This window comes from Clostridium sp. JS66 (assembly GCF_033561535.1).
GTDB lineage: Bacteria > Bacillota > Clostridia > Clostridiales > Clostridiaceae > Clostridium_AM > Clostridium_AM carboxidivorans.
In genome coordinates this window covers 5,421,125-5,478,795 of the sequence record NZ_CP131467.1, presented here as the reverse complement: position 1 = coordinate 5,478,795, position 57,671 = coordinate 5,421,125, and the positions used below count along the sequence as shown (strand labels likewise).

Annotated in this window: 62 protein-coding genes, 1 pseudogene and 1 riboswitch (1 of these 64 cut by a window edge); of the genes and pseudogenes, 52 read left to right on the top strand and 11 right to left on the bottom strand. The window is 30.0% G+C overall.

Features of this window, described 5'->3' with window-relative positions:
• The first annotated feature begins 134 nt into the window (after positions 1 to 134).
• The 14 genes from Q6H37_RS25375 (at position 135) to Q6H37_RS25310 (ending at position 10,371) form a co-directional block, all read left to right on the top strand.
• Positions 135 to 1,409: an alpha/beta hydrolase gene (locus Q6H37_RS25375; protein WP_318737578.1), complete on the top strand. Its 1,275-nt coding sequence runs from the start codon at positions 135 to 137 to the stop codon at positions 1,407 to 1,409.
• 331 nt (positions 1,410 to 1,740) lie between these two features.
• Positions 1,741 to 2,604 (top strand): hypothetical protein, encoded by an 864-nt coding sequence (locus Q6H37_RS25370; protein WP_318737576.1) that lies wholly within the window; start codon positions 1,741 to 1,743, stop codon positions 2,602 to 2,604.
• A gap of 123 nt (positions 2,605 to 2,727) precedes the next feature.
• Positions 2,728 to 3,297 carry a helix-turn-helix transcriptional regulator gene (locus Q6H37_RS25365; protein ID WP_318737574.1) on the top strand — a complete coding sequence of 190 codons (570 nt, stop codon included), beginning with the start codon at positions 2,728 to 2,730 and terminating at the stop codon, positions 3,295 to 3,297.
• 354 nt (positions 3,298 to 3,651) lie between these two features.
• Complete coding sequence (locus Q6H37_RS25360) at positions 3,652 to 4,203, top strand: PadR family transcriptional regulator (protein WP_318737573.1); 552 nt, start codon at positions 3,652 to 3,654, stop codon at positions 4,201 to 4,203.
• 32 nt (positions 4,204 to 4,235) lie between these two features.
• Positions 4,236 to 5,015 carry a flavodoxin family protein gene (locus Q6H37_RS25355; RefSeq protein WP_318737571.1) on the top strand — a complete coding sequence of 260 codons (780 nt, stop codon included), beginning with the start codon at positions 4,236 to 4,238 and terminating at the stop codon, positions 5,013 to 5,015.
• A 27-nt stretch (positions 5,016 to 5,042) separates the two neighbouring features.
• Positions 5,043 to 5,357: a hypothetical protein gene (locus Q6H37_RS25350; protein WP_318737569.1), complete on the top strand. Its 315-nt coding sequence runs from the start codon at positions 5,043 to 5,045 to the stop codon at positions 5,355 to 5,357.
• Positions 5,358 to 5,629: 272 nt separating this feature from the next.
• On the top strand, positions 5,630 to 6,121 hold the full coding sequence (locus Q6H37_RS25345) for an SDR family NAD(P)-dependent oxidoreductase (protein ID WP_318737567.1): 492 nt from the start codon (positions 5,630 to 5,632) through the stop codon (positions 6,119 to 6,121).
• A 167-nt stretch (positions 6,122 to 6,288) separates the two neighbouring features.
• A complete protein-coding gene (gene dmpI, locus Q6H37_RS25340; protein ID WP_318737566.1) occupies positions 6,289 to 6,498 on the top strand; it encodes a 4-oxalocrotonate tautomerase DmpI in 210 nt (69 codons plus the stop codon).
• 1 nt (position 6,499) lies between these two features.
• Complete coding sequence (locus Q6H37_RS25335) at positions 6,500 to 6,823, top strand: hypothetical protein (protein WP_318737564.1); 324 nt, start codon at positions 6,500 to 6,502, stop codon at positions 6,821 to 6,823.
• Between the two features lie 253 nt (positions 6,824 to 7,076).
• Positions 7,077 to 7,514, top strand: a complete 438-nt coding sequence (locus Q6H37_RS25330; RefSeq protein ID WP_318737562.1) for a hypothetical protein — start codon at positions 7,077 to 7,079, stop codon at positions 7,512 to 7,514.
• Positions 7,515 to 7,896: 382 nt separating this feature from the next.
• Positions 7,897 to 8,502 carry a hypothetical protein gene (locus Q6H37_RS25325; RefSeq protein ID WP_318737561.1) on the top strand — a complete coding sequence of 202 codons (606 nt, stop codon included), beginning with the start codon at positions 7,897 to 7,899 and terminating at the stop codon, positions 8,500 to 8,502.
• A 317-nt stretch (positions 8,503 to 8,819) separates the two neighbouring features.
• Positions 8,820 to 9,011, top strand: coding sequence for a hypothetical protein (locus Q6H37_RS25320; RefSeq protein WP_318737559.1), 192 nt, complete (start codon positions 8,820 to 8,822; stop codon positions 9,009 to 9,011).
• Positions 9,012 to 9,128: 117 nt separating this feature from the next.
• Complete coding sequence (locus Q6H37_RS25315; protein ID WP_318737558.1) at positions 9,129 to 9,608, top strand: hypothetical protein; 480 nt, start codon at positions 9,129 to 9,131, stop codon at positions 9,606 to 9,608.
• 325 nt (positions 9,609 to 9,933) lie between these two features.
• The gene (locus Q6H37_RS25310; protein ID WP_318737556.1) at positions 9,934 to 10,371 is read left to right on the top strand and encodes a hypothetical protein; all 438 of its coding nucleotides are present in this window, start codon (positions 9,934 to 9,936) and stop codon (positions 10,369 to 10,371) included.
• 430 nt (positions 10,372 to 10,801) lie between these two features.
• Here Q6H37_RS25310 and Q6H37_RS25305 read toward each other — a convergent pair whose 3' ends face one another.
• Positions 10,802 to 12,046 (bottom strand): IS110 family transposase, encoded by a 1,245-nt coding sequence (locus Q6H37_RS25305; protein ID WP_318734740.1) that lies wholly within the window; start codon positions 12,044 to 12,046, stop codon positions 10,802 to 10,804.
• A gap of 318 nt (positions 12,047 to 12,364) precedes the next feature.
• Between Q6H37_RS25305 and Q6H37_RS25300 the strand changes: the two genes are divergently transcribed.
• From Q6H37_RS25300 to Q6H37_RS25265, 8 genes are all read left to right on the top strand, one after another.
• The gene (locus tag Q6H37_RS25300; protein ID WP_318737554.1) at positions 12,365 to 12,907 is read left to right on the top strand and encodes a hypothetical protein; all 543 of its coding nucleotides are present in this window, start codon (positions 12,365 to 12,367) and stop codon (positions 12,905 to 12,907) included.
• Positions 12,908 to 13,236: 329 nt separating this feature from the next.
• Complete coding sequence (locus Q6H37_RS25295) at positions 13,237 to 13,524, top strand: hypothetical protein (RefSeq protein ID WP_318737553.1); 288 nt, start codon at positions 13,237 to 13,239, stop codon at positions 13,522 to 13,524.
• 386 nt (positions 13,525 to 13,910) lie between these two features.
• Positions 13,911 to 14,279: a hypothetical protein gene (locus Q6H37_RS25290; protein ID WP_318737551.1), complete on the top strand. Its 369-nt coding sequence runs from the start codon at positions 13,911 to 13,913 to the stop codon at positions 14,277 to 14,279.
• Positions 14,280 to 14,522: 243 nt separating this feature from the next.
• Positions 14,523 to 14,984, top strand: coding sequence for a GNAT family N-acetyltransferase (locus Q6H37_RS25285; RefSeq protein WP_318737549.1), 462 nt, complete (start codon positions 14,523 to 14,525; stop codon positions 14,982 to 14,984).
• Between the two features lie 52 nt (positions 14,985 to 15,036).
• A complete protein-coding gene (locus Q6H37_RS25280) occupies positions 15,037 to 15,570 on the top strand; it encodes a GNAT family N-acetyltransferase (RefSeq protein WP_318737547.1) in 534 nt (177 codons plus the stop codon).
• Positions 15,571 to 15,621: 51 nt separating this feature from the next.
• Positions 15,622 to 16,380, top strand: coding sequence for a hypothetical protein (locus tag Q6H37_RS25275; protein WP_318737545.1), 759 nt, complete (start codon positions 15,622 to 15,624; stop codon positions 16,378 to 16,380).
• Between the two features lie 43 nt (positions 16,381 to 16,423).
• Positions 16,424 to 16,750, top strand: a complete 327-nt coding sequence (locus Q6H37_RS25270) for a hypothetical protein (RefSeq protein WP_318737544.1) — start codon at positions 16,424 to 16,426, stop codon at positions 16,748 to 16,750.
• Positions 16,751 to 16,845: 95 nt separating this feature from the next.
• Positions 16,846 to 17,811 carry a helix-turn-helix transcriptional regulator gene (locus tag Q6H37_RS25265; RefSeq protein ID WP_318737543.1) on the top strand — a complete coding sequence of 322 codons (966 nt, stop codon included), beginning with the start codon at positions 16,846 to 16,848 and terminating at the stop codon, positions 17,809 to 17,811.
• Positions 17,812 to 18,348: 537 nt separating this feature from the next.
• Here Q6H37_RS25265 and Q6H37_RS25260 read toward each other — a convergent pair.
• Positions 18,349 to 19,588 (bottom strand): annotated as a pseudogene (locus Q6H37_RS25260) (IS110 family transposase).
• A gap of 404 nt (positions 19,589 to 19,992) precedes the next feature.
• Positions 19,993 to 20,313 carry a winged helix-turn-helix transcriptional regulator gene (locus Q6H37_RS25255; protein WP_063602350.1) on the bottom strand — a complete coding sequence of 107 codons (321 nt, stop codon included), beginning with the start codon at positions 20,311 to 20,313 and terminating at the stop codon, positions 19,993 to 19,995.
• Between the two features lie 148 nt (positions 20,314 to 20,461).
• Between Q6H37_RS25255 and Q6H37_RS25250 the strand changes: the two genes are divergently transcribed.
• Entirely contained in the window at positions 20,462 to 21,016 is a 555-nt protein-coding gene (locus Q6H37_RS25250) for a flavodoxin family protein (RefSeq protein WP_318737537.1), read from the top strand.
• Positions 21,017 to 21,208: 192 nt separating this feature from the next.
• On the opposite strand, the gene Q6H37_RS25245 is transcribed toward Q6H37_RS25250, so the two are convergent.
• A protein-coding gene (locus Q6H37_RS25245; RefSeq protein ID WP_412523864.1) for an IS1182 family transposase occupies positions 21,209 to 22,635 on the bottom strand; the annotation gives its coding sequence in 2 pieces (ribosomal slippage) (positions 21,209 to 22,047 and positions 22,047 to 22,635; 1,428 coding nt in all).
• Positions 22,636 to 22,959: 324 nt separating this feature from the next.
• Between Q6H37_RS25245 and Q6H37_RS25240 the strand changes: the two genes are divergently transcribed.
• The 3 genes from Q6H37_RS25240 to Q6H37_RS25230 all read left to right on the top strand — a co-directional run bounded on the left by Q6H37_RS25240 (position 22,960) and on the right by Q6H37_RS25230 (position 25,496).
• Positions 22,960 to 23,472 (top strand): sigma-70 family RNA polymerase sigma factor, encoded by a 513-nt coding sequence (locus tag Q6H37_RS25240; RefSeq protein WP_318737533.1) that lies wholly within the window; start codon positions 22,960 to 22,962, stop codon positions 23,470 to 23,472.
• A gap of 4 nt (positions 23,473 to 23,476) precedes the next feature.
• Entirely contained in the window at positions 23,477 to 24,637 is a 1,161-nt protein-coding gene (locus Q6H37_RS25235) for a DUF4179 domain-containing protein (protein ID WP_318737531.1), read from the top strand.
• 118 nt (positions 24,638 to 24,755) lie between these two features.
• Positions 24,756 to 25,496, top strand: a complete 741-nt coding sequence (locus tag Q6H37_RS25230; RefSeq protein WP_318737530.1) for a class I SAM-dependent methyltransferase — start codon at positions 24,756 to 24,758, stop codon at positions 25,494 to 25,496.
• A 335-nt stretch (positions 25,497 to 25,831) separates the two neighbouring features.
• Here Q6H37_RS25230 and Q6H37_RS25225 read toward each other — a convergent pair whose 3' ends face one another.
• Positions 25,832 to 26,485, bottom strand: coding sequence for a flavodoxin family protein (locus tag Q6H37_RS25225; protein ID WP_318737528.1), 654 nt, complete (start codon positions 26,483 to 26,485; stop codon positions 25,832 to 25,834).
• Between the two features lie 144 nt (positions 26,486 to 26,629).
• Here Q6H37_RS25225 and Q6H37_RS25220 point away from each other — a divergent pair, with 144 nt between their 5' ends.
• The 12 genes from Q6H37_RS25220 to Q6H37_RS25165 all read left to right on the top strand — a co-directional run bounded on the left by Q6H37_RS25220 (position 26,630) and on the right by Q6H37_RS25165 (position 39,908).
• Positions 26,630 to 27,007 (top strand): helix-turn-helix domain-containing protein, encoded by a 378-nt coding sequence (locus Q6H37_RS25220; RefSeq protein WP_318737527.1) that lies wholly within the window; start codon positions 26,630 to 26,632, stop codon positions 27,005 to 27,007.
• 524 nt (positions 27,008 to 27,531) lie between these two features.
• Positions 27,532 to 28,416: a hypothetical protein gene (locus Q6H37_RS25215; RefSeq protein WP_318737525.1), complete on the top strand. Its 885-nt coding sequence runs from the start codon at positions 27,532 to 27,534 to the stop codon at positions 28,414 to 28,416.
• Between the two features lie 212 nt (positions 28,417 to 28,628).
• A complete protein-coding gene (locus Q6H37_RS25210) occupies positions 28,629 to 29,048 on the top strand; it encodes a PTS fructose transporter subunit IIA (RefSeq protein WP_318737523.1) in 420 nt (139 codons plus the stop codon).
• Positions 29,045 to 29,515 (top strand): PTS sugar transporter subunit IIB, encoded by a 471-nt coding sequence (locus Q6H37_RS25205; RefSeq protein WP_318737521.1) that lies wholly within the window; start codon positions 29,045 to 29,047, stop codon positions 29,513 to 29,515. Before Q6H37_RS25210 ends, Q6H37_RS25205 begins: the two co-directional genes overlap by 4 nt.
• A gap of 14 nt (positions 29,516 to 29,529) precedes the next feature.
• Positions 29,530 to 30,288, top strand: coding sequence for a PTS sugar transporter subunit IIC (locus Q6H37_RS25200; RefSeq protein WP_318737519.1), 759 nt, complete (start codon positions 29,530 to 29,532; stop codon positions 30,286 to 30,288).
• A 19-nt stretch (positions 30,289 to 30,307) separates the two neighbouring features.
• Positions 30,308 to 31,132: a PTS system mannose/fructose/sorbose family transporter subunit IID gene (locus tag Q6H37_RS25195; RefSeq protein WP_318737517.1), complete on the top strand. Its 825-nt coding sequence runs from the start codon at positions 30,308 to 30,310 to the stop codon at positions 31,130 to 31,132.
• A gap of 62 nt (positions 31,133 to 31,194) precedes the next feature.
• Positions 31,195 to 32,163 (top strand): SIS domain-containing protein, encoded by a 969-nt coding sequence (locus Q6H37_RS25190; protein ID WP_318737515.1) that lies wholly within the window; start codon positions 31,195 to 31,197, stop codon positions 32,161 to 32,163.
• Positions 32,164 to 32,316: 153 nt separating this feature from the next.
• Positions 32,317 to 35,064 (top strand): sigma 54-interacting transcriptional regulator, encoded by a 2,748-nt coding sequence (locus tag Q6H37_RS25185; protein WP_318737513.1) that lies wholly within the window; start codon positions 32,317 to 32,319, stop codon positions 35,062 to 35,064.
• Between the two features lie 14 nt (positions 35,065 to 35,078).
• On the top strand, positions 35,079 to 35,708 hold the full coding sequence (locus Q6H37_RS25180; protein WP_318737512.1) for an HAD family phosphatase: 630 nt from the start codon (positions 35,079 to 35,081) through the stop codon (positions 35,706 to 35,708).
• A gap of 345 nt (positions 35,709 to 36,053) precedes the next feature.
• Complete coding sequence (locus Q6H37_RS25175) at positions 36,054 to 36,932, top strand: ATP-binding cassette domain-containing protein (protein ID WP_318737510.1); 879 nt, start codon at positions 36,054 to 36,056, stop codon at positions 36,930 to 36,932.
• On the top strand, positions 36,933 to 39,167 hold the full coding sequence (locus Q6H37_RS25170) for a hypothetical protein (RefSeq protein WP_318737509.1): 2,235 nt from the start codon (positions 36,933 to 36,935) through the stop codon (positions 39,165 to 39,167).
• Positions 39,168 to 39,173: 6 nt separating this feature from the next.
• Positions 39,174 to 39,908, top strand: a complete 735-nt coding sequence (locus tag Q6H37_RS25165; RefSeq protein ID WP_318737507.1) for a hypothetical protein — start codon at positions 39,174 to 39,176, stop codon at positions 39,906 to 39,908.
• 87 nt (positions 39,909 to 39,995) lie between these two features.
• Here Q6H37_RS25165 and Q6H37_RS25160 read toward each other — a convergent pair whose 3' ends face one another.
• Positions 39,996 to 40,286: a hypothetical protein gene (locus tag Q6H37_RS25160; protein ID WP_318737506.1), complete on the bottom strand. Its 291-nt coding sequence runs from the start codon at positions 40,284 to 40,286 to the stop codon at positions 39,996 to 39,998.
• Between the two features lie 181 nt (positions 40,287 to 40,467).
• On the opposite strand from Q6H37_RS25160, the gene Q6H37_RS25155 reads away from it, so the two are divergent.
• From Q6H37_RS25155 to Q6H37_RS25145, 3 genes are all read left to right on the top strand, one after another.
• On the top strand, positions 40,468 to 40,851 hold the full coding sequence (locus Q6H37_RS25155) for a helix-turn-helix domain-containing protein (protein WP_318737505.1): 384 nt from the start codon (positions 40,468 to 40,470) through the stop codon (positions 40,849 to 40,851).
• 293 nt (positions 40,852 to 41,144) lie between these two features.
• The gene (locus Q6H37_RS25150; RefSeq protein WP_318737504.1) at positions 41,145 to 42,269 is read left to right on the top strand and encodes a radical SAM protein; all 1,125 of its coding nucleotides are present in this window, start codon (positions 41,145 to 41,147) and stop codon (positions 42,267 to 42,269) included.
• A 104-nt stretch (positions 42,270 to 42,373) separates the two neighbouring features.
• Complete coding sequence (locus tag Q6H37_RS25145; RefSeq protein ID WP_318737502.1) at positions 42,374 to 42,772, top strand: SRPBCC family protein; 399 nt, start codon at positions 42,374 to 42,376, stop codon at positions 42,770 to 42,772.
• A gap of 105 nt (positions 42,773 to 42,877) precedes the next feature.
• Here Q6H37_RS25145 and Q6H37_RS25140 read toward each other — a convergent pair whose 3' ends face one another.
• The 3 genes from Q6H37_RS25140 to Q6H37_RS25130 all read right to left on the bottom strand — a co-directional run bounded on the left by Q6H37_RS25140 (position 42,878) and on the right by Q6H37_RS25130 (position 44,124).
• Positions 42,878 to 43,063 carry a hypothetical protein gene (locus Q6H37_RS25140; RefSeq protein ID WP_318737500.1) on the bottom strand — a complete coding sequence of 62 codons (186 nt, stop codon included), beginning with the start codon at positions 43,061 to 43,063 and terminating at the stop codon, positions 42,878 to 42,880.
• Positions 43,064 to 43,160: 97 nt separating this feature from the next.
• Positions 43,161 to 43,661, bottom strand: a complete 501-nt coding sequence (locus Q6H37_RS25135; protein WP_318737499.1) for a GNAT family N-acetyltransferase — start codon at positions 43,659 to 43,661, stop codon at positions 43,161 to 43,163.
• A 292-nt stretch (positions 43,662 to 43,953) separates the two neighbouring features.
• Entirely contained in the window at positions 43,954 to 44,124 is a 171-nt protein-coding gene (locus Q6H37_RS25130) for a hypothetical protein (protein WP_318735045.1), read from the bottom strand.
• 635 nt (positions 44,125 to 44,759) lie between these two features.
• Here Q6H37_RS25130 and Q6H37_RS25125 point away from each other — a divergent pair.
• Positions 44,760 to 45,530 (top strand): DUF2087 domain-containing protein, encoded by a 771-nt coding sequence (locus Q6H37_RS25125; RefSeq protein ID WP_318737498.1) that lies wholly within the window; start codon positions 44,760 to 44,762, stop codon positions 45,528 to 45,530.
• Positions 45,531 to 45,630: 100 nt separating this feature from the next.
• Here Q6H37_RS25125 and Q6H37_RS25120 read toward each other — a convergent pair whose 3' ends face one another.
• Together Q6H37_RS25120 and Q6H37_RS25115 are read right to left on the bottom strand one after the other, a co-directional pair.
• Positions 45,631 to 47,025, bottom strand: coding sequence for an amino acid permease (locus Q6H37_RS25120; protein ID WP_318737497.1), 1,395 nt, complete (start codon positions 47,023 to 47,025; stop codon positions 45,631 to 45,633).
• A gap of 238 nt (positions 47,026 to 47,263) precedes the next feature.
• Positions 47,264 to 47,410, bottom strand: a complete 147-nt coding sequence (locus tag Q6H37_RS25115) for a hypothetical protein (RefSeq protein ID WP_318737495.1) — start codon at positions 47,408 to 47,410, stop codon at positions 47,264 to 47,266.
• A 138-nt stretch (positions 47,411 to 47,548) separates the two neighbouring features.
• Positions 47,549 to 47,637: riboswitch (glycine riboswitch) on the bottom strand.
• Between the two features lie 330 nt (positions 47,638 to 47,967).
• Here Q6H37_RS25115 and proC point away from each other — a divergent pair.
• The 10 genes from proC to Q6H37_RS25065 all read left to right on the top strand — a co-directional run.
• Positions 47,968 to 48,753 (top strand): pyrroline-5-carboxylate reductase, encoded by a 786-nt coding sequence (proC, locus tag Q6H37_RS25110; protein ID WP_318737493.1) that lies wholly within the window; start codon positions 47,968 to 47,970, stop codon positions 48,751 to 48,753.
• Between the two features lie 350 nt (positions 48,754 to 49,103).
• Positions 49,104 to 50,057: a GTP-binding protein gene (locus Q6H37_RS25105; RefSeq protein WP_318737491.1), complete on the top strand. Its 954-nt coding sequence runs from the start codon at positions 49,104 to 49,106 to the stop codon at positions 50,055 to 50,057.
• Positions 50,058 to 50,154: 97 nt separating this feature from the next.
• Positions 50,155 to 51,024, top strand: coding sequence for a uroporphyrinogen decarboxylase family protein (locus Q6H37_RS25100; RefSeq protein ID WP_318737489.1), 870 nt, complete (start codon positions 50,155 to 50,157; stop codon positions 51,022 to 51,024).
• Positions 51,025 to 51,067: 43 nt separating this feature from the next.
• A complete protein-coding gene (locus tag Q6H37_RS25095) occupies positions 51,068 to 52,138 on the top strand; it encodes a uroporphyrinogen decarboxylase family protein (RefSeq protein WP_318737487.1) in 1,071 nt (356 codons plus the stop codon).
• Between the two features lie 40 nt (positions 52,139 to 52,178).
• Positions 52,179 to 52,835 carry a corrinoid protein gene (locus tag Q6H37_RS25090; RefSeq protein ID WP_318737486.1) on the top strand — a complete coding sequence of 219 codons (657 nt, stop codon included), beginning with the start codon at positions 52,179 to 52,181 and terminating at the stop codon, positions 52,833 to 52,835.
• Between the two features lie 15 nt (positions 52,836 to 52,850).
• Positions 52,851 to 53,882, top strand: a complete 1,032-nt coding sequence (locus tag Q6H37_RS25085) for an MtaA/CmuA family methyltransferase (protein ID WP_318737484.1) — start codon at positions 52,851 to 52,853, stop codon at positions 53,880 to 53,882.
• On the top strand, positions 53,875 to 55,668 hold the full coding sequence (locus Q6H37_RS25080; RefSeq protein WP_318737482.1) for an ASKHA domain-containing protein: 1,794 nt from the start codon (positions 53,875 to 53,877) through the stop codon (positions 55,666 to 55,668). The genes Q6H37_RS25085 and Q6H37_RS25080 overlap by 8 nt, the downstream gene beginning before the upstream one ends.
• Before the next feature lie 143 nt (positions 55,669 to 55,811).
• Positions 55,812 to 56,549: a MurR/RpiR family transcriptional regulator gene (locus Q6H37_RS25075; protein WP_318737480.1), complete on the top strand. Its 738-nt coding sequence runs from the start codon at positions 55,812 to 55,814 to the stop codon at positions 56,547 to 56,549.
• A 21-nt stretch (positions 56,550 to 56,570) separates the two neighbouring features.
• The gene (locus tag Q6H37_RS25070; RefSeq protein WP_318737479.1) at positions 56,571 to 57,260 is read left to right on the top strand and encodes a hypothetical protein; all 690 of its coding nucleotides are present in this window, start codon (positions 56,571 to 56,573) and stop codon (positions 57,258 to 57,260) included.
• Between the two features lie 201 nt (positions 57,261 to 57,461).
• A protein-coding gene (locus Q6H37_RS25065; protein ID WP_318737477.1) for a tagatose bisphosphate family class II aldolase crosses the window boundary here: on the top strand, positions 57,462 to 57,671 show its 5' portion. It continues 651 nt past the right edge of the window; 210 of the gene's 861 nt are visible here — the first part of the coding sequence; it begins with the start codon at positions 57,462 to 57,464; its stop codon lies beyond the right edge, outside the window.

The window sequence follows — 57,671 nt, the reverse complement described above, 5'->3', positions numbered from 1 at the left end:
TCTTCCTCCTGTCAGAATAAAAAACATAATGGGGTATTTTATTCTAGACTCAGGAAGCAAATCTTCGTAGGTCTTATAATAGTCTCCCTCTGGGCGATAAGAAAGGATATTATATAAAATATATAGAATGAATTATGATTAAAAATAATCTTGAAACGGAATTAATAAAAAAATTAAAATTTAATATTCAAAATGACGAAAAAAAAGCTTTGAATGAATTTCTTCAATTTTTAAAAGAAAAAGGTAATCCAATTATTGAACCAATAATTGATGAAATAGATTATTCATTAGTTACAATATTCCACTTTGCTGAACAACCAATTAACAATGTGCTTATAATTTCACAAATACTACCGGCCTTAACTGATGAGAATATTGAAGAGCATCTTCTTGAGCGTATCTGTGATACAAATTTATGGTATAGGACTTATAAAGTTAGAAATGACATAAAATTTTCGTACAATTTGTTTCCTAATGATTCTCTACTTATAGGATGTAAAGAACGATGCAAAAATATGAGAGCAGATAAATTCAACAAAAATAAACTGACTTTTAATAGACCAGGTAGTTTTAAAGTGGAAATACCGTATGTAAAAATGCCTAATTCAGGGGAAAATTTTTGGCTTGAAGAAAGAATCGACATACCAAAAGGAACTATTACAAAGTATGAATTTGAAAGCTCATATTTCATAGAACCTAGAGGCATAAATGTTTACAAACCATCTGGTTATAACAAGGATTCATCACCTTATGGTTTTATTACATTGACAGATGGCTATGATTATATAAATGTTCTTAAAGCAGAACAAGCCTTGAATAATTTAATTGCTGATAAAAAAATCCCGCCTATTGTAGCAATTTTTATTGATTCAACAGATAAAAGATCTGAGGATTTATCTTGTAATGATTTATTTTGTAATTCTGTAGCAAATGAAATGATACCTTGGCTTAGAGAAAAATATAACTTATCAGAGGATCCTCAAAAGGCAGTAATTGGTGGCTTGAGCCTTGGAGGATTAACGGCTACATATATGGGATTAAAACATTCTGAGGTGTTTGGAAACGTACTTTGTCAATCAGGTTCATTTTGGTATAAGCCTATAAAATCAGACAAAAAAAAGGAATGTAAAGTAGAGCTTGAAAAGAGAAGTAGTGAACTTGATTGTTGGATGAGTGAGCAAATAAAATTAAGTCCAAAACTGCCATTAAAGTTTTATATGAATATAGGCGTTCTTGAAAATAAAAAAACAATGATTAACAATTCATTAAATGTTAAGAATACATTAGAATCATTAGACTATCATGTTGATTTTGAATTTTTTAAAAGTGGACATGACTATCTGAGTTGGGGCCAGACGCTTGCCACTGGATTAATTACACTTATTGGATACCGGGATGATACAGAATAATGTAATGTTATAACATTGTATAAACTATGTGTTCCCTTGCATAATTAGTATAATCAAATTTTTGAAGAAGCGTATTTGGATGTTAAAAACAATTGTTATCAAGTTAAGAAAAGAATCAGAAATTGGTTTGGCATAGAGTAATATGTATTCAGAAAAGAAAGGTATGATATTGAATATACAAGGAATTATGAATATATTTAGATATTGTGGTATAATTTTGTACAAGTTATATGATAATTGTAATTTTGTGTGAACATTTTCCAATTAAATAAGAGGGATGCATATTGAATAACTTCTAAATATATATTGATAATTTTAAGGTGGCAAAAGAATGAGAGTATTTCAAACATGTTTTTTTATAATCGGAATCATATTCTATTTAATATTAGGATGTTTACTAGAAACAGTTTTTAGTTTATCTTTAGATAGTAAAAAAATAACTACGAAAAAAAGAACCTCGAAAGAAAGGCAAAAATATATTGATTTAAAAAGCATCTATGAAAGAATATTGGAGATAAGATATGCTAGTCCAGGGAAAGTTATAATTGTTGTAATTGTAATGAGTATAACAATTTGGCTTGTTAAACCATACGTGCTTGATATTCCACAATTAATAACTGGAAAATTTAATTATGTAACTGCGGAAGTAGAAGATATAAGACATTTTAATAAAGATCCAATGGAGTATGTTTATCTCTCTAATGGAAAAAGGGTTGATTTTTTCTTTTCTTCTGGTGTTAGTAGATATAAGAAGTATAAAATAGGGTATCTTACCCACACCAATAGAGGAATTTATTGTGAAGAAATTGATGAAAGTAATAGTCACAGAACGGTTATAGGTTTTCCTTTTAAAGATATATTAGGATACTTAGCTGCACTTGGTGTAATATTCTTTTTAATATTTATTTCACCATATGTAAAATTGATATTATTCATACCAGTAAATATAATTTCCGTTCCCGTATTTATATATTACTTTATAAAATATCGAATTGATAATGGTATTTGGTTTTCAAGTGAAAATAGAGGATTTGTTTTCTTGATGTTTGCTTTGGTAATTATATTAACAACACTTTTTGGGTATTTTATTGAAAAGGCGAAATCTGATGATTGTCATGTAATTTATGTCTTTGCTCAAGTTTTTTCAATTTGTGAGTTAGTTTTTCTTATTTGTTTAATATTTAATTTAGATTAAAATTAAGATAATATTTTTGAACTAAATCAAGCTCAGCCAAAGCTTCGCAATGGCCCTCAGGGGTCATTAATAAATTGTTAACAATTTGTTTTGCTAGAGGACAGTGGATCAAATAAGAACGGAATGTCACAGGAAACGTTAGCTGAAAAATGTTTAGTTACTAGGCAGTCTATTTCTAAATGGGAAATGGACATTTCACTACCAGAGACAGAAAAACTATTAGAATTAAGCCGCATATTTGGAGTAACAATTGATGTGCTATTGAAAGATGAGTTATTAGTTGATGGAGTAAAAGAAAAGAAATCATGTGGCAAATTGTTTACTAATGAAAATGAAGGAATATATGAAGGACTTCTAATTAAAGAAAGTATTGATAATGAAGAAATTCTGGACTGTCTTAATGTAAATAAAATTGAATTGTGGAAGACTAAATATTTTCCACGTTACTGGACTGCAATCACTTTTTCATCAAATATAATAGATTTACCTGAAAAGTTTTCTAAAGCTTTGATTAATGATGAGAACAAAGGTGGTAGGTGGTTTGTTGATTTCAAAAAGAATAATATAAAATATATTGTTTTTAGAGGGCTTATTTTAAAATATACCATTGGAAATATTGAAGAAAAAAATAATGTTATTGAAAAATGTCGTAGTCAAGGTATACCAGATTGTCAGATGAATTGGTCGGAATAGAGAGTATAAGTTATATGAGCATGATACGAAGCTGATAAATTTGAATTTGTAGGAACGGAAAATTTATCAAAGAATCGCTAAGAGACTTCAATTGAGGTCTCTTTTTTTAGATGAAGAAAAAATTAAATTACAGAACTTGATAATAAGGAACTTCTGGAATTATTTAAGTTAGGTGGTGGAAAGTGAATTTCAAGATAAACTTTATAAATCCACATACTCTAAAAAATTATAAAACTAAGAAGTTTACTAATTTATACAACTGATTAAATATATTGAAATATATCACAATATATGATATATATTGTATAGGACTAGTCTTATATAATATGTGAATTGTTTTTGGAGGAGGAAAATATGTCACTAGAATATGCTTTACTAGGATTTTTGCAATATAAACCACTTTCCGGATATGATATGAAAAAAACCTTTGATTCTACGGTAAATCATTTTTGGCCTGCTGATCAGAGTCAAATTTATCGAACATTAAATAAACTTACTGCAGAAGAACTTATAGACATGGAATTAGTCATTCAAAAAGATAAACCAAACAGCAAGATATATTTTATAACAGAAAAAGGTAAAGAAGAATTTCTAAATTGGTTGAAGTCTCCTATTTCCATGGCAACACCTAGAATTCCTTGGCTTGTACACATTTATTTTGCAGCTGAATTGTCGGATGATGTGATTATTAGTATTTTAGAAAAAGTTGCAGATCAAATTCGTGATAGGATTAATTCAATGGAGAAGACAACTAGATCAGTATTTATTACTGATGCTAAACCACTTACATCAAGAGATTTATTCTTTAAGGAGCTTACCTATGATTATGGAATTACAATAAATAATGCTATTCTTCACTGGATTGAAAAAGTTATTGAACAAATTCAAAAAGGCGAATATCAATAATTATATAATAGATTATAGAGGGAGTGATTAATTTGAAAATACTTGCTATTAACTCAAGTTTTAGGGGTTCAAAAGGTTTTTCCAAGTTTTTAATTGACAAGTTATTTCAAGGAGCAAGAGAAAAAGGAGCAGATTGTGAAACTATAAACCTTTCAGAACTTAAGATTAACCACTGTATTGACTGTCAAGTTTGTCAAAAGCCCGATCATTTTTTAAAATGCGTTTTCAATGATAAAGATGATTTTGAAATGATTTATAACAAAATGAAAGATTCAGATCTTATTATATTTGCATCTCCTGTATACACCTTTGGAATGTCCAGTTTACTAAAAACACTTTTTGAAAGATTCTACAGTAAAGCAAAGGTTGGAGAATTTAAATTAACAAAAAGCGGACTTTTTTTTCACCATGTGGATAACGATATTTCTAATAAACCCTTTGTTACTCTTGTAGTTTGTGACAATCTTGAAGATGCAATGACTCATAATACTCTTTCTTTTTTTAGAACATATTCTAAATTTAATGACGTCAAGACTGTTGGCACCCTTGTTCGCAAGTCAGCTGCAATGTTTGGTTTTAATGAAAAGAAGGAAAACAACAGTCCTTTAATTTCAGAAGTATATGATGCTTATGTACAAGCTGGCAGAGAGCTTGTATTATTAGGAGGAATATGTAGGCGGACGGAGAAAAAGGCAAATCAGCCTATGATTAAGATTCCATTCTTCGTAAAGCCTATGATGAGACTTGGTTTTGGTAAGAAGAAGGTATTGGAAGGCCACGGAAAAATTATGAACTCAGCTATTAAAAGATAAATAGTAAATTTGTAGAGGAGAATAAATATGGATAGTGTATATGTAAGTTGCCCCGAATTTGAAAATAAACGGTTCAATTTAAGATTTGTTTCTATAGATGATTGTGATGACTTGTTAAAAGTATATTCTGATAAAAAAGCAGTTCCATTATTTAATAGTGATAATTGTGCGCTTCTTCGTTTAGATTTGAGAAGTTTTAACTCTTCCTCCTGTCAGAATAAAAGCTATTCCATAGACATTAAACATAACGGGGTATTTTATTCTAAACCCAGGAAGCAAATCTTCGTAGGTCTTATAATGGTCTCCCTTTGGTCGAAAGGAAACTTTGGACAAACTTATTAGCTGTAGTCATGGAGTATTCCTCTAGGGGTACAGCCGATAATCTTTCCAAAGCAAAAATAATAATTGATTAAAAAGCAATTATTGTACATTGAATGCATTACTTAAAAAAGCAGCAGCTGGATATGGTATAAATTATAGAAAGGCTATTAAGTTAAGAAAATACTTAAATAATTTATGAGTAATTTAAAAATTATGTGACATAACTTTTAAATTATAAATAATTAGAATTAAATATTATTTTAATATATTTAATAAGTTAAAGGAGAATTAATATGCCACCAAGTATAAAAATAACAAAAGAAATGCTTCCATATTTTAGAAAACAGAAATCTGGCATAATTATTAATATTTCTTCTATTGCTGGCAGAACAACGGTTCCGTTGCAAACATTATACCATGCAGCAAAATGGGAAGTAGAAGGATTTTCTGAATCGTTGCAATATGAATTAAGTCCATTTAATATAAAAATAATCGAGCCAGGTGTAATAAAAACAGATTTCTACGGACGTTCAATGACGGTTATGGAGAATAACAATTTATATGATTATAAAGCTTATTCTCAAAAGGTTGTTTCTAGTTTAGTTACAAATGGAAATAATGGGTCTGATCCTTTGGAAGTAGCAGAAACGATTTTTAAAGCAGCTAATTCTAAAAGTGATAAAATGCGTTATCCAGTTGGAAAATCAAAGAATCTAATTGTATTAAGCAGTGTTCTTCCGGATAAAGTATTTCATAATTTGGTAAGTGCTGAAATGCAGAAGTGACAAAGTAAGAATAATAGACACTTTATTTTTATTTGTAATAAGATAAATTTTGGTATTTGTAAACTATGTTATAATTTAGTAAAAGATAAATTAGTGGTTTATCTGTTAGGCGATATAATTAATTTATATTTAATAATAAAATTAAAATGTATTTAGGAGTGATGTAAATGCCATACATAACATTAGAAAGTGGAAAATTAACTAAAGAACAAAAAGAAGAATTAATTAAAAGATTAACAGAGGTCTCATCAGAAATAATGCATATTCCAAGTGAATTTTTTCTTACCACTATAAAAGAATTACCTGATGACAATATTGGAATTGGAGGAAAAACAATCGATAAAACAAAAAAAGAATATATGGATAAGCAACGTTAATATGAAGATAAATTTCAATTTAGGGTTGAGTAATGTAAATAGTAATTCAAAAGTAATAGATATAAATACATTTGTTGAATTATGCTATAAGGTTGTAGGAACACCTTTAGAAAAAATATATGTAACTAATCATAATAATCAAAGAGACTATTTTAGTTTTTATGATTATGAATATAGTTTAGATATATCACGACAAACTGAATTGTTAGCAGAACAAAAGGATTTATTTGAGGGATTAAAGGAATCTTATGAATGGTTTAAGGAGAATTCTTATGAAGTTGTAAAAAAGGATTATATTAATTTTATTCAACAAAATTTTGAATAACTTTTTAAAAATAAATTTAGTTTATTTAATCCAAGTGATAGATTCCAATTTATCTGGCTGAACAAAATGACTGTAATGTGTGTTTGAGCTGATGGGTACATTGGATATTATTGTAAAATTGATAAGTTCTACACTTCTGAATTAAAAGAATGTAGAACTATTTATACTAAAAGAATTTATATAATTATATTAATACATAAAGCCATATTTGTAAGATGTTATGAACTAAATAAGATATAAATGGAGGATAAAGATGATAAATGCAAATGAAGCCAAAGAGGTATTAATTAGAATGTTAAATGAAGCTGGTTTTAACTTTGATAGTCCTAATCCTAAATTAGCATGGAAAACCTTCAAGGAATTTTTTAATACCAAGGTAGACTGTGGTGATGATGCTTTACTATTCCAATGTGGGGGATATGATTTTACAGGCGAGAATTTATTTTACCTTGAGTTTGTAAGACAGTTTGTTTTTGAAACAGATGGAGAATATGACCATATGGAACAATTAAGGCTTACATTATATTTTAAAACAGTTACGGAATTAAAAGAGCTAGAAACTAACCTATGGTCATATGACTGTGATTCAGTAGATGAATTCTTCAGTAAAGTTGAAAATATGAATTATTTTAAAATGCTTATTGAGAATTATGTTTCATTTAAATGTGAAGTTAAACAAGGGGAAATTTAATCATAAACAGGAGCTAAATATTACTTTAATTAGTACGTAATTTTCTTATTTAATGCAACAACTGAAAAAACGAATGATCTATATATACACCGCATTATTCAGAATTGAATTTTGGTGTGTTTTTGCGTCGTATTCCTAAGACTATTTGTATCTATTTTAAATTTACGATATATACTCTTTCTGAAAACAATGCGACGTAACTTTCTAAACTAAAAATAAGAACGATGGTCTTTGAACATGGAATAATGCAGTGTTAAAAATACCTATGTTTTTTGTATAGTAACTAAAATATATGGAAAATGTGGTATAATTTTTATATGTATTAAATCACAGTTGTAAATAAGTGACAATTAGCCAATAAGTACTGGGAGGTATCGTTGTCTTGAGCAAACTATTTGAGATAAAATACTCTATTTTTGAAGATCATAAAGAAGAGTTAAGAAGCATGAGTCTTGAAGAATTTGAAAGTGAATTTACAAACATATATGGTATGTTCACTCTTATATTTGATGGTAATGAATTTATTCCCTATTTAGATGGAGAAAATGAATTTCCGTTAGAGGTTAGGCAAGGATTTTCAGAATTAATAAATGAATACTTTGATGGTCTTATATATATTGTTAGCCATTTAGAGGAATACCCGTTCTTTTATCTTAAGTATATTGAAAACGATACAACATGGCTGAAAATATCAGTTGAAGAAAAGAAAATGCTGGTAAGCGAAATCGAGATAGATTGGAATACAGAAATGAATAATGGATTAAAGGGCATTGTAACAACCAATTCAGAGCTATTTGATACTCCCTTGCAGGAGAAATGGGGGAATGTAGAGGTAGAAAAAGATATATTTAAGGCAAAGGTTACTGAAAAGTTATTTTCATTCATTAGTGAAATTAAATCCGCAAACCAAAATGTTTTAAAAAGCAAAATTTTTGATAAGCAGATTAGATACCTAAGAACTAATGGGTTAGATATTATATTAAATTGATATTGCACAATATTCTTATTTAACGAAACAATCAAAAAGACGAACAATTTTAAAAAACACTGCATTATTCAATTTGAATTCTGCAGTGTTTTGGCGTCGCATTACAAAGCTATTTGTATCTATTTTAAATTTACGATATATACTTTTTCTGAAACAAATGTGACGCAAATGCTGAAAATTCAAATACGAATGATGATCTTTGAAACTTTCTGTAAAATAATGAAAATATATAGATGTTGTGGTATAATTTCCATAATAATTAAACCTTAGTTGCAAAATATTATTATACAGCTAATATATTGGAAAGGGTGAGTGTTTTGGAGATAGATTATGGTAGGATTATTATTACTATTATTAATTTTGTCATATTAATAGCAATCATATTATTTATATATAAAGCAGTAAAAGGTTTTAAAAACTTAGCCACCAGAAACAAAGAGATTGATAAGAAAATAGATACTATTTTAAATAAATTAAAGGATAAAGAAGATAAAAATGATAAATTTTAGTTTTTCTTTTATCTATGAACAATTTGCAAAAAACACTGTATTATTCAAAGTCGAATTATATAGTGTTTTTGTGTAAATAAAAAATTCTGGAAAAGAATTTGGGGGGCCAATAAAATAATGAAGAATGAAACTTTAAGACTAATAGATGGTTTAAGTTCAGATGAAAAAGTGAATTGTGAAAGTTTATCTATGTTTACAATAAAGTGTAATCAAGATTCTTCTAATGTGTTGGCAAAATGTAAAGAAGTTTTAAAGATAGTTTTAGAGAATAATGAAAATATAGAACTAACATTAGAAGACTGGAAAAAGTTATTGCCTAAATGGTTTATTGAAAAATTTGGGAAAGAGATAACTCAAGAAGAAGCAGAGGAAAGAATAAAATTACCTATTGAAGAAAGAATGGAAAAAGCTTGGAGGCTAAGTGCTTGGATTTATTGGTTTGAACCAAATGAAAGACAATGGTATTGGTATGATGCTAAAGTAATTGATAATAATACAATACACTTATTAGTTGAATGTGAGGGCTGGCCTTTTGCATGGGGTGCTTTAGAGTGGTTATTTAAAGTATGTGGTGCAATAGCAATTGAAGAAAAGTAAAAAAAGGAACTTTTAAATTAACAAATAATGCAGTGTATTATGCTGTTAATATCAGCTAATTAAGGAAAATTTGATTTTGTGAAAGGGAAAGTCAATATTTTTGTATTTGAGTTCACTTCAATACTCAGGTAAAGCTCTAATAAATAAAAATGTTGATAAATGTGTAAATAACCATTTAAAAAAATGGATTCTAAATTTGTAGAAATACAAAATTTAGTGAACAGCCTAATCTTTACAACATTTCCTATTGGAGAAGATATTGAAAAGGCACGAAAGTCACTAAAGAATCAAACAACTAGTTTAACAGATGAATGGAGTGATTGCAATGGAGGAATTAGTATTAAATGAAGGATTAAGTAAGGCTATACATGATTTAATGCGTTCGACTAATCAGTATTATGAGCAAAAGAACTATGATAAAATATTAGCAACTCTAAAGCAAGCATGGTACCTGTTACCTTTACCAAAAGAAAATTACGATGAAAGTTTCCATCTAGCAGAGGCCATTTGTGAAGCTTATATAATGTTAAATAATTTTGAAGAAGCAAAGAAGTGGTCAAACGAACTTTTTGAATGTGCTACTTTTAGAATTGACAGTGGAGAAAGATATTTCTTGGCTGCCAAAGTATTATTTGGAATGAAAGATTATGAAAGAGCACTAAAGTATTTTTCTGCGGCTAACGAAATGTCAGATGGAAGATGTTTTCAAAATGAAGACAGGAAATATGTTAATTTCTTTAGAAAAGGTATTATAAAAGATTAATTCAAAAATAACCAGTAGCAAGCAAGCTTAACTAAGGCTTTGTAACGTCCTTTAACTACGCTTACTAAAAAATAACAGAACAAAAAGTTAATCAAGTAACTTTTGATGAAATTAGAAAAACAACTAAAGAAACAAATGTGACGCAAATGCTGAAAATTGAAATACGAACGATGATCTTTGAAAATGGAATAATGCAATGTTAAAGATACCTATACTTTTTATATAACTGTGAAAGTATATAAAAAATGTGGTACAATTTTTATATCGAATAAATCACAGTTTTAATTTATTGGAAACTTAGGACAATTTATATAATGTGAGGTATAAGGTTGAAAATAAAAGTATGAACTGTCACTAGTGTAAAATTGCATAGCAAACAAGCCATCATTTGATGACTTAAAAAAATTAAATATAGATGAGAACAATAAGTTTAGGTAGCTGACTTGATTTTATAACCTTGGAACTGTGCCATTAAAATAGCTTGCTCCACTGTGATTTCGCGTTCAACAGGAATAGCATCTGCTTTTTTATAAAGTTCAGCATTATAAGTTTCTTTATTTTTTAACATATTGTATAATGCTGTTAGAAGCATTCTTGCTATTGCAATGATTGCCTTCTTGTGACCGCGGCGTTTCCTTAAGCGGAGGTAGCGATTGCGGATTTCTGGATGCTTTTCACTTTTAACCACAGAAGTAGCACATTGTACTAAAAGTGGCTTAATGTAGCATCCAGCTTTGGAAACCCGGACAGATTTTTTCTTCCCTGCACTTTCATTGTTGGTAGGTGTTAGACCTGACCATGAGCATAAGTGTTTCGCCGAAGGAAAAGCCTCCATTTTGACACCAATCTCTGAAATGACAGTGATTGCAGAGAACGGATTTTTAAATGATGGAGCAGTTAGAATTAGGTCGAGTTCTTGTTGATAGGGACTGGCGAGCGCAAGAATCAGTTCTTCTAGCTCTGCTTTCCGGGATTCCAAATCCTCAAAATGTTTCTTTATAATCTTTAATTTACCAGCCTGTTCAGTAGAAATAAATCCATCAACGGCGAGCTCTATCTCAGGAATTTTGTTCCTCATAGAGCCATGAATTAAAGGTTTAATATCAAAGGAAGTATCCAAAGGATTTTCAAGAATCTTGTCTAAAATTCTTTTTGAACTTTTACCAAAAGTGTCCGAAACAACGTTTCCCAATTGGATATTAGAAACCGTGAGACAATTTTGAAGACGATTCTTCTCACTAGACATAAAGCAGGTTAGTTTGTAACGATAGCGCATAAGGTCACGAAGCTGACGAATGTCAGTAGGAGGCATAAAGCTACCGACAACAAGATCATGCTTAAACAGGTCAGCAATCCATTTCGCATCTTTCTTGTCAGTTTTTTTACCACGAATAGCCTTAACATATTTAGGATGTGCCAATACAATGGAACAACCTTTCTCTAAGATGTTGTACACAGGAATCCAATATTTACCTGTGGATTCCATACAAACATCCTTACAATTTGAATCAAGCAGCCATTGTAACAGCTCTTTCAAACCATTCGTGTAGGTAGAAAAGCGATGGCTCTTGTAGGTGGTAACACCTTTAGAATTAGTGGTTGCAATACAAGCAACTACAAAAGTATTGTGGACATCAATGCCACAACAGATTTTGTACACGATTTTTAAAGCCATAGGGACTCCTTTCTGAACTAAGAAGTTCTAAAAAAATTATAGGGAGAAACAGCATTGACTGACAGCCTAGCATTTAAACGAGATTGTTTAAACAAAGATAAGGTTACGTGCTCAAGGCACACTTATTTGTGCTTGAAAAGACAATCTACACATATAATTATTCGGTCATCTGACAAGTCAGACAGCCCACTCACCGTCCCGTGATTTGTAGTATACTGAAAATCCCTATGACTTAATAATAAAATATAAACTCACTCAAAGCCAACACTTTTCATTACGTTTTGTGCCTTGAGCGAAGTGAAAGGAATGGATATAATTATGAAAAAAGCAGCATTTGTTATTACTCTTATCTCTTTTATATTCACTTTTTTTTCTGGATGTGGTAAGGATGATTTGCCACCAAAAACAACATATGGTGAATTTCCGTTTAAATTAAAATATGAATTGAATGGAAAAATATATGAAATAAATGATACTGTTATCTGTACTTTTGATAATTTTGATGTTTCAGGAGGATTTGGCAAGTGTCGAACTTGGAAAAGTTCTTTAAAAAGCGGAAGTAAGAGATTTACCATTATATTAAATAAAGATGTATACTCTGTTCTCAAACCAGAGAGAATGGATAAGAGTAGTGAAGTATATTTTGACTATGGCGATGGTGAGTATTATATGGGAGACCCAAGATCAGCTAGCCTTATACATTCAAGCCCGCATTTTTGTTATGTTGAATCTTATGATAAATCACCAAAAGAAGAAGGGTGCGATGCAACACCTCTTAATAAAGAACAACTACAAAAATACTTTGGAATAAAAATTATTGAGTGGACTTTCAGTAAACCAATTAAGAATACATTCGAATAGTTAAATATATTTAAAATAAGCATAATCTAAAGTATGTATAATTCGCAATTTTATTATTTAATAGAATAACTGAAAAAACGAATGATTTATAAAAACACTGCATTATTCAAATTTGAATTTTGCAGTGTTTTTTCGTCGTATTGCAAATATTTAATGAAACATTAAGTACTCTTAAGCTCATAATAAACATGAATATAATAGCTAATTTGGAAAATATCAGCCTTCTAGGCGAAATAATATTTTTTGAAAGCATACAAAATGCTGAACAGGCGAAAAAAGTAACGTCATATATTTCGTAGTAAATTATTAGATTTTTGGAGGATTATAATATGAATAATTTAAATGAAGACAAAGAATTGTTGAAAAAGATATATTCTGAAGTTGAGAGTGGTAAAACATTAACAGAAGAAAGAAAGGAAGAATTGATACAGATAATTGATAATTTAGAGGATAGACTTAATAATGATGTAACAAAAAAGAATACACTTATTGAAACAAAGAATAAGCTAAAAAGTATAGCTATTGGTAAAGATGAAATTAATATAAAGAAAGTTATTCTTGATTCAATAAAAGGAGTAATAAATCTGTTAACATCCTTTCCTTGGATTCAATTATAAGATTGAGAGCTCAAAATAAGTGCTCTCTTAATTTTTTAAATTAAAACTAATATTTTTACATAATGTGGAGGATGTAACTTGTAGAACGTTTTACAAAAATTATATATTTTGTTTCCAACTTTTAAAAGTGGGGTCAGGTATCTTGAAAAACCTGAAAGCTTGAGTTTGTTATTAAGCTGAGAAAAGAAGCGCTTAGAAAGTGAGGAAATGCTTAAATAATTTATTAATAATCTTTAAATTTGAATATATGGATATTCTTTGGGGATTGAATAATATGGTGTTGAAAAAAAGTGATATTTTGTATATAATTATAAAATAAGTTTTTAATATCCAATAAAATCAAATTGTTTTATTTTTTAACATCATATATGAAGAGAGGGATATGTATGGATAAAAGTAGACCTTTAGGAATGACAATAATAGGATATTGCTGTATTTTCAATGCAATTGTAAGAATGTTAATGCCATTTAATACTGTTATGGAGCTATTTGGACTACAAAGTGTTCCAGAAAACGTAGTAAAAATATTAGTATCAATTACTATTTTTATAATTGCATATGGATACTTAAGTTTAAAAAAATGGAGTTATTGGCTTATGATAGCTTATAATGTATACTTTTTAACAGTAAATATTTTGGCATATCAACAATACCAAAAGCAGCAATTTTGTGTAAGTGTTATATTTTCAATTATTGCATTGTCATATATTTTAATGAAAAAAAGATGCTTTTATAATAGAAGCCTTTCCTTTTAAATTATGTCATAATTTTTTATTTAACAGAGCAATTGAAAACAGAAAAATTAATTTGACACCATATTATTCAAACTTGAATTGTATGGTGTTTTTCATTGTATTACAAATATACAACATAACTATTAATATTGAAAATACGAACGATACACTTTATTTTTTATTGCAATAAAGTAAAGTTTGATATTTGTAAACTATGTTATAATTTAGTAAAACGTAAGTAGTAATATTTATAGAGGTGATTTTATGGTGTATAGAAAAAGTACTTTAGAGGATTGTAGAGCCGTTTATGATCTAATATGTGACATGGAAAATAAGAAACTTCCATATGATAAATTTGAAAAAATCTATCATAATCAAATTAATGACTTAAATTATTATTGCCTTGTCTGCGAGCATGATGGTATGGTAATTGGTGCTTTGAACATGCGATTTGAAGATCAACTACATCACGCAGAGAGGATAGCCGAAATTCTTGAATTTGCAGTTGACACTACATATAGAAACATGGGAATCGGGAAAGAAATGCTTTCTCAAAGTTGTCAGATTGCAAAAGATAACGGCTGTTCACAAATCGAGGTGGACTGTAATCAACTGCGCAAGGATACACATCGTTTTTATATTAGAGAAGGTATGCATAACTTTCATTTCAAATTTTCAAAGCAGTTAATTGGTGATAATGTACAGGAAAATGCTTTAGGCAGATAAATTCCAATTTAAAGTTAAGTAATGTAAATAGTAAATTTATGAGGTGATGAATATGAAACTTACATTGGTTCCACTTAAATCAGAAAACATTGCAGTGTTTAAACGAGACATGCAGGAGGCATTTCAATATGGATATGAAACGGAATGCGGACCATCCGATGAATTAATTTTGCCAGAAAAAGACATAGATGATTCACTCAATGCCAATGGTGCTGAAGCGTATCAGGCAATTATTAACGGTGAGGTTTCCGGTGGAACAGTCATAAATGTTGATAAGGAAAAACATCATAATCATTTGGATTTTCTTTTTATTAAAGTTGGTTGCCAAGGAACTGGCGTTGGACAGGCACTTTGGAAGGCAATAGAAAATTTGCACCCTGAAACAAAGGTATGGGAAACATGTACACCATATTTTGAAAAAAGGAACATTCATTTTTATGTCAATAAATGTGGTTTTCACATTGTTGAGTTTTACAACCCACTCTACCGAGACCCAAATATGCCAGAGACTGTAGGCGGAATGCCAGCTGATGAAGGTGATTATTTCTTTAGATTTGAAAAAAATATGAACAGAACTTTTGTATAAACTCCAATTTAGAGTTAAGTATTACACTATATATAGGAGAGGAGTTAAATAATGAACCTATTTACAATAAATTATGCTACACTGGGGAAAAACGAAAAAAAACAGATGTATTATGATTTTTCAGAGAATGCTCAAGAAAGTTTTAATAAATATTCCGATAAGACACAAATATTAGCACAACTTCTTTTTATTAATAGAGTGTTTAATTCATATAGTGAAGCAATGATAAAAGTTGGAAAAGAAATGTCTATTCTGATGAAGGATGCACTAAACATGTTGTGGGATTACTTGGAGAACAAATGTGATATCAGTAATTTTGAGGCGTTTTCTAATGGAATTGATGCTGTTACTTTATTTCTCAATACAGGAGAGGAAATAGAAGCAGAGGAAAATCTAAATTTCTGGGAAAGATATTCAGATGAATGGCATTATACTACTAATTCAATATTATTGCTTAATGCTTTTGGTGCATTATTTTTTCAAATACATGAAAAAAGTATAGATTGGTATTCAATAAGTGAGGACTGCCTTTTAGGAGAGCTTAACGAAATTGTTGGAAGTTATTTTGAAAATGTTTATACAAATCCAACAGACGGATATAAATATGATGAATTAGAACTTAGAATAGGTCAAATTTGCGAAAGTTCTACTTTTGTAAAGATTATCTCATATATAATAAAAGATATGAAAGAAGCAATAGATTCTGAAGAAAAAGGTGTTAATGAAATTACAAGCTTAAGAGCTGAATACAAAAATAAGTTTTTATTTTCATCAATAGAATGTGAAAGATTAGCTGAGTATTTTAAATAGCAATTTATATTTGGATTAATGAATTATGGTTTGGAGGTGTACAATGAAGGGAATATTTATAGGAAATTTTTATCATTGCATGCCAGCTAAGACGCCTGACGATGATGGTAAAAGAGCAATAATAAATTATTATTGTTTTGGTCCAATTGAGGTAGTTATATATGGTGTAACATCAACAAATGAGTATTATTTTGATTATACTTATCCGGAACTTTGGGGTGATGCTGAATTGGAACATGAGTATAATATAATCACTAAGGAAAAGATGCTAAAGGTTATTGATGAAGAAATAGAACTATGTGAACGTAATGGAGGCACTGATATTGCTAAAGCATTGAGAAGTGAGAAGAAATTGATTGAAAAATTTTAAATATAAAAATGAAATAACAGCAAGTAAAATCAAGCAGTAATCTCTCCATTTTTTTATAATAAATGTAGGACGGTTGAAATGAGGTGAATGGACCAATGTATGAGTGGCAGAAGCAAATTCAAATAATCGTTGATGAAATTGACAAATGTATTAAAAATTATAATGATGAAGCTTTGACACTAAGCTTTCTTTCTCGCAGGCTGGGTTATTCCGAATTTTATACAACTAGAAAATTCAAAGAAATATCAGGTATGCAATTTAGGGATTATCTGCAGCATAGAAAATTAGCCTTTGCACTAAAAGAGGTTCGGGATAGTGAAAAAAGCCTTTTGGATATTGCCTTTGATTATGGTTTTTCATCACATGAAGCTTTTACCAGAGCTTTCAAGAGAACATATGGTATAACTCCAAGTGAATATCGAAAAAAGCCTAAGCCTGTGGTTCTTCGTACAAAAATAAATCCTTTTGACCGCTACTTTTTAGGATTTGGAGAGATTGGTATGATAAAATCTACAGATGATATTAAAATTTATTTTGTAACCATTCCTGCACACAAATTTTTGCACATTAAAAATTATGAGAGTAATGGGTATTGGGATTTTTGGCAAAAGCAAAATCTTATTCCCGGACAAGACTACGAAACAATTTGCGGCTTATTAGATAGTATCAAGGGTAAATTGGATGATGATGGTGGCAGCGAATGTAACAGTGGCAGCGGTCAGGTTATGGCGTACATTAATGACCCGGAAGGCAGACTCTGCGATTGGGGCATTCCACGTACAGAGTGTTATGGTGCACGTCTTCCTTTGGATTATAAAGGGGAAGTACCACCACAAATGCTTATGATTGATGTTCCCGAAGCCGAGTATATTGTTTTTGAACATGGTCCCTTCGATTATGAGCAGGAAAATCGCAGTGTAGAGGAAAAGATTGAAAAGGCAATGGCAACTTTTGATTTTGAAGGCACTGGTTACTGCTTTGATACTACCCCCGGTAGAATAATTTATTTTTATTTTAATCCGGAACGATTTTTTAAGTATATAAGACCAGTGCGGAAGTAAATAAAATCCACTGCCTATTTGATATTGTTTCTAACGATAAAACCAAACAGTAAATGACAAATTCCAATTTTAGAGTTAAGTGTTATAAATAATAAATTAAGTGGTAATAATAAAAGAAGCTTTGAACAAACTTATCGGCTGCAGCCATGGAGTATTCCTCTAGGGTTGCAGCCGATAATCTTATCTAATGCAAAAAAATAATTGGTTAAAAGTAATACTTGTTTGTATATTAAAGGCACTACTTTAAAAAAAGCAGCAGCTGGATGTGGTATAAATTACACAAAGGCTATTAAGCTGAGAAAAGAAACACTTAGAAGATTAAGAAAATACTTAAATAATTTATAAGTAATTTGAAACTTAGGCGACTTAACTATTATTAGCAAAATTATGAACGATGTTCTTTGCTACGAAAATAAAGTAAGTACTAGCATCTGTACCTTGACAATTTAATAGTATACGGTTTAAAAATGAGCATAGCAAAGCTAAGGCAGGAAAAGCCTGTCAAAAAAAGAGATGAATAGAGGATGTGGTTGATAACTATTCAGTTGGAACTTCAATTTGGAAGCCTAATTTTTCAAGTTCAAAAATATAGCGAGAAATACGTTTTTGTTCACAGTTTTTGCGGCGCTGATCAAAATTAGAATCATCGTAAAGTGTACCTGACTTTAACATCGTATAGATAATTACAAGCAGCTTTCTGGCTAAAGCAATAGTGGATTTTTTAGCACCTTTGTTTTGTTTTAACCGCCAATACCAAGATGAAAGATAAGTATTTCTTTTACCAGCAATAACCCATGCAACTTCGCAGAGCATACTTTTTATATAAGGATTACCTTTTGTTACTGAAGTCTTTTTTTTTACCTGCACTTTCATTATTACCAGGACTAAGCCCTGCCCAAGAACAAATATGTTCAGCTGTTTTAAAGCGACTCATGTCTATTCCAATTTCAGCAATAACAGAAGCTGCTGCGGTTTCAGCAATACCTGGAATGCTAGATAAAGTTGCTATTGCAGAGGAAAATTGATTTATCTCTGCAGTGATTGATGTTTCAACTTCTTTCAGATGAGAATTTAAAACATCTAAGTGGGATACTAGCATTTTTAAGAAGCTTCTTTGGTGTATAGATAGGTTCCCATTTACTGCAATAAGAATTTCATCTATTCTTTTGCGTGTTTTTGTCTTTAGACATTCATTAAGTTGTGGTTTACTAATTTGCCCATGATTAATGAGGTAGTTTATAATGTTTCGTCCAGATGCACCAAATATATCAGAGATAAATGTTGAAAGTCGAAAACCTGAACTTTGTAAAAACTTCTCAATTCTATTCTTTTGAGAAGTAATATCACGAATCACACTTTTACGATAACGAGTGAGATCACGAAAATCTCGAATTTCTTTATCTGGAATAAAACTACCGTTAAGTAATCCAGCACGAAGCAAGGTGGCAATCCATTCGGCATCTTTCAGGTCGGTTTTCTTGCCAGGTACATTCTTCATGTGTCTTGCATTGACAACTAGTAATGAAATGTCGCCATCAAATGAATCTTCAAGTGTTTCATAAATTGGCTTCCAATAGATACCTGTACTTTCCATTGCTACAAAGTGACAGTTTTCGGAGACTATCCATGATTTGAGTTCCTGCATTCCAGGAATTAATGTACTAAATTCACGAATCTCACTAACTGCTGGTTTACCAATAGGACCATTTAGGATACAGGCTACGATAATATCTTTATGGACATCCAGTCCACAACAGCGTTCTAATAGATCATTCAAGTTAACATCTCCTATAAAAAATTGGCAGGAGAATTGCCCGAGATAATAGGAACTTTGCTACACGTGCTATCCACTGTTTAGTGGTGCGACAATCTGCTGTGCTCATGGGCAATGCGTCTACGTTGAAAAACAGGGTGCAAATCCTCCAAAGAACATTCAGACTTAGTCCTGCCAATATGAAATTATGTCCACATGTGTACATTGCAAACATTTGAATTGTAGGGTGTTTCTATTTTCATTGGCGGCTGTGAAGTAAGTCATGACTCGTTGAAAATTGAATAATGCGGAGTTAAACAGTAAATATATATCTATTCTTTATGTTAATATAGTTAGTTTATGATAAAAATATATGTTACGGGAAATTATAAAAGCCTGCCAATACATATACTAACGGCAAGCTTGTGTTAGACAGATGTTTTTTTATATTTATGAACTTCATACCCCCATTCACCGAGAGAGTGTAAAACAGCTATGAGTTTTTTACTAAGTTCTGATAATTCATATTCTACTCTTGGTGGAATTTCATTGTATTGACGACGAATAATAAGACAATCTTCTTCAAGTTCTTTTAAGTTTTTTGAGAGCATCAGACTGGATATGCCATCAACTTTCCTCTGTAGTTCATTAAATCTAATAACTCCGTTTTGAGACATAGTCCAAATGATTAAGAGTTTCCATTTGCCACCTATAACATCCATAGCGTACTTAACATAACAATCTTCCATAAAGCGACCTCCATTACTTATATAAATATTAGTAACTAAATATTTTTTGCGTACTTGTTGATTTATATGATACTTAATATAATAAAGTTAGTCAATAGATAATTGAGTTGATTTAAGAAAATTTTTCATTTAGAAGGAGAGATTTGAAATGTCAAAGGTAGTTATTTTCAAAGGTAGTCCAAGAAAGAATGGATATACTACAAAATTATTAGAACAAGTAGCAAAAGGAGCTAAATCTAAAGGTGCTGAGGTTATTGAATTTGATTTAAATGATCCTGGAATTCGTGGATGTCAAGGATGCTTTTATTGCCGTACTCATGATGGCTGTGCTGTTAATGATTATCTTCAACCAATGTATGAGGCTATTAAGGAAGCAGATGCTATTGTATTTGGTTCGCCAATTTATTATTATAAAATTACAGGTCAAGCAAAAGTTTGGTTTGATCGTACATTCCCAATGCTTGGAGATAATTTTGTACCGAGACATCCAGGTAAAAAGCTAATAACCATATTCACTCAAGGAAACTCAGATCCTAAAATAGGAGCAGAAGGCGTTAAATTTGCTAATGATATGTTAGAAGAATTAGGTTGGAAATTAGAGGATAGTATTCATTACTGCGGAACTAGCCATAATCCTGATTTAGCAGTGTTTGATGAGTTATCTTTAAGAGCATTTAAAGATGGGAAAAATTTGGTTGGATAAATTCCTAATACATCACTTATCAAATAAAGTTTATCAAAGTTTTGAAGAAGCATATTTGGATGTTAAAAACAATTGTTATTAATTTAAGAAAAGATACAAGTAATATTTTACGAATAAAAAAAGCTGATATAACAGCTTTCAGATTGTTCAAGAACCCAGCACTTTTAAAAGTGCTGGGTAAAATTATCGATTCTAATTTATGCGGTAGTATTTATAGAAAATATCAACATCTTCAAATATTTGTAAATAGTTGTTTCGTAAAATCAAAAAAATGTGCGATAGCACTCTGGCTATCTTTTTCATATTCTGAACTGCTGCCGTAAGTAGGCATTGTTCAGAAACTTTTTTGATTCCACGCAAACGAGCATAGCGTAGACCATGAAGATTTTTTGAATCTGCAAAGCTACGCTCAATTTTTTCTTTTCGTCTATTATATATACTTTTTCCTTTTTCTGTCTTGGTAAACTTAAAAACTTCTTCTTTATAGTCCTCCCAAACATGGCGTCTAATAGTTCTAAAGCTTGCTTTATCTGAAGTTAAACATTTATCTCTATATTTACAGTTTGTACAATTATCTGAATTACTAACATATTCTTTATAGCCTTGTCTATTGGTTGTTTTATATTTTAATAGGTACTTATTTTCACAAACATAACCATCTAAATCTTTAACATACTGAAATCTATATTTTGTAAATTTGCCTTTAACGTGCGGTCCTAGTCTAAAGCCTAAAACGGCCTTATAACTTTTCTCAGAAAGTTTTTTACAAATTGGATTAGTTGAATAACCAGCATCAGCAACTACATATTTTGTGTGAAAATTAAACTTTTCTATTTGTGTTTTTAATCTATCAATATAAGGATCTACATCATTAATATTTCCTGGAGTTACGTAGACATCAGTTATTATATTGTATTTGCCATCTACTGTTCTATGATCCAAATAGAAGAAACCTTTCGGTTTACCTTCTCTAACCATGTATCCACTTTCAGGATCTGTAGTGCTTACTTTTATTTCTTTAGTTTCAGCTATTTTTTCTTTTTTTTTAAAGGTTTTTTTCCATGTTCTATTCTATCTTTATCAATATCTTTTTCCAGTTGTTCAAGATATCCTTTAGTTGACTGAGTAATTATTTCTTTAGTAAACTTATTTTTATTAGCGTTAGCTTTTAAGTGAGTTGAATCTGTGTATAAAATTTTACCATCTACTAATTTTTTATTTATAGCTTGAAGTACAATATTATCAAATATCTTTTGATATATATTGGTATCTTTAAATCTTGCTATTCTATTTTGACTTATAGTTGAATGACTTGGAATTTTATCTGTAAGATTATATCCCAAAAACCATCTATAAGCTACATTAACTTCAATATCTTTAACAAGCTGACGTTCTGAACGTATACCAAATAGATATCCAATAAAAAGCATTTTAAATAAGACTACTGGATCTACTGATGGCCTACCATTATTGTGACAATATAAATCTTTTATTAGTTCTCTTATAAAAGAAAAATCAATATATTTATCTATTTTTCTAAGGATATGGTTTTTGGGAACTAAATTTTCTATATAAACTAATTCTAATTCATTTTGTTTTTCTGAATTATTTGTAAGCATATATTACCTCCGTAAAAACCCTATCGGGTTAATTTTATCTATATTATATATTCGACATTTATACAGAAAATCCTTTTTGAATCAAAAAAATCCCTATCGGGCAAAAAATTAAAAGAGCTGCTGACAAAATATGTTTATCAACAGCCTGAAGCTGATATAACAGCTTTTTTTTATTTCATAAAATTATATTTGTGTAAAATTTAAGTTACTATGGAAAATTAAAATATAAAATTTGAAAATAGATAAAACGAAAGTATAGTTTAAAATGTCTAATAGATGACAAGTTATTACTGGTAATAATATTATATCTTGGAGGATTACTATATGGATATAGAGGAGTTGACTATTAAAGCAAAAGGTGGAGATGAAAATGCTTTTTGTGAACTTATAAAAATCAATAAAGAGGTTTTATATAAAACAGCGTTTTATTATACAAAGAACAAACATGATTCATTAGAAATACTAGATGATGTCGTTTATAAGGCTTATAAATCAATTAAAAAATTAAAACGGGAAAAGTATTTCAATACTTGGCTAATGAGAATACTCATAAATAGCTGTATCAACTACATAAATAAAAGAAAAAGGTTGATATTCTTTAGCAAAAATATTGATATTACTGAAAAACACAAATCAGTTGATAACAGAGAAGAATTATTAGATTTATATAAAGCTATTGATACATTGGAGGACAAGTTTAAGATGATAATAATACTTAGGTACTTTAATGATTTAACTGTTCCTCAGATAGCTAGTATTATGGACTATCCTATCGGGACTGTAAAGACTTATATTCATAAAGCTTTAAAACAACTTAGAATTGAATTGGAGGTATAGGAATATGGATTATAACAAGAAATCTTTTAGGGAAAAACTAGAATTAATAGAAGTTCCAGAAGAAGTTGATTTAGTTATAGATAAAGCTATTAAGAGAGCTAAAAATAGACATAAAAATAATTTTTTAAAATCTATAGGGGTTTTAGCAGCTATGTTTGCTTTATTTGTATTTCTAAATAAAACTTCACCTGTTTTTGCTGAGTATGTAAGTGATACATCACAAGGAGTAAAAAACTTAATTAGCCATTTTGGAGATAAAGGAATTGACAATGCTGTTAAAAATGGATATGTTCAAGAAACTAAAAATAAGAATAGCTTTTCTAAATCAGCTGAGGACAAGGGAATTACAGCAACTATAGATCAATTTGCTATAAGTGGAAATGAGATTCTTATTGGATATACTGTAAAAGCTGATAATAAATATAATAATTGGGATGATATAAGCTATGATTCATTTCAAATGTTAGATAACAAAGGAAGAATATTGTTTGATACGAGAGACTGGAATGATATTGAAAAAGACTTAGCTAGAAAAAATATTAATGCCAGAGATTATGCTGTATACAATTCTTTATATTATATGGATGTTGATAGGGGAAGTTTTAAAAATTCAAGAGTAAAGAAAGGAATTTTTCATTTTAGTACCGATAAGACTAAAACAGCAGAAATACCTGACAGTATTACTATCAAATTTTACGATTTTTATGATAATACAATACAGCCTAGCATGTATAAAAAAATGAAATTTTTTGATAAACTATTTCACCAAGCTCCTAAAGTTATTAATGGAAATTGGATATTGAATATAAAAGTTGATGATAAATTCAAAAATGCTAAGGAAATTAACTATATAAAAGACACTGATGTAGATGAAAATTCAAGTATAAATATAGAATATGTAAATTTATATCCTACTGTTGCAAATGCTAAATTTTTAGTGCCAATTAATATGAGTGTTAATGATGTATATCTTGAAGATGATAAAGGGAGCAAATACAAATGCGGAGCTAGAGGAAGCCGTGAGTTAGAGAACTCTAACTTGTGTGAAGAAACATCTGATTTTGAGAGTCCTTATTTTGAAAAAAACTCAAAGTTATATTTGGTGATTAAAGGCAAAGAAAATAACAAGGAAAAAGATTTTAAAATAGCACTTAAGAAAAAATAGTTAAGTAAATAATTTAACTTTTAGTCGGAACATTCTTGTTATTTAGATATTACGGTATAATTTTCATATAAGTTAAATGACAATTGTAATAAAATGTAAATTGCAAAGGAGTAGAAATATGTGTAAACAGAATATTTTTGATAATGAAATTTTCTTTGAGGGATACAAAAATATTAGAGCCAATGAAGGCAATGCAAATAATCTTGTTGAAAAGCCAGCATTGTTTTCTCAGTGTCCAGATCTAAAAGGGAAAAAAGTTCTTGACCTTGGATGTGGGTATGGCGAAAATTGTATCTTATTTAAAAAAAGAGGAACGGACAGAGTAGTTGGAATTGATATTTCGGAAAAAATGCTATCGGTAGCCAAAGCTAAAAATACAGGGGATAATATTACCTATATACAAATGTGTATGGAGAATATTGGAATTTTGCAAGAACATTTTGATGTAGTATTTAGTTCTCTAGCAATGCACTATATAAAAGATTTTTCCTCACTTTGCAAAAATGTTTTTAAGTTGTTGAACACAGGGGGATATTTTATATTTTCACAGGAGAATCCCATCAATACTTGCTTTACAAATGGAAATCGGTGGACTAAAGACGAAAATGGTAATGTCATATTTGCTAACATATCTAATTACAGTGTTGATGGAGAAAGAAAATCCAAATGGTTTGTTGATGGTGTTATTAAGTACCATCGTACCTTCTCATCAATAATTAATTCTTTAGTAGAAGCTGGATTTATGATTGAAAAAATGTGTGAACCAGTTCCTGATATAGAAACAATAAAAAAATATCCAAAATATGCAAAGGATATTCATAAACCAGATTTTTTGATTATTAGAGCAAAAAAGCATTAGATAATGTCTAATAATCAAATAATGTCCAGGTTCAATTCTTGGCGAAGGTTCAATATCTGGGACACTATCCATTACATTAGGAACATTAAGTTAATGCCAATGAATACTTGTTGCTTGTGGAAGATGACTAATTACTCTTATATTGACATAGTCTCCTGGATAAGTTCTTCTAAGATTCAGATGAGTTAAAATGTCTAAATGACATTTAACGAGCTTGCTTAGGTAAGAGGTATTCCTCATAGGCAAAGTTCACCTGAATCTAAGAATCACTTGATTAGAACTTTCTAAAATTCGTTATGATTAAGTAGAAGAAAATTTTATCATAATTTAATATACTACTTTATTAAATTTGCACCTATTTCGAATGCTTTTTTACAATCTAAAGGAAATTGTATTTTTTTATGTGCTGCTTTTGCTTCTTCAGAAAAGGCACTAGATTCATATTTTGAGTAATCATCAAATTGGTAAGTATCATTTGAATACATAACTAATGGTTTTGTAAATATACGCTCAATAGTATGTTCAATGTGATTGAAGGCTTTTGGATAACCAGCTTGTTCCATAAGGTTTTCTGGAACATTCATTGTATAAATGAATGCTGTTGGTATCTTCTTTGGTGCAATACAAGAATAATTCTTATCATACACTAAATAAGGAAATAATAGTCTTTCTAAAAATGTCAGTAATTGACCTGTTATATTACTAAAATATATTGGAGAACCAAAAATAATCCCATCAGCTTGAGATACCTTTTCTAAAACTTCGTAAATATCGTCTTTTATAGCACATTTTCCATAACTTTTACCTCCAAGTCTTTTGCAGGCAAAGCAACTTTTACACCCAGTATAGTTTAAATCATATAAATTAATTATTTCAGTTTCAACTTCTTTATCTTTTGAAGCTTCTTTTACTCCATCTAAAGCTTTTTGAAGTAATGTAGCTGTATTTTTATTTTTTCTTGGACTTCCATTAATAGCATAAATTTTCATAGTAACACTCCTCCTATTTCTTTATATTTTTTTATTTATAATTTATGCTATAATTATATATCATAAAGTTATAAATATATAAGTACGCAGTTTTTTCTGCTTTAGTATAAAAAGTATACTATTGAATTTAAAAGAGGTGTGATTATGAGTAATGATATGAATTGCAGTAGAGAATTCTATGGTGATAATATACATGATACAAAATGTCCCCTTATATATGCATTAGAGGTTATTGGACAAAAGTGGAAGTTGCCTATTATGTGGTACTTATCTGATAATGAGTTCACTAGATATAATGAATTAAAACGAAAAGTTAAAGGTATTACTAATATGATGCTTACAAAATCTTTAAAAGAATTAGAAGAACATAATCTTATTGTTAGGATACAATATGAAACGATTCCTCCTAAAGTTGAATATGCTCTAACAGAAAGAGGTAAAGCACTACTTCCTACATTGAATGAATTGTCTAAATGGGGTGAAGAACAACTTAAACTTGATAAGGCAAAATCAAATTCTTAAACGCTTCTCATTTACTTTAACACGCAATTTTCTTATTTAAAGAAACAATTAAAAAAATGAACAATTTACAAAAATACTGTATTATTCGAAGTTGAATTTTACAGTGTTTTTTCGTCCCATTACAAATATAAAATGTACTTATTGTAAATTTTCTTCCGATTAATTAATAACTTAAAAGAAATTTACGTCTCAATCAGTATTAACCTGAAGAATTACTATATGAATATAGAGGAATTGGCTACTATAATTGCTTTAGTTGGCTTTGCTTTGATTTGTGAAGTTGTAATAAAAAAAGATTCCTAAAAGAATCAGAAATTGGTTTGGCATAGAGTAATATGTATTCAGAAAAGAAAGGTATGATATTGAATATACAAGGAATAATGAATATATTTAGATATTATGGTATAATTTTGTATAAGTTATATGATAATTGTAATTTTGTGCGAATATTTTCCAATTAAATAAGAGGGATGTATATTGAATAACATCTAAATATATATTGACAATTTTAAGGTGGCAAAAGAATGAGAGTATTTCAAACATGTTTTTTTATAATCGGAATTATATTCTATTTAATATTAGGATATATACCAGAAATAGTTTTTAGGTTGTGTTTATGTTTAGGTGCTAAAAAAAGAACTAGGAAAAAAAGAACTACAAAAAAAAGAACCTCGAAAGAAAAGCAAAAATATATTGATTTAAAAAGCATCTATGAAAGAATATTGGAGATAAGATATGTTAGTCCAAAGAAAGCTATAATGGTTGCAATTGTAATGAGTGTAACAATTTGGCTTGTTAAACCATACTTGCTTGATATTCCACAATTAATAACTGGAAAATTTAATTATGTAACTGCGGAGGTAGAAGATATAAGACATTTTAATAAAGATCCAATGGAGTATGTTTATCTCTCTAATGGAAAAAAGGTTGATTTTTTCTTTTCTTCTGGTGTTAGTAGATATAAGAAGTATAGAATAGGGTATCTTACCCACACCAATAGAGGAATTTATTGTGAAGAAATTAATGAAAGTAATAGTCATAGAACGGTTATAGGTTTTCCTTTTAAAGATATATTAGGATACTTAGCTGCACTTGGTGTAATATTCTTTTTAATATTTATTTCACCATATGTAAAATTGATATTATTCATACCAGTAAATATAATTTCCGTTCCCGTATTTATATATTACTTTATAAAATATCGAATTGATAATGGTATTTGGTTTTCAAGTGAAAATAGAGGATTTGTTTTCTTGATGTTTGCTTTGGTAATTATATTAACAACACTTTTTGGGTATTTTATTGAAAAGGGGAAATCTGATGATTGTCATGTAATTTATGTCTTTGCTCAAGTTTTTTCAATTTGTGAGTTAGTTTTTCTTATTTGTTTAGTATTTAATTTGGATTAAAACTAGAAAAACATGTGATTAAAGAGAATTAATCACATGTTTTTTTTTGTAACACTTTTCTCAACACTCTGAATTTTGTTTTTTTAACTGTTGAATTTAAAGGCTAATGTATGCTGCAGCGTCCTAAAAAGGCTATTTTTTTCTGTAAACTATGTTCTGGCATGGTTATTGCTAATAATAATGGCATAGACAGAAGGGAGGTCGATTTGATAATGCAAATTATTTTAGCGAGTCATGGTGATTTGGCAAAGGGAATGAAGGACACTTTAAATATGATAATCGGGGATGTATCTATGGTTGAAGCTTTTTCCTCATATAGAGATGAGAATGTGAATGTTAGGGATGCTGTAGAGGGAATAATAAAAGAAAAATATGCTAAAGAGGACATATTCATTTTAACTGATATTCTTGGAGGCAGCGTTAATACGGAGATGATGTCTTTGATAAAACAATACCCTAAAATACATGTGCTTTCAGGTATGAATTTACCTGTAGTTGTTTCACTTGCTACTCAGGGCGAAGAAATTTCCGAAGAACTACTAGAACAAATTATAAAAGACAGCCAACACAGCATAGTTAATTGTAACAAATTACTTAATGAATGTAAAAGTATACAGGAGGGAGATTTATGATTAAATTATTAAGAATTGATCATCGTTTGTTGCACGGACAAGTAGTTTTCTCATGGACAAAGACTTTAGGAGTTTCAAGAATTATTGTTATAGATGATGAAACTGCTAAGGACGAAATGAAAAAAATATCACTAAATTTATCAAAGCCTGTTGGAGTAACTTTAAACATATTTTCGGTGAAAGAAGTTCTAGCAAAGATGCCAAAGGTAGAACAGTTAAAAGACAATATTATGATTGTTTTTGGCGGAACTAGAGGGGCACTAGAATTTTGTAAGGGCTATTCTAAGGTTACTGAAATTAATTATGGTGGAATTGCTAACAAAGCAAATTCAAAGCAGTATAGTAATGCTATTTTCCTAAATGAAGAAGAATTAGAAGATAGTAAAAAGTTAAAAGAGATGGGAATCAACTTGTATATGCAGCAGGTGCCTACTTCTAAGAAAGAAGATTTAACATCTAAAATATAAAAGGAGGGTACAGAATGTTAATCAAGTCAATATTATTAGGTTTTATTGGTGTTATATGTATCTTAGACTCCAGACTTTTAGGTAGATCAAATTTAGAAAGACCGCTGATAGTTAGTACATTGGTAGGACTTGTACTAGGTGATCTTCAAAAGGGACTGATGGTTGGAGCTGCTCTTGAATTAATTTCCTTGGGGTTAGTAAACATAGGAGCTGCAGCACCTCCAGACATGAATATGGCATCTATTATTGCAACTGCTTTTGCTATTTTATCGAATGCAGACTCACAAGCAGCATTAACTATTGCAATTCCAATTTCGGTATTAGGACAAATGATTGGGGTTTTAGTGAGAACTATTCTTGCAAATTTAACTCATAGGGCTGACTCCTTAATTGAAAAGGGCCAGTATAAGAAAGCATATAATATTCATATTGTATGGGGAACGCTTATGTACTCACTAATGTACTTTATACCAATATTTTTGGCAACTTATTTTGGAACAGATCTAGTAAAGAATATTGTGGCAGTTATCCCAGCATGGGTAACAAATGGCTTGAATCTATCAAGTAAAATTTTAACAGCTTATGGATTTGCTTTATTGCTCAGTACTATGCTATCAACTAAAATGTTACCGTTTTTATTTGCAGGTTTCTTTGTTACAGCATATTCAAACTTAAGTGTAACTGGCGTTGCTATTTTCGCTTGTATTATCTCATTTGTTTTGGCAGAATTTAAATTCAAGAATGAGAAAACAGTTGATGAATTAGATCTTTAGATACATGGGAGGTATAAAAATGAAAGGCAAAGAAAAGCAAAAGGATCCAAATAAGTGGAAATATAGACAGTTTCTATGGCGTTCATGGGCTATTCAGGCTTCATGGAATTATGAAAGACAAATGAATATGGGATTTTTATATGGTATAGCGCCTATTTTGGACCAAATTTATAAAGATCCTAAAGACGATGAATTGAAAAAAGAAGCTTACAAACGTCACATGAATTTTTATAACTGTACCCCTCAAACCAGTGCTTTTGTTTTAGGATTAAGTGCTTCAATGGAAGAGCAATATTATGAAGATAGAGAAAATTTTAATCCAGAATCAATTAATGCTATGAAAACTTCGCTCATGGGACCATTGTCTGGTGTTGGTGATTCCTTTTTTCAAGGAACTATACGTATATTGGCTTTTGGGCTTGGTATTAATCTTGCGCAGAAAGGAAGTATTTTAGGTCCAATACTGGCAATTATTATATCTGTCATTCCATCTTTTCTTGTTACATATTATGGTGGAAAGATTGGCTACTCAATGGGAAATAAGTACCTTACAAAACTTTATAATGAAGGTCTTATGGATAAGGTAATGTATATTTGTTCTATTGTGGGACTCATGGTTATTGGTTCCATGATGGCCAGTATGATTGGAATCACAACTCCAATCAAGTTTAGTGGAAAGTTTGTACTGCAGGATGTATTAAATGGAATAGTTCCACAGATTATTCCGTTAGGAGCAACCTTTGCAATGTATTGGTTATTAAAAAAGAAAGTATCAACAGGTTGGATGTTAACTATATGTATTCTTGGCGGAATATTGTTAAATGTACTAGGGATATTCAAGTAAAGTTTAAAACATTCAAAACAAAGGATGTAAATATAAAAATAAAAATATAGGAGTGATTTATAATGAATCCAAATCAAATTATTAAAGAAATTAAGACAAAACAAAAGGAAATTAAGAGTGTTATATTTGTAGGTTGTGGTGCTTCAAAAGCAGAATTGTATCCAGCAAAATATTTTTTAGATAGTAATGCAAAAAAATTACGTATAAGTCATTATACTGCTAATGAATTCAATTATGCCACACCAGTTTCTCTAGATGAAACTGCTATTGTAATATCAGCTTCATTGGGTGGAAGTACACCAGAAACAGTAACAGCTAATGCAAAAGCTAAAGAAAGAGGAGCTTATGTAATTTCACTAACTCATGCACCTAATTCTGCGCTTACAAAGGATGCTGATTATGTTATATGCCATCGTTTTGCTGAAAACTATGGTGCTAAATTGGAAAAAATGGGTTATGCTCTTGAGCTTGCAGTAGAAATACTAAATCAATATGAAGGTTACGAACACTATGAAGATATGCAGACTGCTTTCAGTAAAATTTATGATTTATCACAAAAATCAGCAGAAGCTGCAATAGAAGATGCAAAGAAATTTGCAGAAGCCTATAAAGATGATCCAGTAATTTATGTTATGAGTAGTGGTGCAACAAATGAAGTTGCTTACTCTACATCAATATGCCTAATGATGGAAATGCAGTGGATTAATTCAGGAAACTTCCATTCAGGAGAGTTTTTCCATGGACCATTTGAAATAGTAGATAAAGATGTACCATTTGTTTTATTAATGAATGAAGGAAGTACTCGTACTATTGATTCTCGTGCTTTAACTTTCTTAAAGCGTTTTGAAACGAAGACAACAGTTATAGATGCTTTAGATTATGGTTTATCTTCAGCAGTTCCAAAAAGTGTTGTTGATTACTTTAATCCAATGCTAATTACAGCAGTATTCCGTGTATATGCTGAACAACTTTCTTATGCACGTAAACATCCACTAACTAAGAGAAGATATATGTGGAAATTAGCATATTAAGATAAAAAATAACCAATATTAAATTTAGTGGTTACTAGTATAAAAATTTATATATTCAAAGAAATCGACTAGTTTCGATTTCTTTGCTTTATTACTTTAAAGGTATGTTGTAAAATATCTTTATCTTATATTAAAAAAGGAGGTGTACTCAAGATGGGGATAGACATATCAAGATATTTGAAAGAAATTACTAAAGAATTTGATAAGGAAAATGTGAAAAGATTTTCAGCTAATTCAATAGCAGAAAATATTGAGTTAAGCCGCAGTACAGTAAGCAGTTATCTTAATAAAGAAGTAAAGCAAGGCACAATAATAAAAGTTAAAGAATATCCAGTAATTTTTTTAGATAAAGAAACATTTTCTAATTTGTATTTTGCTCCAAAATATAATGAATATAATACCATAGATGAGTTGTGGCAAGAAAATTTAAAGGTAAAAAAGATGGACACATTGAGTAATGTAATTGGCGCAAAGGGAAGTTTAAAAGAACAAATTGAACAAATAAAAACAGCAGTTCTTTATCCTGAGAACGGACTTCCTATAATGCTTCTAGGTTCAAGTGGTTCAGGAAAGACATATTTAGCAAAATGTATTTATGACTATTGCCTTGAAGAAAAGTTAATTAGTCCAGAATCTAAATTTATTTCTTTAAATTGTGCTCAATATTATCATAATCCAGAGCTTCTATCAAGCTTATTATTTGGGTATACAAAAGGAGCTTTTACAGGAGCAGACAGAGATAAAAAAGGACTTCTTGAAAGCGCAGATGGTGGTGTGCTATTTCTTGATGAAGTACATAGGTTAACGGAAGAAGGTCAAGAAAAACTTTTTACCTTTATGGATTCAGGTGAATATTCTCCTATTGGTGATAACAGCATAAAAAAAGAATCAAAGGTAAGATTGATTTTTGCGACTACAGAATCAATTCAATCAGCTTTTTTACCTACTTTTATCCGAAGACTTCCGGTTATTGTTAATATCCCCAGCTTTGCAGAGAGACCTCAACAAGAAAAAATTCATTTGATTGACAGCTTTTTCTTAAATGAAAGTGAAATATTACAACATACTATTCAAGTTTCTAAACAAGTAATGTCTTTTTTACTCTTCAGTAATTATGAAGGTAATGTAGGAAAAATAAAAAACATCGTAAAATACAGCTGCGGAAGCAGTTATGCTAAAATGAAGGATCAGAAAATTATAAAAGTACGTATCATGGAGTTACCAATTGGAAGCGAGGATAAGCTAAGAGAAAATCAGTATCATCAGATATCAAATAGGTATCAGGATAGAATTTATGATTATAAGCATCCAGAATTATTAAGTGTTAATAGCAGTGAGCAGAAAAACATTAAAAACACCTATTATAAATTTATTGAAGAATTTAAACAGGTTGAAGATGGAAGAATTACTTTTGAACGGTATATAAATGATATGATGAATGCAGTTAACCTTTTGTTGGATGAATTAATGTTTAATTCGGAAATTACAAGTAGTCAATCTCTTTTTTCTCTATTAACTTTTAATATAAAATCAACATTTAAATATATGGAAGAAAACTATGGCTTTGAACAGGATGGAAACAAAATTCTTTCCATAGCGCATTTACTTTATTTTAAAGAAGAACAGGAAATTTTAATTAATCATTCAGAATGGTACAGCATTAGGCCAAAACTTATTGAGCTTATTCAAAATCATATGAGTAATGTTTTGTGGCTGGCTAAATGCATGCTTACCCATTTAAGTGAAAGACTGGATTTTCAAGTTCTTGATGAAGATTTAATTTTAATTTCATTTTATTTAAATAGTATGAATGTACATAAAGTAAAAAATGAAATTAAAAGTATAGTACTAGCTCACGGATATTCTACGGCAAGTAGCATGGCCAACGTAGCCAATAGAATGTTAAAGAAAAACTTTTTCCAAGCTATTGATATGCCCATTGACACTACAATTGATTATATAGAAGGTAAGGTACTAGATTTTATTGATAACAATAGCACTGAAAATGGTTTGATTTTATTAGTAGATATGGGTTCGCTTTTTGATTTGAGAATTCGTCTGGAGAAGAAGATAAAGGGACCATTACTACTAATAGACTTTGTTTCAACGCCACTAGTTTTAGAAATTGGAAGTATGCTGCTGCAGGATAAAAATATAGTTGAAATTAATGAAGGGATTTTAAAGAATGTAAAATTTAGCAAACAGTTAGTTTATCCAGTTGAAAAAAAGAAAAAATCTATATTAACCTGCTGCTATACAGGCATGGGAAGTGCAATTCAAATTCAGGATATATTGCAGAAGAGTTTAAAACAAGAAGATCCTTCAATTGTTATTATTCCTTATGATTATCACAAGTTGCAGCAAAATAAACAAAGGGAATTACCTTTTCAGATGTATGATGTGGTAGCTGTTATAGGAACTGTGAACCCTAAAATAGAAGGAGTCCCATATATAGGTATAGAGCATCTTATTGGTGGAGAAGATATTGAAGCATTTATTAATATTTTAAAATGTAATTTTAAAATTGATGAAGAACAATTAAAAAAGGATCTGGTATTTAATTTTTCTATTAAAAAAATAATTGAGAAGTTAACCATATTAGATGTCAACAAGGTGCTTAATTTTGTGCAGGATGCTGTGGATAAAATGGAAGAAAAGTTAGGAATAAAATTATCTAATAATAAACGCTTTTTATTATATCTTCATTGTTCTTGCATGGTAGAGAGAATTTTAAGAAAAGAAGATGCTGATGTGCAGGAAGATATTGAGAAGTTTGTGCAAGGAGAGAAGAGAAAAATAGAGATTATAAGGTATGCCTTTGGTGAAATTGAAAAAGAGTATACTATAAAAATATCTGATTTGGAAATTAGATTAATTTTTGATATTGTCTTTGGCGACTAACAGGAGGTGGATTTTTGAAAAAAGCAGTGATTTTTGATATGGATGGGGTTTTAGTTGATAGTGAACAGTTTTACTTTAAAAGAAGAATGAAGTTTTTTGATGAATTAAAAATAGAACCAGCTACAAGGAAAATTCAAGATTTTGTTGGCTTAAGCAATGATATGATATGGAGAATGATGGTTCCTCATGATGGGGGAAAACGTAAAATTTTAAAAGAGAGGTATTTTAATTATTCCAAAGAACATGAGGTGTATTTTCCAGAAGTACTAAAGCCTTCAGTTAAAGAAGTCTTTAGAAAATTAAAAGATAAAAATCTTAAAATAGCTATAGCTTCATCTTCAGAAAAAGGTGAAATTTTAAGAATGGCAAGGGAATGTGAACTTGATTCTTATGTTGACTTTGTCATTAGTGGAGAGGAATGTACAAATAGCAAACCAGATCCAGAGGTTTATATTAAAGCTGTTAATACCTTAGAAATATTGCCAACAGAAGGATTAGCAGTAGAAGATTCAGTGCTAGGAATTAGAGCTGCAAAATCAGCAGAATTGAAGGTTGCAGCGTTAGTACCACAAGATTATAGTATGGATCAATCAGAAGCGGATTATCAGATAGACGATTTAATTGAATTGATTGAACTAATTTAAAATAGTAGAAAAATACTTAATATATTTCTTAATGCTTTCAGCTTGAAAAAATATATTTAGAGACCTTAGTAACGTAGATTACTAAGGTCTTTTAGCACTCCTTTGTTTATAAATGTAACTATAATTTACTGGGAGGTATTATAAGTTCTTTGCCATTCCTTTCTCAAAGTGACGAATCTCTCACCTAAAAGTCACACAGATGTAAGTTAAAGGTTCTATTATATAGGTAAGCCATGAGAAATGAGACACGCATAATGGAATTTTTAAAAATTGAGAACTTATGCAAAGTCTGCGGGAAATTTTACATTTAATATAAATATACTAAAAAGGAGTGTAACAGCATTTATGAAAATCAGTATTAAAAACGTGAGTATGACATATAAAACAGGAAAAAAGGCACTAAGCAATTTGAATTTGGAAGTTAGTAGCCCGAATTTTATAGGGCTTTTGGGTCCCAATGGTGCTGGAAAAAGTACCTTTATGAAACTATTGGTATCGAATATAATACCAACAGACGGCGAAATAATTGTTGATGGTAAAACAATACAAAAATACGAAAAAGAACTGAGAAAGCAGTTAGGTTATTTGCCTCAAAGCTTTGGTTTATATGATGAATTAACAGTTTATGAGTTTTTGGATTATATGTGTGCATTAAAAGAAATTAAAAGCAACGTGAAAGGTATTATTAGACAAGCTATTGAACAGACCAATTTACAAGAAAAAAGAAATTTTAAAATTAAAACTCTTTCAGGTGGTCAGAGGCAGCGTGTTGGTATAGCACAAGTATTACTTGGCAATCCTGAACTTATCATTTTAGATGAACCTACAGTTGGACTTGACCCAGAGGAAAGAATTAAATTTAGAAATATATTTTCGCAGACTGCAAAGGACAAAATAGTGTTACTTTCCACTCACATCATCGATGATATACAAGCCATTTGCAATAGAATTATAATCATTAATAACGGTACGATTTTATTTGACGGAACTTCGCCGGATTTAATAAAAGCTGTACACGGACGTGTTGGTTTTATTGAAGAAAAAGATAACGAGTCTCTAGAAAAAAGAATTGGAGATAAGTATATAATCACATCTAAATTGTTTACGGGGAATGGTATCTCTTGTCGTGTTATTGGCAAAGAAATAGAAAGCGCTATTCCACTTATCGAGCCTACTCTTGAAGATGCGTATACATACGTCATACACAATGGGGGGGTTCATTAAATGAGAAATACATTTTTTGCCTATGAAACAAAGCGAATTCTGAAGTCAAAGTTTACTCAAATAATAATCTTGCTAACGTCAGTTTTTCCTTTGATTGGTGTACTACTTTCAACCTACATTAGCGAAGATATTAGCAGTATAATGCTTGGAATAAATAGCTCTACTCTTTTATCTCAAACCATACTTTTTCCCGCAAAGGTAGGAGCAGTAATTGGAGCTTTTGCTTTTACGGCACTAACAGTTTTTGAGTTTGACAAAATACTTAGGTTTAGAGTCAATTATATAATTGAACCAATATCAAGTTCTATAAAGATAAATTTAACCAAAATTGCAGGCTTAATGTGTGCCGGTCTTATTTCAACAATGGGTTCAATGATAATTATGATTCCTCACTATATATTTAACGTGGGCAGTCTAACCCATTTTAGTTATTTCCTGCTCAGTTACACCTTAATAATTTTTGGCTCCATTGTGCTAACAATTCTTATGACCGCAGGATTTTATCTTATATTTAGGAACGTTAATATAACCTGCATTATTATGCTTTTAGCGGTGCTTTTTAGTTTTTTAACAGGAAATATCAATTATCAATATATGTGGGTTCACACAGGTGCTAGTGGACTTTCTGAAAATTTCGGAAGCGGGAATATCGTTTTGGGAATGCTCTGGAATAGGCTCTTTGGGTTATCGGTAGCTATGTCCATATTTTTATTCGGTATGTTGTGCCATAGATGTTATGAAAAAGGATTATTTAAATCTATCTTTAAAAACTGTAAAAAATATAAGCTCATACCAATTTGCTTTTTGGTTTCTCTTTTTGGAGTATTTTTTGTTTTTCAAAATGAACCGATTTTCAAATCAATTTCGCTTACGGATGTGGTGTCAGTATTGATTAATGGTAAAAAAGAAACGCCTGTAAACGTAAGTGTCATAGGAACTTCAAATATGTTTGTAGATCTTAAGATAGAAAAAGATAAAAATTGTGCTAGTGGAGCTTATTGTGAGGAGCTGCAAAACGGCACTGATAAGCCTCAAAATGTATATTTTGAATTAGCAGACGGTTATCAGATTAGTGAAATAAAGTTAGGCAACAAAGGCATAAGTTGTACACAGGTTTCGCCCAAGATTTTGAGCAGTGCAAAACTTAACAACGTTTTTGAAATAAGCATTCCAAGAAACACTAAAACTAAATTAAGCATAAGGTATTCAGGTACACCGAAAGCCAAAAGTACAACTAAAGATTTTTCCCAAGGAATTAGCAAAAATTATGTAAGGTTAAAGGACACCACGGACATTGCTCCTGTTGTTTGTGTTGAACAAAAGGATAGGGCTATTGAAGGAACAATAAAAATGGATTCAAAGTTTACAGTCATAACTCAGGGAGAAAAAAATCGCAAAATTTCTGAGCATGATGGTTTTACTACTTGGAGTTTTTCTTGGGATAAACTAAATGACTTATCTTTGACAGCCGGACGATATGGAATATTTGAAAGAAATGTAAGGGGCACAAATGTAGAGTTTTTCTATCCATTGGCTGCGAGAAAAGAATTCGAATCCAGAGGAAATGACACTTTAGATATATTCTCATTCTTTTCGGAAAAATTTGGGCCTCTAGGCAAGGATAGTCTTAAAGTAGTTGTAACATCAGGAGTACAGGGCGGAGGTGGATTTCAAAACGGAAATATTTCTTATGTTTCTGAAGATTGTTTAAAGAAAAAATCCAACGTGGAATCATCGACAGCATCTTCTTCTGACACCTTTGCTTTGCTCACCCATGAAATTGCTCATCAATGGTGGGGCACTGGAATAGATGTATCTAACGCAAACAGCCGTAATCAAATAGATAAAAATCACAATGAATGGACATGTGAAGCTTTTGCGGATTTTAGCACTTATTTATTCTTGAAAAACAAATTTGGAAAAGACTATGCAGAAAACTTATTGGTGAAAAAGTGGAAAGAAGGAGCAAATAAATTGAATCGAAACTTTTATCAAAGAAATCCTGAATACATGAACAAACTATCAATATTTCCAAAGTATTTCGTTGCATTAATTTTAAAGGATGATAAAATGTATCATTTGGCACCACTTGAAATTTACAATGTTTATAATAACACTGGTGAAGACAATTATTTTAATTCCATGAAAGTTATTTACCAAGAATATTATGGCAAAAAAGATAAAAAACTATCTTTTTCTGAGTTCTTAAATATTACTGGTGCTAAAAGGAGGTAGTGGTCAATGGATATAAAAATTCTTAAATATGAACTAAAAAGAATAATTTTTTCAAGGATATTTGTAATAACTTTCATAATTGCACTTTTCTTTTCAATGATTGACCTCTATACAGAAATAATACAAGGTGTTTCTGGTACGGCACCTTTTTCCAAGTGGAGTTATTGCAAGTTTTTGTGTGACATAAATACCATTATGTTATTAATTCTAATGCTTTCTTGCACAGGGCTTTTTTCTAGAAATGAACAAAGAGTAAGAGAAATTACTTCATGTACGTCTTTACCACAGAAAAAGTATTTGGCTACAAAAAGTTTAGCTCTGTCTATTTCTTACTTAATTATTGCCATATGCTGCATTTTCATAAGTTTTGTGTTTTACAAGACAACATTTAATTTTGCAGGTTTTCAAAATTTTTTATTACCGATGTTAATAATATTACTTCCAACTTTTGTGTTTGTTTTTGGAACCAGTATGTTTTTGGGCAGCAAAAGCCAAACCTTGCTTTATGCTTGGATTCCAATTGTTTTGATTTTGTCACTTATAAGCTTTAATAGCACACCTTTTATTGATATTTTCGCCAAAGGGTATGTGACTTATATGCCTACAGTTCTATCTGTTGATAGTCTCGGTGAACCTGTTTTTAGTTTGTCTTTGAATTTCATAATGAGTAGGCTTATATTTACTCTAGTAGGAATGGTTTTATATGCGGCTTCATTTAAGAAGCTTTCTGGAAAACCTTAAAAAGTTAGTATAAGTCTGTACATCATATTTAAATAAAAATGGTATGATTAAAAGCCATGCTATCAATGATAGAGTGGCTTTTAATTATTAAGCTACGCTGTAGATTTTTACTTCTGGGTCTGCATTCCACAAAGGTTGTAATCCTACAAAGACATCATTTTTGAACATTTCACTTGCTAAGTAAGCCTTTGCGTGTTCAATGTTGTCGAAGCCATGAAGAACTTGAACATCTTCATCACGAATCAAAAGATCTTTTGTTAATGCACCTTCGATTGTTTCAAGAAAGGGTTTTCTGTAATCTGTATAGACCTTTGCAGCAGCTTGACGATTGTTGTTGTTGATTTTCATTGTGATTTCTAAATAAGCATTTACTTTCATGAAAATACCTCCTGAATAATTTTTAGTGGCTCTTATTGATGAGCTCGTATGAATTATAACAATATGACTTGGAAAACAGAATATATTAGCAAATTTATGAGTTACTAATAAATTTCATAGTAACTTTTATTCTATAAAGAATTGTCATATACTATAGTTAAAAAATTAAGGAGTAAAGTCAATGTACAAACCTAAATTAGAAAAAGATATTCGCTGTCCACTGGAATACGGATTAACTGTTTTTGGTGGTAAGTGGAAGTCAAGAATAATCTGCGTTTTAGCTAAAGAGGAAACCTTGAGATATAGTTCTATTCGTAGTGAAATGACAAATATAACAGATGCTGTACTAGCTGCAACATTGAAGGAATTAGTTACAGATGAAATCATAAAAAGACAGTCTTATGATGAAATACCTCCAAGAGTTGAGTATTCATTGACTTTGAAAGGTCAGTCTGTAGTTCCAATTCTGCAAAGTATTTGTAAATGGTCTGGTGCTTATCATATTGAGGATAATGAAAATACACTTGCTCAATGTCAAAAGTGTGATTATAATGTGAACATGTAATTCAATGTAGAATGAGAACAAACTATAAATCTTTATTCATTCACAATAAAAGCTAGTTCATAATCCCATTTAAGTACCAAATGTAATTGTAGTTCAATGGCTTTAGGATATATAAAAATATAGTTTGATATAAAAAAGTATGTTATAATGATGTTAAGATATACACGCTTCATTGGAGATTATAAAAACACATATAGATAAAAGTTAGTAATATCAATGGTTTAAAGCCCTTGGATGTACACACATTCGAGGGCCTTCGTGTGTGAGAGCATATAAATAGAGGAGGATACATTATGAAAATTTCAAAGAAAGATGCGCTGCAATGGTTTGAGTTTTTTTCCATGTTACCAGAGGATGAGGAACTTATGGTAAAACAACAAGAAATCATTTATGCTACATTTGCACAAATTGAGGAAGTAATTGATCATAGAAATGATACTCTAATGTCAGAAATTAGAGGTTTAAAAACTTTGGGTAATAGAACTTTTTTCGTGGGAAGTGAAAGCAAGTTCTCCCAAGGGTGTCGTTCTTGTCTTTTGGGAACTGGCTTGAGTGCAATTAGGAAAACTAATAAATGTAATATAGAGTGTAAGTTCTGTTACAATTATGGAGATTTAGAAAATATTCCTCCTATTGGTGAAGGTATGTGGGAAATTGGGGATACAAAATTTTATGAGAAGGATATAGATTTACTTCTTTCCATCCACAAAAAACCTACTGGCATTTCATACGTTTATTTAGAACCGTTTATGGAAATTGAAAAATATTATTCTATCATAAGGAAATTTAGGGATGCACAAATTCATCAACATCTATATACAAATGGTACTTTGGCTACAGAAGAAACGTTGAAAGCATTAGCTGAAGCTGGTCTTGATGAGATACGTTTCAACCTGGGGGCTTCTAATTGCTCAGACAAAGTTATTGAAAACATTGGAATAGCCAAAAAATATATTAAAACTGTAGGTATTGAAACTCCAATGACTCCTGAGTTTTTTGAGGAATTTTTTAAGAAAAAGCAAGCAATCTTAGATACAAAGCTTGATTTTATAAATTGTGCAGAATTACATTTAAATCAGAATAACATAGACAATTATTATGGGGAAAACATGTATATTTGCAGACATGGCTATATTTCTCCAATTTGGAGCAGGGAATTAACTCTTAAATTCATGAAAATAGCCGATGAAGAAAATTGGGATTTAGCAGTTCATGATTGCTCAAACCATACAAAGTTTGCTAGAGATTTGAATTTGAGTAGCAAAGAGGGTAAGTGGTTTGGAGCTAGTGATTATGCTTGTGAGTTTTCCAAGATTCCATATGAAGCATTTTTACCAATACTTCGTGATGACAATTTTAAATTTTTAAGTGAAGAAGAATTGCCTGAAGGTTATAAGCCAGGAGAGTTGATTTTTTAGAGAATCGTAAAGCCCTTGAGTGTAGGTTATACACTTGAGGGCTTTTAAGTATGTTATAATTTAGTAAAAGATAAGTAGTAAATTTATTAAGGAGAACATATAATATGAAGAAATCAATCATTACAGCTACATTTAAAGCAGATATAAAAAAAGTATGGGAAGTAGTCACAAATAACAATGAATATGAGTGGCGTAGCGATTTAAGTAAAATTGATGTTTCAGCAGATGGAAACTCTTTTAAGGAATATACAAAGGATAATTTCACTACTAAATTTAATATTACTTTAAAAAAGCCTTATGAGCGATATGAATTTGATATGACTAATAAAAATATGAATGGCCATTGGATTGGAGTTTTTACTTCTGTTAATAATGGTACGGAGATTGAATTTACAGAAGAAGTATCAGTAAATAATCCTCTAATGAACTTGTTTGCAGGCTTGTACATAAAAAAGCAGCAATTAGGCTACATAGCCGATTTAAGAAAAAAACTGAACGAATAAATTTCCTTTATTGGTCGTATATTGGGTAGTTATTATTGCAGTTATTCGTTTGGCATCATTAGGTGTTGGTTTTATACGTTACAAACAGATCACTTTTTTACACACTTATGCTAATAAGTTAACAGGGATGGTTTTATTTTGTTTGCCATTTATATATATTGGATTAGGATTATACACAACAACTATTTTAGTTTGTTTTATTGCAAGCATTTCGGCCATAGAAGAATTAATTATTAACATTGTTTCTAAAAAGTTATGTAGAGATATTAAATCCATATTTTCATTATGCAAATGCAGATTCAATCCATTTTAAACCTGCGGTAGTAAATACATTAGCAAAGGATGCTTCCTATGCTTTAAAAATGTATTTGATTAAATGCATACATATTTAAAATCTATTGGCATTTTCTTTTAATTTGTCTTGAGAAAATCTATATATTGTCATAGTATCTACACTGACTGCACCAAGTTCCTTATAAAAATTAATGCTTGCCTCATTCCAATCTAAACAACCCCACTCCAATCTTTTACAACCTCTTTCAAGTGCAAGCTTTGACATAAAGGCCATCATAATTTTTCCAAGTCCTTTGGAGCGTACACTTTTATCAATATAAAAGGCATCTATATAAATACCTGCTTGTCCTATGAAAGCTGATGAATTATGACAAAAGTAAATAAAAGCAACAGTTTCTCCGTCATAATCACCAAAAATAGCTTCTCCTTTATTTTCTGATAAAAGCTTATGAATATTTTCTTTAGTTGCTGTAATTTTATCTGCCATTTTTTGATATGTACCCAATTTTATCATATATTCTACAACTAAGCTGGCATCTTCAGGTGTTGCAAATCTAATCGTAAATTTTGGATTTTTTGTTTCTATTATGTTCATGTTTTTCACCTCTTAAAATAGAATTATATAATAAATAGTAGATAAAAAATACTAATTTGTCAATAAAATAGCTATAAAAATTTTAAAATGTTAATTTAATCATGCGTAATTTGATATTTTAGTTAAATTGTAATATAAGCAGAAAGAGTATATATCGTAAATTTAAAATAGATACAAATAGTCTTTGTAATGCGACGCAAAAACACTGCAGAATTCAAAATAGAATAATGCAGTGTTTATAAAAATTGTTTGCTTTTTCGATTGTTTCGTTAAATAATAAGAATGTAAAATATCATTCTTGGTGTTTAACCCCAGATGCAGTTCCCCCCATCGAGGAATGGTAATCAATTGTATTATTTCTTATGCTATCCCCAGTACTACTATAATAATAAATAGTTTTAGGTTCATCAAAAAATATTACACTTACTACATAAGGTTTATAACCTAAGATTAACCTATCCAAATAATAATCCACTTTAATTTGTTTAACATCTTCTTGTTTATATGATTTTTTATTATAAAGGTAGTATTTAATATCTGATTTAAATCTATTTTTATTAATATTAATTTCTATTGATGATATTGTAAATACGCCCACTAATATGACGAATAGATAAATACATATTTTCTTAAATCTTTTTATAATCGTAACATCACATCCTTTACTTCATAATATTTTAGATTGTGACTTAATTGATATCAAAATTATACCACGTTTTCTATATACTTTCACGATTATATAAAAAGTATAGATATCTTTAACACTGCATTATTCCATTTTCAAAGATCATCGTTCGTATTTCAATTTTCAGCATTTATGTCGCATTTTTTTCACATTGCGACACAACTTTTTAGAGGACAGAGGGTAGAGAAGGAGGACTTTTCTTCGCTGCACTACAAAAAATCTTTAATTTAGCAAAGTTGAAATTACACTTGGCAGTGTAAATAATTAAAATAGTAACTCTTATATAGAGGTAATATTTTTGCCATTACAATTAATTCGTAGACTTAATTGTAAAAAGTCTATTTATATATAGACATAAAATTAAAATAAGCATATAATTTAATATATAAATAAATGTAGAGGTGTCAGATAATATGAATAAAAGTAATAAAGAACTATTTTGGGATGCAAGTATTGAAGAGGTGAAAAAAGGTTATGTTGAGTTAGAAGAAAGTTATAAATGTATAATTTGCGAGGATGAATTTACAAAGGGAAGAATATATGAAATAGATTCCATGCTCTATGATTCAAAAAAGGCCACTGAGCTTCATATATCAGAAAAACATGGATCTACTTTAGAGTATTTATTAGATATGAATCCGTCATTCATAGGAATATCACAGATTCAAAGAGAGTTGTTAGTGCTAATAGCATCGGGATTAACTGATAAGGAAATTGCGGTAAAACTAGGGGTAGCACAGTCTACTATAAGAAATCATCGTTATAAATTACGTGAAAAAGAAAAGCAGGCAAGATTATTTTTATCAGTGATGGAATTAATATCATCAAACACAAAAAAGAAGGTAAACATATTAGACAAAGATATTCTATGTGATGCTCACAAAACAGCAACTACCATAGATGATAGATATAACATTACTGATAATGAAAGAGAAAGTACAATTAAAAACTATATAGATAAAAATGGAGCAGTAAAAACATTCCCATCCAAGGAAAAGAAGAAAATAATAGTTTTGTCTGAAATAGTTAAGAATTTTTCTAAAGGAAAGAAGTACTCTGAAAAAGAGATAAATAGAATTTTACAAAGAATAAATGATGACTATGCCACTACTAGAAGAGCCTTAATCGAGTATGGTTTTATGGAACGCTCTAATGATTGCAGTAGTTACTGGGTAAAAGAATAATAGATTATGATAACTTTCAACTATCTAAAAACATATATACGTGTTGAAAAGGCTGGAACATTAATTAGTGTTCCAGCAACATTTCCTTTTTAGTATTAGTCTATGCTAAATTTTCATCGGCATCATGAAGATTTTTTTCTTCATTTTTCTTTTTTGATTTAAGTATATTGTAAATCACTCCAAGCATTATAAACCATACAGGTGTTACGAATAAGGCTACACGAGTTTCGTTATTAAGTGCCAATGTAACTAAAACAAAAGCAAAGAATGCTAGAATTAAATAGTTTATAATTGGATAAAGTGGCATTTTGAATTTGTTTTTAGCTGCAAGTTCAGGCTTAGTTTTACGATATTTCATATGACAAATAACTATAATTGCCCAAATGAAGATATAACAAAATGTTGATATACTTGTAATGAGTACAAATACTCCTTCAGGCATAATGTAGTTCAAGATAACTGAAATCAATATAACAGTTGCAGAGAATATCGTAGCATTACAAGGTATGTGATTAGAAGTTAATTTTTTCATTGATTTAGGTGCGTTATCTTCTTTAGCAAGAGAGTAAACCATACGGCTTGTACTGAAAATACCACTGTTACAAGCAGATGCGGCTGAGGTTAATACAACAAAATTTACAATGCTTGCTGCTGCTGCTACTCCCACTGCAGAAAATACCTGTACAAATGGGCTTTTAGCTGGATTAATTGAATTCCAAGGGTATATACCCATAATAACAGTAAGTGCTCCTACATAGAAAATAATAATTCTAATTGGAATATTGTTAATAGCCTTTGGAATAACATATTCTGGATTTTCAGTTTCACCAGCTGTAAGTCCTACTAGTTCGATTCCAGTAAAAGCAAATACAACCATTTGGAAGGAAAGGATAAAACCACTAACTCCATTTGGTAGCCAACCACCGTGATTCCAAAGGTTCGTAAAGCTAGATGCACCAGCATTTGTAGAAAATCCTTTTATAATCATAAATGTACCAACTATAATAAGTGCTAAAATTGCAACAACTTTAATTAAAGCAAACCAGAATTCCATTTCACCAAATAGTTTTACTGCAGTAAGGTTCATAATTAGCAAAATTACAAGAACTATAAGGCTTGGAACCCACCTAGCTACATTTGGAAACCAGTACTGTATATAAAGTCCAGTGGCAGCTACATCAGCCATAGCAAGTGAAACCCAGCAAAACCAGTATGTCCATCCAGTAATGAAGGCTGCTCCTTCTCCTAGATAATCATATACAAACTCTACAAAAGAATGGTAGTTTAAATTAGAAAGTAATAATTCCCCAAGCGCACGCATCACAAAGAATAACATTATACCTGTTATCATATATGCAAATAAAATAGATGGACCAGCTAAATGAATAGATCTACCTGAACCAAGGAATAATCCAGTACCAATTGCGCCTCCAATTGCAAGTAACTGGACATGACGATTTTTTAATCCTCTCGATAAATTTTGATTTTCTGACATATATATTCCGCCTTTCTGAAATATCATTGTTTTTAAATTTGTGTAATATAAGTATGATTCCTTTAGTTATTATTTTGAAAATAATGAATAATTTTACATCAAGATGATGCGCAAAAATATTATTGAGCTTTATGCTAATATAAAGCATAACTTCAACATATAGTAGCTGCTAGTGCAGTATATAATGCTGCAAAACTAGTAACATCACTTTTCCATTATAATTTTATTTGTTTTTTTTTCAAAAAGGAATTTTAGAGTGAGAAACAATTGAAGTAACCCTAGACGTATGGTAATTTAGATTCCAGTTATCATTAATAGTATTAAAAGAGGAATCCTCCCATATGATAGAATTAATTTGAGTAAGTAGTTTTGTTAATTGATCCATTTTATCCCTCCATTCTAGTCAAAAGGCATGTACTAAAAAATGCCCTTTCCTATAAGTATTTTGTAATTGGAGATACAAATGGGAATAGATAAGATCTAAATGAAGTAATTGATAATATATTACTTTTGTAAGATATGTTACCTGTCCCCTGTCCTTTTACCTGAGAGTTTCGCCTTTAAGGCTTTCTCCTTCGGTGCTCTATTAAGAGTCTCTCCAAGGTTTCATCCAATAGCGGTCATCTCTAATTAAATTAGGTACCTGAAAGATTTACTTCTTCGGTGAATGGCAACAGCCATAACTCTCCCGCTATTTTCATCTGAACTGTTAAATTTTAATTTATATATTAATACATATTTAATGAAATTGCAACAATTTTTTCATTTTTAATCAAAATAAAGAGGATATTTGACTACAGTTGATGAAAATATTTATAATGACTAAAGAGTATTTAAATCAACTTTCGCACATACAAAATTTTGACTTAATATTTTTAAATTGAGAAAGATTGAGTTATTTAAATAATACTATTAAAACTACATTATACAAGGAGGATACAAATGAAATTAGGATTTATAGGATTTGGAAATATGGCACAAGCACTTGCCAATGGTTTGATTTATAAAAATGCAATCAAAGCTGAGCAGATATATGCATGTGCAAAAAATTGGGATAAGTTATGCAGTAATACTAATTCAAAAGGATTTATCCCTTGTAGAGATTCAAATGAGTTAGTAGACAATGTAGATATGGTTGTTATTGCTGTAAAACCATGTCTTGTTGAAGAGGTAATTACACCAATTAAAGAAAAACTGGTTGGTAAAATTATTATTTCAGTGGTAGTAAATTATACATTTGATAAATATGAAGGTATATTATCACCAAATACTCACCATTTAAGTACGTTACCAAATACTCCAGTATCAGTAGGAGAAGGGATTATTGTTTGTGAAAATAAAAGCTCATTAACATTTGAAGAGAATGAGTCTTTTGTAAATTTGTTTTCACAAATTGCACTTATTGAAAATGTAGAAACAAAAAATTTAGGTATTGCAGGCACAATAAGTGGATGTGCTCCAGCTTTTACAAGTATGTTTATAGAAGCCTTATCAGATGCTGCAGTAATGCATGGTTTATCTAGAGATATGTCATATAAGTTAGCAAGTAAAATGGTAGTTGGAACAGGAAAATTACAATTGACTACAAATACACATCCAGGAGTAATGAAGGATGCAGTATGTTCTCCAGGAGGAAGCACAATAGTTGGGGTGGCAGCATTAGAAAGAAAGGGATTACGCAGCGCCATTATTGATGCAATAAATGAAATACAAAAAAAGAAAAATTAAAAGTAATAGATTGAACTTTTTCAGAGGACACATCTAAAAATATTATGCTTCAAGAATCAAATCTATCTATTGCGAATTTGCTTTAGATAGATTTTTTTATATACACATCAATTTAGAAGTGTAAAATTATAATTTTGCTATAAATATAACTTATAAATGTACATCAAACAATAAGTAATAATGATTAGACCAATAGTATTTTAAATGTTAAAATTATTTAGTAGATATCAACAAAATAATATAGAATTATCTATGAAATGACATAATACAAGAGATATTATAAATTATTTTTAAAATTACATGTTAATTATTTAACCTGTAATTAAAAGTATTTATGAAGGAGGTTTGCATTGAGTATTAATGTAAATATTATTTCTGGATTTTTAGGAGCTGGAAAAACTACATTTTTAAAAAAAATCCTTCCTAATATGAAAGGTAAAATTGCTTTAATTGAGAATGAGTTTGGTGATATTGGCATTGATGGAGACCTGATTAATGACAAACTACCTATTAAAGAAATTTATGCTGGCTGTATTTGCTGTAGTTTAGTAAAAAACTTTAAAGATAGCATAGAGGAATTAGCGTTAGAATATAAACCTGAACATATATTTATAGAACCATCTGGTGTAGGAAATTTATCAGATATCATAAGGGTTTGTGACAAAATTTCTGAAAATTCAAATTTCGACATAAAAATAAATCATCTTATAACTATTGTAGATGTAAGTGCATTTGATGATTATTTAGAGAATTTTGGTGGATTTTATTTAGATCAAATTCGAAATGCTAATATTATCTTTTTAAGTCATATAGATAGCATAGATGACGAAAAAGTTGAAGAAGTAATTTCTAAAATTAAATTAAATAATGAAAAAGCATATATCCTTAAGGATGATTGGTATTCTTATGAGGGTGAAAAAATAATTGAAATATTAGATACAATTGAAGACTTTCAAATTGATTTAAAAGGAGAAGCTGTATCAACACCTGCAGATAAAGTGTTTAGTACTTTATCTATTTCTAATCCGAAAATTTTTTCAGAGAAGGAGCTGGATAAAATCTTAAGTTCTCTAAAAAGTAAGGATTATGGTTATATTTTGAGAGCTAAAGGAATTTTAGAGCTTGATACAAAAAAATTTATTTATTTTGATTTCACTCCACATCATTTCAAGTGGAACTATGTAGAAGAATTTAAAGAGGCTAAGATGGCTTTTATTGGAAATGAATTGAAAAGAGAAAAAATATTACAATGTTTTAAAAATAAGCGTATATCTAAAATTTTAAGTAGGTATCCAAAATTTTAATTTTGTATATAGAAATATATGATTTTGAGATGCTTACTTATATAGCTTGCTAAATTTGATGTATTTGCTTACTTATTTTATAAAGGGAGGAATTAACATGAGTAAAATTATTGACTTTAATTGTACGTATGATAATTCTGTAGGGATTAACGAAGAGGTTACAGAAAAAACGGGATTACATTTTCCAGAAGCATATATGCATTGGGACAGCATGGCTACATTGGCAGAAGAATTAAAGAAATATGATAATGCAAATTTTTGTGGATTGCCATTCTGTCATACCGTTGAGGGAGAAGCTATGGGCGGAATAATTAATCTTGGAAATGAAAAAATAGGTCCAAGAGCAAAAGATTATATTTGCACAAAAGCACAAGAGATATTAAATCTACCTGAAATCGATTACTCAAAAGGACGTATATCAGAGGTTCTAAAAGCTTGTAAATATTTGAGAGACAAAGGAGAGAAGGTTCTTCTATATATTTCAGGACCATTTACAATTATGAATGTTTTAATTGATCCACGTCATGTTTTTAAGTTATTTAGAAAAGAACCAGATACTATGAAGGCTATTTTCGATAAATTCCAAAAGGAAATATTGCGCTTTGTTGAAGAAGCTAAAAAAGCAGGAGTTAACATGATTAGTTATGCTGATTCTTCTGGCGGATTAAATATTTTAGGACCCAAATATGCCGAGCAGACTGTAGAAATGTTTACTTATCCATTATTAAAAAATATTGAAAAAATGATTGATGATGAAATGATAGTATTACTTTGTCCTAAAACTACTTTTGCATTATTAGGAACAGATAAAGCTGTGTGGAAGGATATTAATCTAGGAGGATCTATAAAATATTCTGAAGCTTGTGAAAAAGTCATGGGGCAAGCAAAATTTGTTGGACAAATGTGCATTAAAAATAAAGATTTTGAATTAAAAGATGGAACAATCAAGACAATTGCTTTACTTTAATTATTAATATAAATAAATTTAAAAAGTGTGGAGGGTAAAACACATGCACAAGAATGATAAAATGACACCAAATGAAAGATTAGCTGCATTTATGACAGGAAAACCTATGGACAGAATTTTGGCTATGCCAGTTGCTTGTTCTATGTCTGGACTAGCATTAGGAATGACTCATAAGGAAAAAAGAAGTAGTGCTTTAAATGAAGCTAAAGCACAGATTGCCTGCTATGAAAGATTTGGCAACGACTTAACTATTGTTGAATATGGACTACATGGCGTAGGTGCAGCTTTAGGTAGTCAGATGAGTGACACAGAAAATTCAGTACCAGCAATTATGAAATATGTTTTAGATGATTTGAATGATGTAGATAAATTAGATATGTCAAAATTAGAACTAAAAAATGATAAAGCATTCCAATTACATTTAGAAGCTGCACATATCATAATGGATAAAATAGGAAACGAAGTTCCGACTGGAGTATTAATATCTGGACCTTTTACTGCTGCTGCAAGTATTTACAAAACAGAAAACTTGCTCAGAGCAACTAGAAAAAATCCAGAAAAACTTCATCAACTAATTAAATTCTGTAATGATGCATTGAAAATGATTTGTAGGGAGTTTATAAAAGCAGGTGTTCTTATTTTATTATGTGATCCTATTGCATCAGGAACTATTCTTAATAAAAAGCAATATGTAGAGTTTGTTTTACCATATACTCAAGAATTAATGAAAGATATTCATGAGGCAAAGGGAATGGTTTGTTATCATATTTGTGGAGATACAACATCAATTGTAGGAGAAATGGTTAAATCAGGCTGCGATATGATGAGTATAGATAATAGAGTAGATTTAGCATATACAAAACAAGTAGTAGGAGACAAAGTACCTATACTTGGTAATGTAGATCCAGTAGAAGTATTGATTTTAGGAAATACCAATGATGTAGACTCAGCAGTAAAAAATTGTATGCAAAAAGCTTATGACAGTCCTTGTGGATATATTTTGGCATCAGGTTGTGATCTTTCAGGTGCAGTTCCACTAGAAAATATTGATCAGTTTATGGCTTCTGCTAGAAAATATGGAAAGTGGCCACTAGATCCAAAAAATTTCTCTTAGAAGATAAATCGATAATTTAGGAAAAAATGGAGGGAAAACAATGACAGTATCAAAAGAAGAATTATTAAAAAGATTATCTGATGGTGTATTTGAAATGGAAGAGGAAGATACGATTGAAGCATCTAAGGAATATGTAGAAGCAGGATATGATATACTTGATGGTATTATGGAAGGCCTTGTAGATGGTATGAATCGTGCAAGCAAATTGTATGAGGAAGAAGAATATTTTGTTACGGATTTATTATTATGTTCAGATGCAATGTATGAAGGTTTAGCAATTTTAAGACCTCATCTTCCAGCAGATGAAGCAGATAGAGAAAAACCAAAGGGAGTAATTGGAGTTGTAGAAGGAGATACTCACGATATAGGAAAAAATTTAGTAAAAATCATGTTAGAAACAGCTGGATTTGAGATGATTGACTTAGGTAGAGATGTTCCACTTCAGAGTTTTGTAGATAAAGCTAAAGAAGTTAATGCTTCATTTGTTTGTATGTCAACCTTGATGACAACAACAATGGGTGGAATGAAAACTGTTATAGAGTTATTGAAAGAAGCTGGAATAAGAGAAAATCTTAAAGTTGTTATAGGAGGAGGCCCTATTTCAAAGAAGTTTTCTGATTTGATTGGTGCAGATGGATATTCTGCTAATGCAATTGAAGCAGTTAAATTAGTAAAAGGATTACTTAATATAGCATAGAAAGAAGTGAGGGATATGTTGTCACCAAAAGAACGTTTAAATAAGGCTTTTAATGGAGAAAAGGTTGATAGACCACCATGTATTTGTCCTGGAGGCATGATGAATATGGTCACAACAGAGTTAATAGAAGAAGCTCAAATAAAGTTTCCTGAAGCACACACAAATGCACAAATGATGGCTGGTTTAGCAGAAGCAGTGTATGAAAAAGGCTGTTTTGAAAATTATGGAGTTCCATTTTGTATGACCATTGAGGCAGAAAATTTTGGAGCAAAGGTTGACATGGGAACAAAGATTTATGAGCCTCATGTTGTAGAATATGCAATTGATTCTGTTAAGGAATGGAAGAAAATTTCTCAAATTGACTTTACAGAAGGAAGAGCAAAGGTAGTTATTGATGCAATTAAATTATTGAAATCAAAAGGTACTGATGTTCCTATAATAGGTAATTTAACTGGACCTATTAGTACAGCAAGTTCTATAATGGAACCTTCTACTTTTTATAAAGAATTAAAAAAGAGCAATAAGGAAGCACATGAATTTCTTAATTTTGTTACAGATGAATTAATTACATTTGCAAAACAACAAATAGAAGCAGGTGCCGATATAATAGCTATTTCTGATCCTAGTGGTACAGGTGAAATTTTAGGACCAAAGCTATTTGAAGAATTTGCTGTTAAATATATTAATAAAATTATTGAAAGTGTACAAAAAGAGAATAAATGTACAATTGTGCACATATGTGGACAAATGAAGAGGGTATATTCAGAAGTAAATAAGGTAAAAAGTAATGCCCTAAGTTTTGATTCTATAGTTAACATGAGTGATGCTAGAAAAAATTTAAAAGATAGAGTGTTAATGGGAAATGTAAGTACTTATACAATTGAGTTTGGGGAACCAAAGAAAATTGCAGAACTAACTGAGAAGTGTGTAAAAGATGGATCTAATATTATATCTCCAGCTTGTGGACTTGGAATGAAATCTCCTTTAAAAAATGTAAAAGCAATGCTAGAATATTTATCAAAAGGGGATGGAGATACTAATGTCTAAGATTTCTATTAAGTCACAGAATAAAAGTTTTGAATATACACCTGATAAAAATTTGCTGCAAATTTTACTTGAAAATGATGTTTTTGTGGATAATCCGTGTAATGGAAAAGGATTATGTGGAAAATGCAAAATCAAACTTTTAGAAGGAAATTTACCTGATATCGGAGAAACAGAAGAGAAACTTTTAAAAAAGGAAGAAATTGATTCAGGTATAAGACTTTCTTGCTTTGTAGTACCGCAAGAAGATATTGTAATTGAAATTTTACAAAAAGAAGGAAAACATGACATACTTACAACCGGTTATACGCCTGATTTTGAGTTTAATCCTTTAATTCATAAAGAGGTTTTTGAAATAGAAAAACCTACATTAGAAAATCAAGGTTCTTTTGAAGAACTTATATGTAAAACATTTGATGTTGAAAAATTTGATTGGAGATTACTTCAGCAGCATGAATTTATAACTGGAAAAGTTACAGGCGTTTTTAATGGAAGAGAATTAATTGGAATTGAGTGCGGTGATACTACTGATATTCTCTATGGAGTTGCAGTTGATATTGGAACTACAACTGTTGTAACAGCATTAATTGACATGAAGACAGGTAAAGAATTAGCTGCAGCTTCAATGATTAATGCTCAAAAGAACTTTGGATTGGATGTTTTAACTAGAATAACTTATGAAGTTGAGCATCCTGAAGATGGAAAAGAAAAACTGCAATATGCAATTGTAAATTCTATTAATGAGATGATTGGAGATATATGCAATAAATCAAAAGTAGATAGAAAAAATATTTATGAGATTTCTATTGCAGCAAACTGTACAATGATGCATCTTCTGTTAGGGATTGATGCTACATCTATTGGAATGTCTCCGTATTCACCAATATTTACAAAGTCAAAAAATATATTGGCTAAGGATATTGGATTAAAGGCGGCACCAGGTGCTAGATTATATTGCCTTCCATCAGTTTCAGCTTATATAGGTGCAGATATTGTGGCAGGAGCATATGTTTGTCAGCTGCATAAAGCAAAGGAAAATGTTCTGTTTATAGATATTGGAACTAATGGAGAAATTGTTTTATCCAATCATGGAAAGTTGTTATCATGTTCTTGTGCAGCAGGTCCAGCTTTAGAAGGAATGAATATTAGTTCTGGAATGAGAGCGGCAGAAGGCGCAATTGAGGATGTAAAAATTACTGAAAGTGGAATTGAAGTTCAGGTTATCGGAGATCAAAAGCCAATAGGAATATGTGGAAGTGGTATATTAGCTGTTGTAAAAGAACTGCTTCGTACAGAACTTGTAAAAAAGGATGGAGCATTTATAAAGAAAGAAAAGTTAGAGGAATCAGATTATCGATATGATATGATTCAACTGGATGGCAGAAAACGACAGTTTATTTTAGAAAGCAGTCCAGACCAAATACTAATTACACAAGGAGATATTCGTCAAGTGCAATTAGCAAAAGGAGCTATTCTTTCAGGTTTTTATGCTCTATTAAAAAAGGCTAACATTGATATGGATAATCTTGATAAAGTCGTTGTAGCAGGACAATTTGGAGCTCACCTATCAGCTGATAGTTTAGTAGGAATAGGAATTTTACCAGAAAAAGTTGAAGATAAGCTAGTATATGTAGGAAATTCATCTAAGACAGGTGCATATATGGCTCTTATGTCTGCTAAGGTAAAGGAAGAAATTGAACAATTAGCTCATCAAATAGACTATATGGAATTAGGTGCATCTGAAGGTTATGAAAAACTTTTTGCTGCATGCCTTATATTCCCTGGTTAAAATGTAAATATAAGTTCTCTCAAACTAAAAATTTGGGAGAACTATTTTATTTTATGTTATAATGTGGCTAAAGATGTAGTATGATTTAGTGAAAAAATATTTTTATTATTTTAGTTTAGACGTTATTATAAGGAGGAGTAAATTTGGTTATAGAAGTTGATAATAATATTTTGGATAAGCTTACTGAAACTGAAAAGATGGTAGTTGACTATATTAATTCAAATGAAAGTAACATACCTAATATGTCTATAGTTGATGTAGCAGAAAAATCATTTACTTCACCAGCAACTGTTTCTAGAACTATAAAAAAGTGTGGATTAGAGGGCTTTTCAGAATTGCGATACAAAATTTCAGCTAAGGAAGACTATAATCATGATTCTAAAAAGGTAAATGAGATATTAGGAAAATCTTTAATAGAGGTAACAAAGACAATAGAAAATATTTCGGTAAAGAATGTATTAAAAACTGTTAAGTTGATAAAAGAGTCAAAACGTATATATATTTTAGCTAGAGGTCTTACAGAACTTGTTGCTCAAGAATTCAATTTAAAGCTGCAATTGCTTGGATATAATACATTCTTAATAGTTGATCCTAACATTATGAGGAAGATATGTAAAACCTTAAATGAGGATGAGCTTGTAATAGTTTTTTCTTTGAAAATTGGATCTCCAGAAATAGTAGAATCAGCTGAAAGTGCAATTAAAACAGGAGCTAAATTGATTACTTGCTGCTGTGTTACAGGCAGTAAATTAGAAGAAATATCAGATATTACATTAATTGGGTACAAGCAATCTAGAACTGCTATAAAAGAATTTGAAGTTACTTCAAGATTACCACTGTTTATTATATCAAGAGCTATTATAGATTATTTAATAATTTAACTTATAATGGAAAGGTAAAAAATGAAAGTATTAAAATGGATTTTTAAATTAGGAAAATTAGGAATTTCAATAATTGTGAATATAGATATAATGAGATTAATTGATAAAGTAGTTGAGAGCCCCTATAAATCAATCTCTATATTTAGTGATACTTTATCTGGATCTGTATTTATGATTATAGCATTTATTATACTTGTAGATATTGTTTATGAATGTTTAACATTTATTGAAGATAAAATACATATTATGATTTCTCCAAAATATAAGGCAAAACAACCTCCTCAAAATTATAAACATATGCAGAATTTGTTAGTCTTAGCAGGGATAACAATCTTTGTACTAATTAGAAGTTTTAACATATTAACTCCTAATAAGATATATCATAGTTCTATAGCAACTTTATTTTTAACTAGGGAGTATGATTATAGTGAAGTTAATAAAATAGTTTTTGAAAAAGGAAATTCTAAAAGTTATAATTACCTTAAATTCAAAATAAGTTTTGGTTGGTATGGTTTTGACCTACATGACGGAGGGTCAACAAAAAATGAACGTGCTTTGAAAGTAGAGAGATATGTATATAACCAAATTAAAAACAAATCAAAAAATGTAAAGATAATTAACAAAGTTAGACCAGATTCAGTAGTATATGATAATTATGAGTACATAGTTAACAGTGATATAGATGATAATAAAGTACCATCAAGAAGATAATCCAAATATAAAAAAGAGATTTTTAAATTATTGAAAATCTCTTTTTTTGTATTTTCAAAATCATTTATGTGTATTGAACACAGATAAAAACTCATCTTATTTATTTAATTGCACAAGAACTGTACAAAAGTTGTGAAAACATTTTCTGTGTGTATAAGCTAAAATGAAAGCATAAATAAAGCACAGAGGGAGAAAAAGAAAATGAGAAGAATTTTATCTACCAGAGAAATGTTAAAAAAAGCGAAATTAAATGGATATGCAGTACCAGCATTTAATATTCATAACATGGAAACATTGCAAGTTGTTGCAGAAACTGCAGCTGAATTAAAATCTCCAGTTATCATAGCAGGAACTCCATCCACCATTACTGACTATGCAGGAGCAGATTATATAGTTGCAATGGCAGAGGTA

What these genes read in the sequence shown, in the direction of transcription:
- Q6H37_RS25240 (WP_318737533.1), top strand. Translation starts at nt 22,960, where the DNA reads ATGGATATAGAGGAGTTGACTATTAAAGCAAAAGGTGGAGATGAAAAT.
- Q6H37_RS25070 (WP_318737479.1), top strand. Translation starts at nt 56,571, where the DNA reads ATGAAAGTATTAAAATGGATTTTTAAATTAGGAAAATTAGGAATTTCA.
- Q6H37_RS25315 (WP_318737558.1), top strand. Translation starts at nt 9,129, where the DNA reads ATGAAGAATGAAACTTTAAGACTAATAGATGGTTTAAGTTCAGATGAA.
- Q6H37_RS25200 (WP_318737519.1), top strand. Translation starts at nt 29,530, where the DNA reads ATGTTAATCAAGTCAATATTATTAGGTTTTATTGGTGTTATATGTATC.
- Q6H37_RS25330 (WP_318737562.1), top strand. Translation starts at nt 7,077, where the DNA reads ATGATAAATGCAAATGAAGCCAAAGAGGTATTAATTAGAATGTTAAAT.
- Q6H37_RS25205 (WP_318737521.1), top strand. Translation starts at nt 29,045, where the DNA reads ATGATTAAATTATTAAGAATTGATCATCGTTTGTTGCACGGACAAGTA.
- Q6H37_RS25360 (WP_318737573.1), top strand. Translation starts at nt 3,652, where the DNA reads ATGTCACTAGAATATGCTTTACTAGGATTTTTGCAATATAAACCACTT.
- Q6H37_RS25145 (WP_318737502.1), top strand. Translation starts at nt 42,374, where the DNA reads ATGAAGAAATCAATCATTACAGCTACATTTAAAGCAGATATAAAAAAA.
- Q6H37_RS25375 (WP_318737578.1), top strand. Translation starts at nt 135, where the DNA reads ATGATTAAAAATAATCTTGAAACGGAATTAATAAAAAAATTAAAATTT.
- Q6H37_RS25270 (WP_318737544.1), top strand. Translation starts at nt 16,424, where the DNA reads ATGAAGGGAATATTTATAGGAAATTTTTATCATTGCATGCCAGCTAAG.
- Q6H37_RS25135 (WP_318737499.1), bottom strand. Translation starts at nt 43,661, where the DNA reads ATGAACATAATAGAAACAAAAAATCCAAAATTTACGATTAGATTTGCA.
- Q6H37_RS25165 (WP_318737507.1), top strand. Translation starts at nt 39,174, where the DNA reads ATGGATATAAAAATTCTTAAATATGAACTAAAAAGAATAATTTTTTCA.
- Q6H37_RS25215 (WP_318737525.1), top strand. Translation starts at nt 27,532, where the DNA reads ATGAGAGTATTTCAAACATGTTTTTTTATAATCGGAATTATATTCTAT.
- Q6H37_RS25300 (WP_318737554.1), top strand. Translation starts at nt 12,365, where the DNA reads ATGAAAAAAGCAGCATTTGTTATTACTCTTATCTCTTTTATATTCACT.
- Q6H37_RS25265 (WP_318737543.1), top strand. Translation starts at nt 16,846, where the DNA reads ATGTATGAGTGGCAGAAGCAAATTCAAATAATCGTTGATGAAATTGAC.
- Q6H37_RS25095 (WP_318737487.1), top strand. Translation starts at nt 51,068, where the DNA reads ATGCACAAGAATGATAAAATGACACCAAATGAAAGATTAGCTGCATTT.
- Q6H37_RS25100 (WP_318737489.1), top strand. Translation starts at nt 50,155, where the DNA reads ATGAGTAAAATTATTGACTTTAATTGTACGTATGATAATTCTGTAGGG.
- Q6H37_RS25235 (WP_318737531.1), top strand. Translation starts at nt 23,477, where the DNA reads ATGGATTATAACAAGAAATCTTTTAGGGAAAAACTAGAATTAATAGAA.
- Q6H37_RS25255 (WP_063602350.1), bottom strand. Translation starts at nt 20,313, where the DNA reads ATGGAAGATTGTTATGTTAAGTACGCTATGGATGTTATAGGTGGCAAA.
- Q6H37_RS25125 (WP_318737498.1), top strand. Translation starts at nt 44,760, where the DNA reads ATGAATAAAAGTAATAAAGAACTATTTTGGGATGCAAGTATTGAAGAG.
- Q6H37_RS25170 (WP_318737509.1), top strand. Translation starts at nt 36,933, where the DNA reads ATGAGAAATACATTTTTTGCCTATGAAACAAAGCGAATTCTGAAGTCA.
- Q6H37_RS25150 (WP_318737504.1), top strand. Translation starts at nt 41,145, where the DNA reads ATGAAAATTTCAAAGAAAGATGCGCTGCAATGGTTTGAGTTTTTTTCC.
- dmpI (WP_318737566.1), top strand. Translation starts at nt 6,289, where the DNA reads ATGCCATACATAACATTAGAAAGTGGAAAATTAACTAAAGAACAAAAA.
- Q6H37_RS25370 (WP_318737576.1), top strand. Translation starts at nt 1,741, where the DNA reads ATGAGAGTATTTCAAACATGTTTTTTTATAATCGGAATCATATTCTAT.
- Q6H37_RS25250 (WP_318737537.1), top strand. Translation starts at nt 20,462, where the DNA reads ATGTCAAAGGTAGTTATTTTCAAAGGTAGTCCAAGAAAGAATGGATAT.
- Q6H37_RS25160 (WP_318737506.1), bottom strand. Translation starts at nt 40,286, where the DNA reads ATGAAAGTAAATGCTTATTTAGAAATCACAATGAAAATCAACAACAAC.
- Q6H37_RS25195 (WP_318737517.1), top strand. Translation starts at nt 30,308, where the DNA reads ATGAAAGGCAAAGAAAAGCAAAAGGATCCAAATAAGTGGAAATATAGA.
- Q6H37_RS25225 (WP_318737528.1), bottom strand. Translation starts at nt 26,485, where the DNA reads ATGAAAATTTATGCTATTAATGGAAGTCCAAGAAAAAATAAAAATACA.
- Q6H37_RS25305 (WP_318734740.1), bottom strand. Translation starts at nt 12,046, where the DNA reads ATGGCTTTAAAAATCGTGTACAAAATCTGTTGTGGCATTGATGTCCAC.
- Q6H37_RS25115 (WP_318737495.1), bottom strand. Translation starts at nt 47,410, where the DNA reads ATGGATCAATTAACAAAACTACTTACTCAAATTAATTCTATCATATGG.
- Q6H37_RS25210 (WP_318737523.1), top strand. Translation starts at nt 28,629, where the DNA reads ATGCAAATTATTTTAGCGAGTCATGGTGATTTGGCAAAGGGAATGAAG.
- Q6H37_RS25155 (WP_318737505.1), top strand. Translation starts at nt 40,468, where the DNA reads ATGTACAAACCTAAATTAGAAAAAGATATTCGCTGTCCACTGGAATAC.
- Q6H37_RS25290 (WP_318737551.1), top strand. Translation starts at nt 13,911, where the DNA reads ATGGATAAAAGTAGACCTTTAGGAATGACAATAATAGGATATTGCTGT.
- Q6H37_RS25185 (WP_318737513.1), top strand. Translation starts at nt 32,317, where the DNA reads ATGGGGATAGACATATCAAGATATTTGAAAGAAATTACTAAAGAATTT.
- Q6H37_RS25280 (WP_318737547.1), top strand. Translation starts at nt 15,037, where the DNA reads ATGAAACTTACATTGGTTCCACTTAAATCAGAAAACATTGCAGTGTTT.
- Q6H37_RS25220 (WP_318737527.1), top strand. Translation starts at nt 26,630, where the DNA reads ATGAGTAATGATATGAATTGCAGTAGAGAATTCTATGGTGATAATATA.
- Q6H37_RS25230 (WP_318737530.1), top strand. Translation starts at nt 24,756, where the DNA reads ATGTGTAAACAGAATATTTTTGATAATGAAATTTTCTTTGAGGGATAC.
- Q6H37_RS25365 (WP_318737574.1), top strand. Translation starts at nt 2,728, where the DNA reads ATGTCACAGGAAACGTTAGCTGAAAAATGTTTAGTTACTAGGCAGTCT.
- Q6H37_RS25190 (WP_318737515.1), top strand. Translation starts at nt 31,195, where the DNA reads ATGAATCCAAATCAAATTATTAAAGAAATTAAGACAAAACAAAAGGAA.
- Q6H37_RS25310 (WP_318737556.1), top strand. Translation starts at nt 9,934, where the DNA reads ATGGAGGAATTAGTATTAAATGAAGGATTAAGTAAGGCTATACATGAT.
- Q6H37_RS25345 (WP_318737567.1), top strand. Translation starts at nt 5,630, where the DNA reads ATGCCACCAAGTATAAAAATAACAAAAGAAATGCTTCCATATTTTAGA.
- Q6H37_RS25295 (WP_318737553.1), top strand. Translation starts at nt 13,237, where the DNA reads ATGAATAATTTAAATGAAGACAAAGAATTGTTGAAAAAGATATATTCT.
- Q6H37_RS25285 (WP_318737549.1), top strand. Translation starts at nt 14,523, where the DNA reads ATGGTGTATAGAAAAAGTACTTTAGAGGATTGTAGAGCCGTTTATGAT.
- Q6H37_RS25175 (WP_318737510.1), top strand. Translation starts at nt 36,054, where the DNA reads ATGAAAATCAGTATTAAAAACGTGAGTATGACATATAAAACAGGAAAA.
- Q6H37_RS25275 (WP_318737545.1), top strand. Translation starts at nt 15,622, where the DNA reads ATGAACCTATTTACAATAAATTATGCTACACTGGGGAAAAACGAAAAA.
- proC (WP_318737493.1), top strand. Translation starts at nt 47,968, where the DNA reads ATGAAATTAGGATTTATAGGATTTGGAAATATGGCACAAGCACTTGCC.
- Q6H37_RS25350 (WP_318737569.1), top strand. Translation starts at nt 5,043, where the DNA reads ATGGATAGTGTATATGTAAGTTGCCCCGAATTTGAAAATAAACGGTTC.
- Q6H37_RS25085 (WP_318737484.1), top strand. Translation starts at nt 52,851, where the DNA reads ATGTTGTCACCAAAAGAACGTTTAAATAAGGCTTTTAATGGAGAAAAG.
- Q6H37_RS25080 (WP_318737482.1), top strand. Translation starts at nt 53,875, where the DNA reads ATGTCTAAGATTTCTATTAAGTCACAGAATAAAAGTTTTGAATATACA.
- Q6H37_RS25120 (WP_318737497.1), bottom strand. Translation starts at nt 47,025, where the DNA reads ATGTCAGAAAATCAAAATTTATCGAGAGGATTAAAAAATCGTCATGTC.
- Q6H37_RS25335 (WP_318737564.1), top strand. Translation starts at nt 6,500, where the DNA reads ATGAAGATAAATTTCAATTTAGGGTTGAGTAATGTAAATAGTAATTCA.
- Q6H37_RS25090 (WP_318737486.1), top strand. Translation starts at nt 52,179, where the DNA reads ATGACAGTATCAAAAGAAGAATTATTAAAAAGATTATCTGATGGTGTA.